Source organism: Kineococcus arenarius subsp. arenarius, assembly GCF_050871845.1.
GTDB lineage: Bacteria > Actinomycetota > Actinomycetes > Actinomycetales > Kineococcaceae > Kineococcus.
On the sequence record NZ_JBJLSE010000012.1, the window covers coordinates 1 to 57,671 of the forward strand.

48 protein-coding genes and 2 pseudogenes (1 of these 50 running past the window's edge) are annotated in these 57,671 nt (G+C 75.3%); 21 read left to right on the forward strand and 29 right to left on the reverse strand.

Features of this window, described 5'->3' with window-relative positions:
• Nucleotides 1–155 precede the first annotated feature (155 nt).
• The 8 genes and pseudogenes from ACRYM0_RS05035 to ACRYM0_RS05070 all read right to left on the reverse strand — a co-directional run.
• On the reverse strand, nt 156–512 hold the full coding sequence (locus ACRYM0_RS05035) for a hypothetical protein (protein WP_432502681.1): 357 nt from the start codon (nt 510–512) through the stop codon (nt 156–158).
• A gap of 10 nt (nt 513–522) precedes the next feature.
• A complete protein-coding gene (locus ACRYM0_RS05040) occupies nt 523–1,557 on the reverse strand; it encodes an ABC transporter substrate-binding protein (protein WP_432502683.1) in 1,035 nt (344 codons plus the stop codon).
• A gap of 11 nt (nt 1,558–1,568) precedes the next feature.
• On the reverse strand, nt 1,569–1,925 hold the full coding sequence (locus tag ACRYM0_RS05045; protein WP_432502685.1) for a hypothetical protein: 357 nt from the start codon (nt 1,923–1,925) through the stop codon (nt 1,569–1,571).
• 41 nt (nt 1,926–1,966) lie between these two features.
• The gene (locus tag ACRYM0_RS05050) at nt 1,967–2,827 is read right to left on the reverse strand and encodes a siderophore-interacting protein (RefSeq protein WP_432502687.1); all 861 of its coding nucleotides are present in this window, start codon (nt 2,825–2,827) and stop codon (nt 1,967–1,969) included.
• The gene (locus ACRYM0_RS05055) at nt 2,824–2,955 is read right to left on the reverse strand and encodes a hypothetical protein (protein ID WP_432502688.1); all 132 of its coding nucleotides are present in this window, start codon (nt 2,953–2,955) and stop codon (nt 2,824–2,826) included. Before ACRYM0_RS05055 ends, ACRYM0_RS05050 begins: the two co-directional genes overlap by 4 nt.
• 40 nt (nt 2,956–2,995) lie before the next feature.
• Entirely contained in the window at nt 2,996–3,262 is a 267-nt protein-coding gene (locus ACRYM0_RS05060; protein ID WP_432502690.1) for a hypothetical protein, read from the reverse strand.
• Between the two features lie 156 nt (nt 3,263–3,418).
• Nucleotides 3,419–3,700, reverse strand: a pseudogene (locus ACRYM0_RS05065) (SDR family oxidoreductase); the annotation flags it as partial.
• 31 nt (nt 3,701–3,731) lie between these two features.
• Nucleotides 3,732–3,890 (reverse strand): annotated as a pseudogene (locus tag ACRYM0_RS05070) (SDR family NAD(P)-dependent oxidoreductase); the annotation flags it as partial.
• Between the two features lie 67 nt (nt 3,891–3,957).
• On the opposite strand from ACRYM0_RS05070, the gene ACRYM0_RS05075 reads away from it, so the two are divergent.
• Nucleotides 3,958–4,677 (forward strand): 4'-phosphopantetheinyl transferase family protein, encoded by a 720-nt coding sequence (locus ACRYM0_RS05075; RefSeq protein ID WP_432502692.1) that lies wholly within the window; start codon nt 3,958–3,960, stop codon nt 4,675–4,677.
• A gap of 84 nt (nt 4,678–4,761) precedes the next feature.
• The gene (locus tag ACRYM0_RS05080; RefSeq protein ID WP_432502693.1) at nt 4,762–5,886 is read left to right on the forward strand and encodes a hypothetical protein; all 1,125 of its coding nucleotides are present in this window, start codon (nt 4,762–4,764) and stop codon (nt 5,884–5,886) included.
• Here the strand turns inward: ACRYM0_RS05080 and ACRYM0_RS05085 are convergent.
• The 3 genes from ACRYM0_RS05085 to ACRYM0_RS05095 all read right to left on the reverse strand — a co-directional run bounded on the left by ACRYM0_RS05085 (nt 5,811) and on the right by ACRYM0_RS05095 (nt 9,420).
• Entirely contained in the window at nt 5,811–6,764 is a 954-nt protein-coding gene (locus ACRYM0_RS05085; RefSeq protein WP_432502695.1) for a hypothetical protein, read from the reverse strand. The two genes, ACRYM0_RS05080 and ACRYM0_RS05085, sit on opposite strands and share 76 nt — an antisense overlap.
• Nucleotides 6,761–8,014, reverse strand: coding sequence for an RNase A-like domain-containing protein (locus ACRYM0_RS05090; RefSeq protein WP_432502697.1), 1,254 nt, complete (start codon nt 8,012–8,014; stop codon nt 6,761–6,763). The genes ACRYM0_RS05085 and ACRYM0_RS05090 overlap by 4 nt, the downstream gene beginning before the upstream one ends.
• Nucleotides 8,015–8,133: 119 nt before the next feature.
• Complete coding sequence (locus ACRYM0_RS05095) at nt 8,134–9,420, reverse strand: MFS transporter (protein ID WP_432502698.1); 1,287 nt, start codon at nt 9,418–9,420, stop codon at nt 8,134–8,136.
• A 118-nt stretch (nt 9,421–9,538) separates the two neighbouring features.
• Between ACRYM0_RS05095 and ACRYM0_RS05100 the strand changes: the two genes are divergently transcribed.
• A complete protein-coding gene (locus ACRYM0_RS05100; protein ID WP_432502700.1) occupies nt 9,539–10,435 on the forward strand; it encodes a LysR family transcriptional regulator in 897 nt (298 codons plus the stop codon).
• 59 nt (nt 10,436–10,494) lie between these two features.
• A complete protein-coding gene (locus ACRYM0_RS05105; protein ID WP_432502701.1) occupies nt 10,495–11,601 on the forward strand; it encodes a hypothetical protein in 1,107 nt (368 codons plus the stop codon).
• Here the strand turns inward: ACRYM0_RS05105 and ACRYM0_RS05110 are convergent.
• Nucleotides 11,553–12,980, reverse strand: a complete 1,428-nt coding sequence (locus tag ACRYM0_RS05110; RefSeq protein ID WP_432502702.1) for a hypothetical protein — start codon at nt 12,978–12,980, stop codon at nt 11,553–11,555. The genes ACRYM0_RS05105 and ACRYM0_RS05110 overlap by 49 nt on opposite strands.
• Nucleotides 12,981–13,335: 355 nt before the next feature.
• Between ACRYM0_RS05110 and ACRYM0_RS05115 the strand changes: the two genes are divergently transcribed.
• Nucleotides 13,336–15,027: an amidase gene (locus ACRYM0_RS05115; protein ID WP_432502703.1), complete on the forward strand. Its 1,692-nt coding sequence runs from the start codon at nt 13,336–13,338 to the stop codon at nt 15,025–15,027.
• 172 nt (nt 15,028–15,199) lie between these two features.
• The gene (locus tag ACRYM0_RS05120) at nt 15,200–16,651 is read left to right on the forward strand and encodes a hypothetical protein (protein WP_432502705.1); all 1,452 of its coding nucleotides are present in this window, start codon (nt 15,200–15,202) and stop codon (nt 16,649–16,651) included.
• Nucleotides 16,652–16,720: 69 nt separating this feature from the next.
• Here ACRYM0_RS05120 and yicI read toward each other — a convergent pair whose 3' ends face one another.
• The gene (gene yicI / locus ACRYM0_RS05125; protein WP_432502707.1) at nt 16,721–18,973 is read right to left on the reverse strand and encodes an alpha-xylosidase; all 2,253 of its coding nucleotides are present in this window, start codon (nt 18,971–18,973) and stop codon (nt 16,721–16,723) included.
• Nucleotides 18,970–20,373: a GH1 family beta-glucosidase gene (locus ACRYM0_RS05130; protein WP_432502709.1), complete on the reverse strand. Its 1,404-nt coding sequence runs from the start codon at nt 20,371–20,373 to the stop codon at nt 18,970–18,972. Before ACRYM0_RS05130 ends, yicI begins: the two co-directional genes overlap by 4 nt.
• A 160-nt stretch (nt 20,374–20,533) precedes the next feature.
• Here ACRYM0_RS05130 and ACRYM0_RS05135 point away from each other — a divergent pair, with 160 nt between their 5' ends.
• The 5 genes from ACRYM0_RS05135 to ACRYM0_RS05155 all read left to right on the forward strand — a co-directional run bounded on the left by ACRYM0_RS05135 (nt 20,534) and on the right by ACRYM0_RS05155 (nt 26,677).
• Nucleotides 20,534–21,427: a LysR family transcriptional regulator gene (locus tag ACRYM0_RS05135; RefSeq protein ID WP_432502710.1), complete on the forward strand. Its 894-nt coding sequence runs from the start codon at nt 20,534–20,536 to the stop codon at nt 21,425–21,427.
• A gap of 133 nt (nt 21,428–21,560) precedes the next feature.
• On the forward strand, nt 21,561–22,481 hold the full coding sequence (kdgD, locus tag ACRYM0_RS05140) for a 5-dehydro-4-deoxyglucarate dehydratase (protein ID WP_432502712.1): 921 nt from the start codon (nt 21,561–21,563) through the stop codon (nt 22,479–22,481).
• A complete protein-coding gene (locus tag ACRYM0_RS05145) occupies nt 22,478–23,827 on the forward strand; it encodes an enolase C-terminal domain-like protein (protein ID WP_432502714.1) in 1,350 nt (449 codons plus the stop codon). Before kdgD ends, ACRYM0_RS05145 begins: the two co-directional genes overlap by 4 nt.
• A gap of 28 nt (nt 23,828–23,855) precedes the next feature.
• Nucleotides 23,856–25,382 (forward strand): aldehyde dehydrogenase (NADP(+)), encoded by a 1,527-nt coding sequence (locus tag ACRYM0_RS05150; RefSeq protein WP_432502716.1) that lies wholly within the window; start codon nt 23,856–23,858, stop codon nt 25,380–25,382.
• Between the two features lie 137 nt (nt 25,383–25,519).
• Entirely contained in the window at nt 25,520–26,677 is a 1,158-nt protein-coding gene (locus ACRYM0_RS05155) for an NAD(P)/FAD-dependent oxidoreductase (RefSeq protein ID WP_432502804.1), read from the forward strand.
• A 55-nt stretch (nt 26,678–26,732) separates the two neighbouring features.
• Here ACRYM0_RS05155 and ACRYM0_RS05160 read toward each other — a convergent pair whose 3' ends face one another.
• The 4 genes from ACRYM0_RS05160 to ACRYM0_RS05175 all read right to left on the reverse strand — a co-directional run bounded on the left by ACRYM0_RS05160 (nt 26,733) and on the right by ACRYM0_RS05175 (nt 29,017).
• Entirely contained in the window at nt 26,733–27,140 is a 408-nt protein-coding gene (locus tag ACRYM0_RS05160; RefSeq protein ID WP_432502718.1) for a hypothetical protein, read from the reverse strand.
• Nucleotides 27,137–27,760 (reverse strand): nucleotidyltransferase domain-containing protein, encoded by a 624-nt coding sequence (locus tag ACRYM0_RS05165; protein ID WP_432502720.1) that lies wholly within the window; start codon nt 27,758–27,760, stop codon nt 27,137–27,139. Before ACRYM0_RS05165 ends, ACRYM0_RS05160 begins: the two co-directional genes overlap by 4 nt.
• 82 nt (nt 27,761–27,842) lie before the next feature.
• Nucleotides 27,843–28,676: a hypothetical protein gene (locus ACRYM0_RS05170; RefSeq protein WP_432502722.1), complete on the reverse strand. Its 834-nt coding sequence runs from the start codon at nt 28,674–28,676 to the stop codon at nt 27,843–27,845.
• Between the two features lie 74 nt (nt 28,677–28,750).
• A complete protein-coding gene (locus ACRYM0_RS05175; RefSeq protein WP_432492364.1) occupies nt 28,751–29,017 on the reverse strand; it encodes a hypothetical protein in 267 nt (88 codons plus the stop codon).
• Nucleotides 29,018–29,233: 216 nt separating this feature from the next.
• Between ACRYM0_RS05175 and ACRYM0_RS05180 the strand changes: the two genes are divergently transcribed.
• Together ACRYM0_RS05180 and ACRYM0_RS05185 are read left to right on the forward strand one after the other, a co-directional pair.
• Nucleotides 29,234–30,073, forward strand: coding sequence for an alpha/beta fold hydrolase (locus tag ACRYM0_RS05180; RefSeq protein WP_432502724.1), 840 nt, complete (start codon nt 29,234–29,236; stop codon nt 30,071–30,073).
• Nucleotides 30,070–31,824, forward strand: coding sequence for a sensor domain-containing protein (locus tag ACRYM0_RS05185; protein ID WP_432502726.1), 1,755 nt, complete (start codon nt 30,070–30,072; stop codon nt 31,822–31,824). The genes ACRYM0_RS05180 and ACRYM0_RS05185 overlap by 4 nt, the downstream gene beginning before the upstream one ends.
• Before the next feature lie 19 nt (nt 31,825–31,843).
• On the opposite strand, the gene pdxR is transcribed toward ACRYM0_RS05185, so the two are convergent.
• A complete protein-coding gene (gene pdxR / locus ACRYM0_RS05190) occupies nt 31,844–33,262 on the reverse strand; it encodes a MocR-like pyridoxine biosynthesis transcription factor PdxR (RefSeq protein WP_432502728.1) in 1,419 nt (472 codons plus the stop codon).
• Nucleotides 33,263–33,431: 169 nt separating this feature from the next.
• Between pdxR and ACRYM0_RS05195 the strand changes: the two genes are divergently transcribed.
• The gene (locus tag ACRYM0_RS05195) at nt 33,432–34,280 is read left to right on the forward strand and encodes an EamA family transporter (protein WP_432502731.1); all 849 of its coding nucleotides are present in this window, start codon (nt 33,432–33,434) and stop codon (nt 34,278–34,280) included.
• A gap of 41 nt (nt 34,281–34,321) precedes the next feature.
• On the opposite strand, the gene ACRYM0_RS05200 is transcribed toward ACRYM0_RS05195, so the two are convergent.
• Entirely contained in the window at nt 34,322–35,539 is a 1,218-nt protein-coding gene (locus tag ACRYM0_RS05200) for a Fic family protein (RefSeq protein ID WP_432502733.1), read from the reverse strand.
• Nucleotides 35,540–35,701: 162 nt separating this feature from the next.
• On the opposite strand from ACRYM0_RS05200, the gene ACRYM0_RS05205 reads away from it, so the two are divergent.
• The 5 genes from ACRYM0_RS05205 (at nt 35,702) to ACRYM0_RS05225 (ending at nt 45,460) form a co-directional block, all read left to right on the forward strand.
• On the forward strand, nt 35,702–37,270 hold the full coding sequence (locus ACRYM0_RS05205) for a TIGR02677 family protein (RefSeq protein ID WP_432502736.1): 1,569 nt from the start codon (nt 35,702–35,704) through the stop codon (nt 37,268–37,270).
• A complete protein-coding gene (locus ACRYM0_RS05210) occupies nt 37,267–38,466 on the forward strand; it encodes a TIGR02678 family protein (protein ID WP_432502739.1) in 1,200 nt (399 codons plus the stop codon). The genes ACRYM0_RS05205 and ACRYM0_RS05210 overlap by 4 nt, the downstream gene beginning before the upstream one ends.
• Nucleotides 38,463–42,566: a TIGR02680 family protein gene (locus tag ACRYM0_RS05215; RefSeq protein WP_432502742.1), complete on the forward strand. Its 4,104-nt coding sequence runs from the start codon at nt 38,463–38,465 to the stop codon at nt 42,564–42,566. The genes ACRYM0_RS05210 and ACRYM0_RS05215 overlap by 4 nt, the downstream gene beginning before the upstream one ends.
• 10 nt (nt 42,567–42,576) lie before the next feature.
• Nucleotides 42,577–43,830, forward strand: a complete 1,254-nt coding sequence (locus ACRYM0_RS05220; RefSeq protein WP_432502745.1) for a TIGR02679 family protein — start codon at nt 42,577–42,579, stop codon at nt 43,828–43,830.
• A gap of 100 nt (nt 43,831–43,930) precedes the next feature.
• Entirely contained in the window at nt 43,931–45,460 is a 1,530-nt protein-coding gene (locus ACRYM0_RS05225) for a plasmid pRiA4b ORF-3 family protein (protein WP_432502748.1), read from the forward strand.
• Nucleotides 45,461–45,507: 47 nt separating this feature from the next.
• On the opposite strand, the gene ACRYM0_RS05230 is transcribed toward ACRYM0_RS05225, so the two are convergent.
• Together ACRYM0_RS05230 and ACRYM0_RS05235 are read right to left on the reverse strand one after the other, a co-directional pair.
• Nucleotides 45,508–46,923, reverse strand: coding sequence for an ATP-binding protein (locus tag ACRYM0_RS05230; RefSeq protein WP_432502750.1), 1,416 nt, complete (start codon nt 46,921–46,923; stop codon nt 45,508–45,510).
• Nucleotides 46,924–46,979: 56 nt separating this feature from the next.
• Nucleotides 46,980–48,026 carry an ATP-binding protein gene (locus tag ACRYM0_RS05235; RefSeq protein WP_432502753.1) on the reverse strand — a complete coding sequence of 349 codons (1,047 nt, stop codon included), beginning with the start codon at nt 48,024–48,026 and terminating at the stop codon, nt 46,980–46,982.
• A gap of 179 nt (nt 48,027–48,205) precedes the next feature.
• Between ACRYM0_RS05235 and ACRYM0_RS05240 the strand changes: the two genes are divergently transcribed.
• Nucleotides 48,206–50,113 (forward strand): ABC transporter ATP-binding protein, encoded by a 1,908-nt coding sequence (locus ACRYM0_RS05240; protein ID WP_432502756.1) that lies wholly within the window; start codon nt 48,206–48,208, stop codon nt 50,111–50,113.
• Nucleotides 50,110–51,900, forward strand: a complete 1,791-nt coding sequence (locus ACRYM0_RS05245) for an ABC transporter ATP-binding protein (RefSeq protein WP_432502759.1) — start codon at nt 50,110–50,112, stop codon at nt 51,898–51,900. Before ACRYM0_RS05240 ends, ACRYM0_RS05245 begins: the two co-directional genes overlap by 4 nt.
• Before the next feature lie 67 nt (nt 51,901–51,967).
• Here the strand turns inward: ACRYM0_RS05245 and ACRYM0_RS05250 are convergent, their stop codons facing one another.
• From ACRYM0_RS05250 to ACRYM0_RS05280, 7 genes are all read right to left on the reverse strand, one after another.
• Nucleotides 51,968–52,264, reverse strand: a complete 297-nt coding sequence (locus ACRYM0_RS05250; RefSeq protein WP_432502762.1) for a hypothetical protein — start codon at nt 52,262–52,264, stop codon at nt 51,968–51,970.
• Between the two features lie 175 nt (nt 52,265–52,439).
• On the reverse strand, nt 52,440–53,204 hold the full coding sequence (locus ACRYM0_RS05255; protein WP_432502765.1) for an SDR family NAD(P)-dependent oxidoreductase: 765 nt from the start codon (nt 53,202–53,204) through the stop codon (nt 52,440–52,442).
• 84 nt (nt 53,205–53,288) lie between these two features.
• Nucleotides 53,289–54,734, reverse strand: a complete 1,446-nt coding sequence (locus ACRYM0_RS05260; protein WP_432502768.1) for an ABC transporter substrate-binding protein — start codon at nt 54,732–54,734, stop codon at nt 53,289–53,291.
• 50 nt (nt 54,735–54,784) lie between these two features.
• Nucleotides 54,785–55,684 (reverse strand): carbohydrate ABC transporter permease, encoded by a 900-nt coding sequence (locus tag ACRYM0_RS05265; protein WP_432502771.1) that lies wholly within the window; start codon nt 55,682–55,684, stop codon nt 54,785–54,787.
• The gene (locus ACRYM0_RS05270) at nt 55,681–56,667 is read right to left on the reverse strand and encodes a carbohydrate ABC transporter permease (protein WP_432502773.1); all 987 of its coding nucleotides are present in this window, start codon (nt 56,665–56,667) and stop codon (nt 55,681–55,683) included. The genes ACRYM0_RS05265 and ACRYM0_RS05270 overlap by 4 nt, the downstream gene beginning before the upstream one ends.
• Before the next feature lie 13 nt (nt 56,668–56,680).
• Entirely contained in the window at nt 56,681–57,535 is an 855-nt protein-coding gene (locus ACRYM0_RS05275; protein WP_432502776.1) for an aldo/keto reductase, read from the reverse strand.
• Nucleotides 57,532–57,671, reverse strand: partial view of a GH39 family glycosyl hydrolase gene (locus ACRYM0_RS05280; protein WP_432502778.1) — the 3' portion only. It continues 1,588 nt past the right edge of the window; only the last 140 of its 1,728 coding nucleotides appear in the window; the start codon falls outside the window, past its right edge; the stop codon is at nt 57,532–57,534. The genes ACRYM0_RS05275 and ACRYM0_RS05280 overlap by 4 nt, the downstream gene beginning before the upstream one ends.

Sequence of the window (57,671 nt, forward strand, 5' to 3'; positions counted from 1 at the left end):
CGACCTCCGCCCAGCCCCACGGTGATCAAGGAAGTTGCAACTTCCTTGATCACCGTGGGAGGGGGCGGGTCAGGAGCGGGCCGTGAGCAGTTCCTCCCAGCGGCGCAGCACCGGCTGCTCGGCCGGCCCGGTGGTGGTGGGGTCGTGCGGTGCGGTCACCGGGGTCGTCCCCCTGTGGTCGTCAGTCCTGCGGGTCCGCGGGTCCGCGCGGACCCGGTGGTGCGCCACCGCCACGGCGGGCGGGTGGCGGCGGCGAGCAGCAGGACGAGGGCGAGGCCGGCCAGGCCGTGCACGAGCATCGCGGTGTCCGGCGGGAACCACCGGCCGAGCAGTCCCGCGGCGGCGGAACCGACCGCGCCGCCCGTCACCACCTGCACCTGCCACAGGCGGGAGACCCGCCCCCGCAGCTCGTCGGGGGTGTGGCGCTGCACGAGCGAAGGGCAGCACGTCGGCCAGGGCCAGGTCCCCCGCAGCGGGGCCAGGTCGACGACCAGCCCACCGAACCTCCTCACCCGGGGTTCCTCACGAGCCGAACTCGGCGGCGATGGCGTCGAGGGCGTCCATCGCCCCGTCGTAGTCGGGCCGGTAGCTCGTCGCGGGGAGCTCGTGCACCTGCCCGTTCCGGAACGCGGGCAGCGCCGCGTACACCGGGTCCTGCGCGAGCTCCTCGACGCTGGGACCACCGAGCGCGACCACGAAGGCGGTGGGGGCGTCGGCGACCTGTGCGAGCAGTTCCGGGCTCACCTCGAACGAGTCCCCGCTGCCGTACAGGGTGGGGTTCCCGGCCTTGGTGACCACGTCGTCGGGGGTGAAACCGACCTCCTCGGCCAGTGCGGGCAGTGCCGCGTCGGCCGGCACGAGGTACGGCTTGCCGACGGGCAGCGACAGGATGAAGACCGCGTCGCCGTCCGGGACGGTGATCGACGAGCGCACCTCCTCGACCTTCGCGTCGTAGGCGTCGACGAGGGCGTCGACGCCGTCGGTGCGCCCGGTGGCCTCGGCCACCAGGTCCAGCTGCTCCTGCCAGCTGGTCGTGGTGGTGGGCACCAGGACGGTGGGCGCGAGGGCGCTGAGCTCCTCGTAGGCCTCCTGCGCCTGGACGGCCGTGATGCCCTGCCCGCCACCGATGATGAGGTCCGGTCCGGCGGCGGCGACGGCCTCGATGTTCAGCTCCTCACCGGCGGGCAGCGCGGTGGTGCCCTGCGCGGTGGCCTCGTCCGACCAGGCCGGCGGGAAACCGCCTTCGAGGTCGGTGACCCCGAGGACGCGGGTGTCGGTGGCGACCACGGGGGCGTCGAGGGCGAACAGGTACCCGGCCAGGCTGCCGCTGAGCACGACGATGCGCTGCGGGTCGCCGGGGACCTCGACGGCGCCCTGCTCGGTGGTGATCGTCCGCGTCGCGGGTGCGGTCGAGGTGGACGCGGCGGGGCTCTGCTGCGCGGCCTGGCCGTCGCCGCCGGAGCAGGCGGCGAGCGCCAGCAGCGCGAAGCCGGACGCTCCCGCGAGGACCGCGCGCCGGGCGGGGCGCTGCGGGGAGGGCGGGGTGGACGATCGCATGGTTCTCCTCATCAGGGGTGGGTGGGTTCGGTGCGCACCGCAGGGTCGGCATCGAGCAGCGGCCCGATGACGGACCACCCCTCGTTCGACACCGCACCGGTGTGGTCCTGCGGGACGTGGTGGACGACGAGGCGGCCGGGCGCGTGGACGCGCCCCCGCGCCCGCGTCGGGTGCTCGCCAGGGTTCTGCGTGGGGTTCTCCGCGCGGTTCGCGGTGAACAGGGTCCGGGTTCCCGCGAACCGCGCCGGGCGGGACGCCTCCAGCAGTCGCAGGCATTCCTCGCAGGAGGCGCGGACCGCGGCCGCCAGGACCGCAGCGACCTCCCGCTCGCCGAGCGCGGCGAGGCGCGCGGCCAGGGGAGTGCTCAACTCGTGCTCCTCGCGGGTTCGGTGCTCGTCGGTGGTGCTGTTCAGTGCTCGTCGTCGAAGTCGGCGACGCCGCGCTTCCAGTAGCCGGTGATGCGGCAGTCGCCCGCCGGCACGCCCAGCTCGTGGCGGGCCCAGCGGCGCAGGGGTTTCAGGGCCCCGACCTCACCGGCGATCCACACGAACGTGCGTCGCCCGTCCGGCAGCGGGACGGTGCGCACCGCCCGTTCCAGCGCGTCGCCGTGCCCGGCCGGCACGTCGCCGCGGTGCACCCAGCGCACGTCGAAACCCGCCGGGGCGTTCAGCTCGACCTCCTCGGAGACGTCGGCGACCTCGACGAACGCCCAGCCGGTCGCGGTGGGCGGCAGTGCCTCCAGGTAGCGGGCGATCTGCGGCAGCGCGGTGAGGTCGCCGGCGAACAGGTACCGCTCGTGCGCGTCGGGCACGACGATGCCACCGGGCGGCCCGGCGACGTGCACGCGGTCCCCCGGGCAGGTGCGCGCGGCCCACCCCGACGCGACCCCGCCGGGGTGCAGGACGAGGTCGACGTCGACCTGACCGGTCTGCGGGTCGTGCCGGCGCACGGTGTACTCGCGCGACACCGGCAGCGGGCGCGGCCACCTCAGGGACGGCCCGTCGCGCTCGGGCAGGCGCAGTACACCGTGCTCGTCGGGGAACACCAGCCGCACGTGCTCCTCGGGAACGTGGCTGACGAAACCCTCCGCACCGGGGCCGCCGAGCGTCACCCGCAGCAGGGCGGAGCCGAGCCGCTGCACGCGCAGCACTTCCAGCTCGCGCAGGCCGACGGGGTACCCGACCTTCGCGGCGGCGGTTCCGGCGCGCACCTCGGCGATGCGCGCCAGGTGGTCCGGCGCGGTGCGTGGCGACGCGCTCGACGCCGTCACGACCGCTGCACCGCCTCGCGCTCCATCGCCTCGCGCAGGCTGCGCGGGCGCAGGTCCGTCCAGTGCTCCTCGTCGTTGACGAGGCCGAGGAACTCGCCGTCGGGGTCGTCGAAGGGGTTGGTGCTCACGGTGTCCTCCAGTGGTGCGGGTGGGCGCGCCGGACGGCGGTCAGACGGGCAGGCCGTCGGCGCGGGCGGACGCCAGGGCCTCCGCGGCGCGGAGGGCGGCGCTCGACAGCAGCGAGGAACCCGGCCCGTGGCTGTGGTCGGTGCCGCCCATCCGGAGGAACGCCACGTCGTCCGGGCCGGGAGGTGCAGGCAGCGACACCTCTACGGCCTCGGCGTCGGCCACGGCGGGGTTCACGAGGTCGCCGAACTCCTCGGGTTCCCCGGCGACGGAGACCTGATGCAGCGCCGGGCGACCGAGCGCGCGCACGGGCGGTGCGCAGTCGGCCGGTGACCTCGGCGGCGAACTCGCAGGTGGCGCCGCCGGCGTCGTCGAGGGGTTCGCGCTCACCGTGGTGGGTTCCGGAGCGCGTTCCAGGGAGGCGCGGTTCTGGTCAGGGAGGGCTCCCGGGGTGGGGACGGGGCGTCAGCCGCGCGGCGACGCGCCGCCGTCCACGAGCAGGACGGTCGTGGTGATGTGCCGTGCCGCGCCGGACAGCAGGGAACCGACGGGTTCGGCGACGTCACCGGGGCCGGCCAGGCGACCAAGGGGGGTGCAGAGCCGAAACGTCGAGGGGTCTCCCCGCACGACGGCACGGGCACCCGTGACCGGGTCGGGCAGCAGGTCGCGCTGCACGGCGGTGTCGGTGGAACCCGGGGGGACGACGTCGCAGCGCACGCCGTGCGGTTCGAGTTCCCGTCCGAGGCACGTGACGTACCGGGTGGCCGTCGCCGGAGAAACCCTCCGCCGTGCGGCGCAGGCCTTCCACGTCGTCGTCGAGGAGGGCGAGCGCGGCGCCGGTGCGTGCGAGGACCCCGGCGACCGCAGCGCCGATGCCCCCGGCGGCTCCGGTGACCAGGGCGACCGCGGGCGCGGTCGTCGGGACGTCGTCGCTCACGGAGGCGAGGTTAGCCTCACCTCAGGTGAGTTCGTCAACACCCCCCGGTTCCGGCACACTCCCTGCCGTGCCGACCACCCTCCTCCTGCACGCCGCACCGGAGCACGGGGAACGGCGCAGAGGTGAACTGCGGGAGGAGGAGCACCGGCGCGCCGCGGGTTTCCACTCCCCCGTCGACCGGGCGCGCTCGGCCACCGCCGCGCTGCTGCTGCGTCGTGCCGTGGTCGAGATCACAGGGTTTCCCGCGTCGGCCGCACGGACCGCGCGGTGGTGCCGCACGTGCGGCGCGGCGGGCGACCACGGCCGCCCCGTGGCCGTCGGCGCCGACGGCGCCGTGCTGGCCGGCGTGCACCTGTCGGCCTCGCACGCCGGGGACGGCGTGCTCGTGGCCGCGTCCACCGTCGCCCCCGTCGGGGTCGACGTGGAACAGGTCGGGGGCGTGCGCTTCGCGGGTTTCGACGAGGTCGCCCTGACGCCGGGCGAGCGCACCGCCCTGGCGCAGGTGCCCGACGCGGGGCGCGACGCGTGGCGGGCCCGCGCGTGGACGCGCAAGGAGTCGCTGCTGAAGGCCACCGGGCACGGCCTGGCCGTGTCCCCGGCCCGGGTGGGGTTCGAGGGGACCGGCCTGCACGAGTGGCCGGCCGAGCTCGAGGCCGACCTGGCGGGCGGTGCGACGCTGCTGGACGTGGAGGCCCTCGACGCGGCGGCCGTGCCGGCCGGTCACGTCGCCTCGCTGGCGGTGCTGTCCGCCGCGGCCCCGGCCGTGCGGGTGCTGGCCGTGACCTGACGCCGCCCAGCGGCGACCCGCCCCGTGCCGGCGCCGGGGGCTCGTGCCGGGGTTCGTGTCGGGGGCGCGCGCCACGATGCCGGCATGCTCCCGCGCACCGCCGCCGGCAGCCGGCCCGGCACGGGACCGGTGGCCGTGGTCCACGTCCTGTGGGTGCGCCCGGCCCGCCTGCTGTGGTGGGTGGAGCGCGGCGGGCACCCGGGGCCGCGCCCGGCCGACGCCTGCGACGGCGCCCACCCGGCGGCCCTGCGCGCCGGGCAGCGCGCCCTGCTGCTGCGCTCGGGCCTGGCCGGGGAGGCGCTGCACGGCGTGCTGGCCGGGCCGACGCGGTGGGTGCCGGCCCTGCTGCCCGTGCGCGACGGCGTGCCCGTCCCCAGCCCCGACGCGTTCGCGCGGGTACCCGCACCGCGGCGCACCCCCGCCCCGGTGGAGCTGTCGGTGGTGCGCCTGCCGTGCACCGCTCCCCCGCTGGCGCAGAGCGTGGAGGCGGTGCGCGGGGCCGGCCCGCGCGGTTGGCCGGGTGGTGGGCTGCTCGTGCCGGGCCGGGAGGTGCTGCACCTGGCGGCGCTGGTGCGCGACCTGGCGGCGTTCGCCGCGGCGGCCCCCGCCGCGCACGGCGGCCCGGGGGTGCGGTGGCGGCGCGGGCGGGCGGCGACGCTGCCGGCGGTGCTGCGCGCGGCGCTGCCCGGCGAGGGGCGCGCGCCCAGCGCCGAGCAGGTCGTGGACGAGGTGGTGCTGGCGGTGCTGCCCCACCTGCGCCGCGACGCGCTGCTGCCCGCCCCCGCCGCGGCGACGGCTCGCGTGGTGCTGCTGGTGGGCGGCGGGCCCGCCGACGGCTGGTGGGTGGACGTGACGCTGTCGGTGGGCGGCGCCGCACCGCTGCGCATCGGCGAGGTCACCGGCGACCCGCTGGCGCTGGAGGCCCTGCGGGCGGGTCTGGCGCGCGCGGTGCGGGTGTGCCCGGCGCTGCGCGCGGCGCACCGCGACGCCGACGACGCCGGGCGCCTGCACCTGCCCGCCCCGGTGGCCGCCGAGCTGGTGGAGCGGGGGCTGGACCTGCTGCACCGCGCGGGGGTGGCGGTGCTGGTGCCGCGGGAGGTGGCGGCCGCGCTGGCCGGGGTGCGCCGGCCGCGTCAGCCCCAGTCGAAGCGCTGGATCCGCCACGCCAGCCACCCCAGCCACCGGCGCAGGTGGGGCGGCTCCGCGTAGCAGCCGAGCGCCTCGACCGCGGCGGGCAGGTCGAGGTCGCTGCGGGCCAGCAGCCGCGGCACCTCCGCGGCCACCCGGTCCAGGAAGGCCACCGGTTCGGCGCGCAGCGCCTGCCGCTCGTTCCAGTCCGGTTCGTCGATCAGGTCGGCGGCGTTGAACCAGCCGCCCAGGAACGACGTCAGCGCCGGCAGTTCCCGCCGCCAGCTCGCGGCGCTCGGGTGCTCCCACGGTTCGGCGGCGTGCACGGCGGCCACCTCCCACGCCGGCCCGGCCTCCGCGGCCGCCAGACGCCGCAGCACCACCGCGGCGCGCGTGGTCTCCACCCCGGAGGCGACGACGTCGCGCCCGGGCAGCGGCGCCCGCCGCACGGCCTGCCCGACGAGGGCACCGACGTCGCCCACCAGGTGCAGGCGGGTGCCGGCGTCCGGGTCGGCCAGCCAGTCGCGCACCTCCTCGCGGTGCCGGGCGGTGAGCACGCGCACCGCGTGCCGCAGCGAGTCCGCGCTCACGGCTGCCGAGTCGCGCACCTTCCACGGGTAGGGCCACTCCGGGACCGCGTCGGGGGACAGGATCGTCGTGGGGTCCTCGACGGCCTCGCGCAGCCGCTCGCCGTACCAGGCCATCCACGCGAGCCAGGAGTTCCCGTCCGGTGGATCCCAGAGACCCACACCCAGGTTGTTGGCGGTGGTGCGCATCCCCTCCTCGGTGTCCACGCCGGCGGTGGCGCGTTCCCAGAGAGCGAGGGAGTCGGCCGCTCCCGCGGCACCGGCGACGGTGAGTTCCCGCTCGATCGCCTCCCGCGGTGAGGTGGTGGCGATGAGATCCATGTCGTGGCCGAGGGCCCAGGAGAGGATCGCGTCGGTCGAGCGGCCGGTCATGCGGGTTTCCCCCTGTCGAGGTACGAGGTGAGGACGTGGGGCGCTCCGTCGCGATCCCCGCGGAGCACGACGACCGCTTGGTCCGCGGGGACCTCCCGGAACCCGGTGCCGTCCCGGACGAGGACCGTGCCCGCCGCGGCGTCGACCGGCACCCGCAGCTCGATGCGTCTGCCCCCAGCGAGCGCCCGGCGCACCTGCTCCTCGTTCTGGCGCAGGGCTTCGGTGATGGTGCGCTCGGCGGTCTGCAGGTCGGCCCACCGGGATGCGGCGTCGGGCGCGCCGCCGCGCACACGCCTCCCCGGGACGGGAGTCCCCAGCGTCAGCCGCTGCCGGAGGTACTCGTCGTCCACGTCCACGTGCCTCTCCAGGGTGTGCCCGCGCCCGTCCCCCTCGCTGCGCTCGAGGTCGACCCCGGCGAGCATCTCGTCCAGCGTCTGCGGCAGCAGCCTGCCGTCGGCGTCGCGCGGCCGGCCGTCGGGGCCGTGCCCGCCGGGCAGCAGCTCGTCGGCGGCCCGCCCGGCGCCGCGCCCGGCCAGGCCGGCGGCCACACCCCCGGCCACCGCCCCCCAGCGCCCGTCGCGGGCGTCGTCCAGGTGCAGGGCGTCCGCCGCGGTGCCGGCGGGGTCGAGCAGGGCGTCCAGCGCCGCGCCGGGTGCGGCGCGCACCGCACCGACCCACCCGTCGGGGTCCCACGCCCACCCCGCGACGGCGTACGCACCGGCGGCGCCCTCGGCGACGACGGCGCGGGCCGCGTCGCCGACGTGCTCGCCGAGGGTTCGCGGCCGGTCCTCCACGTCGGCGACCAGGGCGAGGAGGCGCTGCGCCAGGCGGGCGGAGGACTCGTCGTGGTCGGCGACGAGCCGGGTGCGGGTCTCGTGCCAGTTCTGCAGCTCCGACCAGGCGCCGTGGAACCCTGCGAGGTCCAGGGAGGTGTCGCGGGTGCGGCGCTCGGCGTCCTGCAGTGCGGCCTCGACGGTGCGCAGGCGGCCGGTGAGCATGCCGAGCTCGGCGGCGTGCTCCTCGATGACGGCGGCGCCGGCGGCGGCCGTGCGCGTCAGCAGGGACAGGCCCTGCAGGAGGGGTTCGACGCGGCCGGTGAACCCGTCGTGCGCCGGGCCCCACCAGCCGCCGGTGTCTCGGCGGGCCGCGTCCACCTCGGCCCCGACACCCTCCAGGGCACCGGCCACCGCCCGCGCCGTCCGCGCCGCGGCGTCCGCCGCCGGCGGTGACAGCGTCGCCACCTCGTCCACCCGCACCTCCCCGGTCGCCGGGACCGTAGGGAGCGGGTGGTGCGGTCAGCGGTATCCGTCCACAGGGGGCGGGGCGCCGCGGCGGGGAGCGGGCCTGTGGATCCCCCGGTGCGGTGCGCTCAGGCGGCCAGGACCGCCTCGCGGCGGCGGGCCCGCAGCGGTTGCACGGCCAGCACGACCGCCATCGCGGCGGCCACGCTCAACGGGACGAGCCCGCACGCGGCCATGCCGGCGCGCACGCCGACGTGCTCGGTGACCCAGCCGATCAGCGGGCCGCCCAGGGGGGTGCCGCCCATGAACACCAGCACGTACAGGCCCATGACGCGTCCGCGGTACTCGCGGTCCACCCACAGCTGCACGGAGGAGTTCGCGATCGCCTGGAACGCCAGGTTGGTGAGGCCCATGACGACGAGGACCGCCACGAAGACGCCGAGGTTCGGCGCGAACGCGGCGGCCGTCTGGGAGATCCCGAACGCGGCGGCCAGGGCGAGGATGGTGCGCAGCCGCGCGTTCGCCCGCCCGCCGGCGACGAGCGCACCGGCGATGGAACCGACGGCCAGGACGATGTTGAACAGCCCGTACAGTCCGGCGTCGCCGTCGAAGGTCTCGTCGGCCATGGCGGTGAGCACGACGGGGAAGTTCAGCCCGAAGGTGCCGAAAACGCCGACGAGCAGGATCGTCCACGCCACGTGCGGCCGTTCGGCGACGTAGCGCAGGGCCGAGCGCAACTGCCCCTTCTGCCGCGGCAGCGGCGGGGTGCGGACGAGTTCCGAGGTCTTCAGGAAGAACCCGAGGGCGACGGTGGGACCGAGGTAGCACAGCGCGTTCGCGGCGAACGCCCACCCGGTGCCGACGGTGCCGATGAGCAGGCTGGCGATCGCCGGCCCCACGAGCCGGCTGGTCTGGAACGTCGCGGCGTTCAGGGCCACGGCGTTGCGCAGGTGCTGCGCGGGCACGACCTCGCCGACGAACGCCTGGCGCGTGGGGTTGTCGAGGGCGACGACGAACCCGCCGGCGAGGGCGAGGAGGTAGACGGCGCCGACGGTGACGTTCCCGGTGAGGGTGAGCACGGCCAGGGTGGTGGCGACGGCGGCGCTGCAGCCCTGCGTGACGAGCAGGATGTTCCGCTTGGGGTAGCGGTCGGCGATCATGCCGCCGTGCATGCCGAACAGCAGGATCGGCAGGAACTGCAGGGCCATGGCGATGCCGACGGCGGCCGGGGACCCGGTGAGCTGCAGCACGAGCCAGTCCAGGGCGATGTTCTGCATCCACACGCCGGTGCTGGCGAGCGCCTGCCCGCCGACGTACACGCGGAAGTTCGGCACGCGCAGCGCGGCGAACGTCGCGGCGGCGCGGGTGGGCGGTGTGGCGTCGGGGTGGGCTTCGGCAGGAGCCGGCGGTGTCACGATCAACCCTTCGAGGTGCGACGGTCTGTGACCATCATCACGGCTGGCCCCCTGAGATCGCACGGCGATAGGCTGACTATCAGTCATCACGTGTCGTGATGAGCGTGAGGAGGCGGTGGTGAGCGTCGTCCAGGGGACCGTGCCGGGGTTCGACCCGGTGCAGCTGCGCTCCTTCCTGGCCGTCGCGCAGACCCACTCGTTCACGCAGGCCGCGGCGCGGCTGGGGCTGCGCCAGTCCACGGTCAGCCAGCACGTGCGCAAGCTGGAGCTCGCCGCCGGGCGCACGCTGGTGCACCGCGACACGCACTCGGTGGCGATCACCCCCGACGGGGAGGCGATGATCGGTTTCGCCCGGTCCATCCTCGCCGCGCACGAGAGCGCCGCGTCGTACTTCACCGCCGAGCGCCCGCGCGGGCGGCTGCGCATCGGCATGTCCGACGACCTGGCGCTGACGCGGCTGCCGCAGATCCTGCGCGACTTCCGCACCGAGAACCCGCGCGTGGACCTGGAGCTGACCGTCGACCAGTCCGGGACGCTGCACCGCCGCCTGGGCAACGACCGCCTGGACGTCTTCATCGGCAAGCGGCCCCGCGGCTCCGGGGAGGGCCAGCTGGTCAAGCGCGAGCGCCTGGTGTGGGTGGGCAACCCGTCCACGCGGGTGGACCTGTCGCAGCCGGTGCCGCTGGTGGTCTACCCGGCCCCCACGCTCAGCGGCAGCGCGATGCAGGAGGCGCTGGAGCGGGCGGGGCTCGGCTACCGCAGCGCGTGCGTGTGCCGCGGGGTCAACGGCCTCATCGCGGCCGTGGTCGCGGGCATCGGCGTGTCGTGCCTGGCGAGCTCGCTGGTGCCGGCGCAGCTGACCCGGCTGGGCCCGCAGCACCGGCTGCCGGAGCTCGGCCAGATCGACCTGGTGCTGCTGACCAACCCCCGCACGGCCGAGCGCCCGGCGTCGCGGGCGCTGGCCGCCGCGGTGCTCTCCAGCGGCCCGCGCGGCCTGAGCCCCTCGGGCCCCTGAGGGGGGCGGCGCGGGCGGGGCGGCGGCGAGCGCCCCGGCACGCTCCTGACTACGGTCGGGTGCGTGCTGGACCGCCCCGCGACACCCCCACCGCCGTGCGCCGCCTGAGCCGCGCCCTGCGCATGGACCTCGTGCGCAGCGACCGGGGCGCGCAGAACCTGACCACGTTCGTCGTGGCGGCGGTCTCGACGATCCTGCTGACGCGCCTGCTCCTGGCGCTGACCGGCTACCCGCAGATCGGCGGTGGCGGCAGCGGCCTGCACGTCGCGCACGTGCTGCCCGGCGGGCTGCTGATGCTGGTGGCGCTGGTGCTGCAGTTCGCCTACGTCGGCCGCGGTCCGCGCCCGGTGGCGGCGCTGCTGGGCGGCGCCGGTTTCGGCCTGTTCATCGACGAGGTCGGCAAGTTCGTCACCACGGACAACGACTACTTCTACGAGCCCGCCGTGGCGATCATGTACGTGGTGTTCGCCGCCCTGGTCGTCGGTGCGCGCCGCTGGCGCCGGCGGCGCCCGCTCGACGACGACGAGAAGGTCGCCAACGCCGCGCACGCCCTCGTCGACGGCATCGCCGGGCACCTGCCCGCCAGCCACCGCGAGGAGGCGCTGCGCGGGCTGGACGAGGTCGGCGACGAGTTCGGCGCACGGGAGCTGCGGGCCCTGCTCGAGCGGGTGGAGCCCAGCCCGGTGCCGGTGCCGCAGCACCTGGAGCACGCCTGGGCGCGCGTGCAGGAGGTGTTCGAGCGCCTCGCCACGTCGTGGTGGGCGCTGCCCCTGATGGGCGTGTGCCTGCTGCTGCAGTCGGCGGGCGCGGCGCTGGTGGCGGCGGGCGCGTGGGTGGTCGGCCGCGGCTTCGGCGCCGCCGGGCTCGGCGTGGTCGTCGGCGCGGCGGCGGCCCTGGTGTTCGCGCTGGCCGGGCTGGCGCAGGCGCACCGGCGGGGACGGCAGGCGGCGGTGGAGTCGTTCCAGCGCTCGGCGCTGACCTCGCTGCTGGTCACGCAGGTCTTCCTGTTCGCCGCCTCGCAGTTCGCGGCGGTGGCGGGCCTGGTGGTGGACCTGGTGCTGCTGGGGCTGGTGAACGCCGACCTGGAGCGGATGCGCACCCGCCCGGCGGGTGCGCCTCAGCGTTCCCAGAGCTCCACGCGCACCGCCCCGAAGTCGCCCTCGTAGGTCAGCGCCCGCCCCGCGCGGGCGGGTTCCACCCAGGAGGCGAACACCTCCTCCCACGGGTCGTCCAGGACGAGCCCCACCAGCCACACCCGCTCGTGCGGCGCGAGCGCCGCGGCCCGCTGGTCGTCGGGCAGGTCGTCGCCGCCGATGGAGACGCTGACGTCGGTGTCGCGCGCCAGGAGCGCGTCGTCCAGGGGGGTGTCGGCGGGCAGGTAGTACCGCACGTGCGGGCGGGTGGTGTTGCCGAGGAAGACCACCGCGTCACCGGGGCGGGCGCGCTCGGTGAGGACTGCGACGGCGGAGGGCACGTCGTCGGTGACGTAGGGCCGCTGGCGGGTCTGCACCAGGTGGGCGGCCTGGCCGAGGGCGAGGGCGCCCGCCGCGAGCACGGCGACGCCGGCCCGGGCGGACCCGGTGCCCAGCCGCCGCGCCAGGGCACCGGCCCCGGCCCCGGCGAGGACGGCGAGGGCCGGCGCCGTGGCACCCGCGTAGCGGGTGGCGAACAGCTGCCCGCCGGCGGCGGAGGCGGCCAGGGCGGCGACGGGCGCCACCGCCCACGCGAGCACGAGCAGCAGCACGGGCGGGTCGCGCCGCAGGTGCGCGGCGCCCGCCGCGCACAGCACGACCAGGGCCAGCACCGCCAGGGCGCCACCGGCGTACGCCGCCCACAGCCCGAGGGTGCGCTGCAGGAGGGGGAAGTCGTCGGCGATGCGGCCGGGGGCCTGGGTGAACCCGACGGCGAGCATCGCCAGCGTGACCGCCGCGGCGGGCAGCGCCCCCAGCAGCACCCGGCGCCGGCCGGCGCGGCCGGGCAGCGCGAGCGCCACGGCGAGCAGCGCGGCGGCGGCGGGTGCGCCGGTGATGACGTGCAGCGCGGCGGCGAGCACCGACCCGGCGACCCACAGGGCGAGCCACCGGCGGCGGGGGTCCTCCCGGTCGCGCAGCAGCCCGTGCGCGGTGGCGGTCACGGCGGCCAGCACCACGGGGTAGGGGCGCGCCTCCTGGCTGTGGTCGACGACCACGGGCATCAGGGCGAACGCGCTGCCGGCGACGACCCCGGCGACGGCGCGGGCCCCGGCCGGCACGCCGGCGCGCGGGCCGGGGCGCAGGAGCCGGGCGGCGATCGACCCGGCGAGGGCGGCGGTGAGCACGGTGGCGGCCGCCCCGGGCAGCCGCAGCCACGCCTCGTCCCGCGAGAGCAGCACCCACGGGTGCATCAGCGCGTACCAGGGGCCCAGGCCGGCGTCGGTGACGCGCAGGCCGCGCAGCATCACCGCCCAGCCGCGCTCGGCGGTGGCGAGGGTGTAGATCTCGTCGCGCCACAGGGGTTTGGCGTCGTAGCGCCAGGCGGTGACGGCGAGCGCCACGAGGGCGGGCACCAGCCACGACCAGGGGCCGCCCCCGGATCCGCGGCCGCACGACCTCCTTCGCGCCCCCGGCACGTCCTGCACCCGCGCGCTGACCGGCACCCGTCCCCCGTTCCCCCTCGGTGGCCGCCCCGGTGCACCACCGCGCCACGCCCACCGGCTCCGGCGGGTGGTACCACCGTGGCGGACGACGCCGTGCCCGGCCACCGCTCGGCTCCCGGCACCGCCCCGCCCTGGCTCAGCCAGGGCCTGCGCACCGGCACCACAGCGGAAACACAGCGGTAACTCCGGCGAATCACTCGAACCCTAGGTTCCAGCGGCCGGACCCGGAATCCGGCGCCTCCCCCCTCGCACCGCTGGAGACCCCGTGCCCCGTTCCACCCGTTCCCCCCGTTCCACCCGCCGCGCCACCGCCGCCGCGGCGGCCGCCCTCGTCGGCCTGGTCGCCCTGCCCGGTTCGGCCTCGGCCGACGACGAGCAGCACGTCTCCGCACAGGCTTCGCAGACCGCCGAGCGCGCCGCCGCCACCGCCACCGTGGGCGGCGTCGACCTGGACGCGGCCACCATCCCGCAACTGCAGGAGCGCATGGCTGCCGGTGAGCTCACCGCCGTGCAGCTGACCCGCGCGTACCTGCAGCGCATCCGTGCGATCGACCCCGACCTCGGGGCGGTGCTCGCCGTGAACCCCGACGCGCTCGCCGAGGCCCGCGCCAGCGACAGGGCGCGCCGCGAAGGTGGCGCGCGTGGACCGCTGGAAGGCGTTCCGGTGCTGCTGAAGGACAACATCGACGCTGAGGGGATGGCCACCACCGCCGGCTCGCGCGCGATGCTGGGCACCCGGCCGGACGACGCGACGCTGACGGCGAAGCTGCGCGCCGCCGGCGCGATCGTGCTGGGCAAGGCCAACCTCTCGGAGTGGGCGAACTTCCGCGGCGACGGCTCCACCAGCGGCTGGAGCGGCGTGGGCGGGCAGACCGGCAACCCGTACGTGCTGGACCGCAACCCCTGCGGCTCCTCCGCGGGTTCGGCCGCCGCGGTGGCCGCCTCGCTGGCGCAGGTGGCCATCGGCACCGAGACCGACGGCTCCATCGTCTGCCCCTCGGGGGCGAACGGGATCGTCGGCGTCAAGCCGACCCTGGGCCTGGTCAGCCGCGACGGCGTGGTGCCGATCTCCGCCGAGCAGGACACCGCCGGGCCGATGGCCCGCCACGCCGTCGACGCCGCCATCGTGCTGGACGTCATCGCCGGGGAGGACCCCGCCGATGCCGCCACCTCGGCCGGCCCCGACACCGACGTCGACTACACCGCCCTGGACGCCGACGCCCTCGACGGCGCCCGCATCGGGGTGTGGACGCTGAGCGAGGAGGAGCGCGAAGCCGTCGGTCCCGACACCGCCGAGGTGTTCGACCGGGCCGTGAAGGAGATCGAGGCGGCCGGCGCCACCGCGGTGCCCGTGCAGCTGGACTACCTGGACCTCGTCGGGCAGAACGAGTGGCCGGCCCTCGTCGCGGAGTTCAAGCGCGACCTGAACGCCTACCTGGCCGCCACCCCCGGTGCACCGGCGGACCTGGCGGAGATCATCGCGTTCAACGAGCAGGACCCCGTCGAACTGGCGTACTTCGGTCAGGAGACGCTGGTCGCCGCCCAGGAGGGCCCGCTGCCCGCCGAGGACGCGTCGGTGCGCGCGGCGCGCATCGTGGCCCGCTCGTTGGCGCAGGCGTCGATCGACGAGGCCCTGGCTCAGGGCCCGGGCGCCGAGGACGACCTCGACGCGGTCGTCGGCCTGACCGGCACCCCCGCGTGGAAGTCCCGCTACCTGTCCGTGGACGGCGAGGGCGACCGCTTCACCTACGCGACTTCCACCCCGGCGGCGGTCGCCGGGTACCCGAGCGTGGCGGTGCCCGCCGGGTTCGCCGGCCCGCGCGGTGCGCTGCCGGTGGGCGTGTCGTTCATCGGCGCGCAGTGGGACGACGCGGGCGTGCTGAGCCTGGCGCACTCCTTCGAGCAGGCCGTGCAGGGCCGGCGCGCGCCGGGGTACCTGCCCACGCTGGGCGAGTGAGCCGCGGGCGTCCCCGCGACCGCACCGGTCACGGGGACGCCCGTGGTCGGCTGCCCGTCCGCGACGATCGTGGACAACGCCTCAGCTGCGCGGGTTCACCGTCGATGGGTCCAGGAGCCCCGAAGCCGGGCTCCGGCGACCGACACCTGCGGAGGGAACGACCTTGGCGTTCGTGCGTGAGTCCCTGCTGGAGCGGAGCCTGGGTCGGGGGGCCGTCGGGCTGCTGCGCCTGGTGGCCTTCGGGCAGGTCAGCGGCTCGTCGCTGGCCTCGGTGGGGACGGCCACCTCGGTGGCGCGCGTCCTGGTGCGCGGGGGCCGGGCCGCCGGCCGCCGTGCCGCGGGACCCGGCGGCGCGCTGCGGCTGCTGCGGCGCGCCGGGCGCCCGCGGGCCCTGGCTCCCGCCGCGCTGACGGGCACGGTCGTGCAGCGCCCGCGGCAGGTGGCCGCCCCGGCGTCGCCGGTGTCGCTGACGGTGGCCGACCGGGCGCGTCAGGGCACCGTGCAGCTGGCCCTGGGGCGGGAGCTGGACGACGCCGTGGAGTCGCTGGTCGTCCAGGTGCGCCGCGGCGAGGGGCCCTGGCGCCCGGCCGGTGCACCGCAGCCCGTGGCCGGTGCGGGCGACCGGTTCACCGTCGCCCGGCCCTCGGAGCCGGGCCGGTACGCGTACCGGGTGGCCTGCGCGTGGCACGGCGTCGTCTCCGAGACCTGCTCCGACGAGGTGAACGCCGTGCTCGTCCCGCCGGCGCCGCCCGCCGGCCTGGCCGTGACCGCCGGCGGCGACGCCGGGGTGGTCGTGCTGGACCTGGGCCGCGAGCTGGACCTCGCGAGCGAGTCGGCTGCGGTGGAGGTGCGCCGGGACGGCGGTGCGTGGGTGCCGGTGCCGGCCACCGCGGTCGCCGGTGCGGCCGGCACGTCACTGGTCGAGGTCGCCCGCCCGGCCGAGCCTGGTGCGTACGCCTACCGGGCGGCCGTGGTCGCGGGAGGTGCGGCGTCGCCGGTACGCACCGACCGCACCCGCGTGGTGGTGGCCCCCGCCCGCCTCGACGGCCTGCGCGTGCAGGACCTGCCGGAGCAGCAGCTGGTGCGGCTGGTGCCGGGCCGCGCCGTGGACCTCGACCGCGAGGAGCTGGTCGTGGAGGTTCGCCGCGGCAGGGCGGCGTGGGTGCCGGTGCCGGTGCCGACGGAAGGGGCGGGTGGGGTGCCGGCGGTGGTGGTGCCGCGGCCGGTCGTCGCGGGGTCGTACACCTACCGCGTGAGCGTGCGCGTGGCGGGCGCCTGCTCGGACAAGCCCACCGCGACCGACGGCAAGGTGGTGGTGGCCCCGCGCTCGCCCGGGTGGCTGAAGGTGCGCAACCCCCGCTCCGGCACGGTGGAGTTCCTGGTGCACCCCGCTCCGGCGGAGGGGGAGGCACCGGTCTTCGAGGTGCGGCGCGGCGCCGGCTCGTGGCGGGCGGTCAGCCCCGCGCCGGTGCGCGACGCCGGGGACGCCGCCCGGTTCAGCGCGGCGAGCCCGGCGAACCCGGGGCGCTACGCGTACCGGGTGGCGGTGCGCGCGTCCGGCGCGACGTCGGCGCCCGTGGAGGCGGACACGGAGTTCACGGTCCACCGCCCCGCCGCCCGCTGACCGACCCGCACCCCAGCCGCGGTCCCGCACGGGTGGGGGTTCACCCGTGCGGGACCACCGCGGAGCAGGTCAGCCGCGGGCGACCTCGGTGCGCTCGGTGCCGCGCACCACGACCGCGCGCCACGGCGCGGCCGTGTCCGCCTGCACCGTCGGCGTGCCGTCGCGCCAGGTGGTGGTGAACGTCGCCGCGACCGCACCGGTGGTGTCGGGCACCGTCGTGGTCGCCGTCGCGTCGCCCGCCGGCGGGAACAGCAGGAGTTCCACCCCGTCGGCGTAGTCGTAGTCCGGCTGGCCGTCCACCGCACCCAGGGGCAGCACCGCCCCGGGCCGCACCAGCAGCGGAAGGCTGTCCGGGGCGTGCGTCTCGGTGCGCCAGGCCGGCCCCTGCACGACCTCACCGGTGAGCAGGTGCGTCCAGGAACCCTCCGGCACGTAGTACGTCACCTCCCCGCTCGCGGACATCACGGGGGCCACGAGCAGGTCCGGGCCGAGGAAGTACTGCCGGTCCAGGAACGCCGCGGTGGGGTCGCCCGGCAGTTCCAGCAGCGCCGGGCGCATGACGGGCGTGCCGGTGGTGTGCGCCTCGACGGCTGCGGCGTACAGGTACGGCATGAGCCGCATCTTCAGCTTCGTCCAGTCGCGCGCCGCGCGCACCGCCGTCTCGCCGAACACCCACGGCACCCGGTAGGAGGAGCTGCCGTGCAGGCGGCTGTGCGAGGACAGCAACCCGAACGTGAGCCAGCGGGTGAACAGGTCGTCGTCGGGCTTGCCCTCGAACCCGCCGATGTCGTGGCTCCAGAACCCGAACCCGGACAGGCCCAGCGACAGCCCGCCGCGCAGGCTCTCGGCCATCGAGGAGTACGTGGAGTCGCAGTCCCCGCCCCAGTGCACCGGGAACTGCTGCCCGCCGGCGGTGGCCGAGCGGGCGAACAGCACGGCCTCGCCGCGGCCGCGGACCTCCTCCAGCAGCTCGAAGACCGTGCGGTTGTACAGCTGCGCGTAGTGGTTGTGCAACCGCTCGGGGTCCGAGCCGTCGAAGGGCACGACGTCCAGGGGGATGCGCTCGCCGAAGTCGGTCTTCAGGCAGTCCACGCCCGAGGCCAGCAGGGGACGCAGGCAGTCGGCGAACCAGGCGCGGGCGTCGGGGTTGGTGAAGTCCACCACGCCCATCCCGGGCTGCCACAGGTCCCACTGCCACACCGAGCCGTCGGCCCGGCGCAGCAGGTACCCGGCCTCGGCGGCCGGCCGGAACAGCGGGGACGCCTGCCCGATGTACGGGTTGATCCAGGCGCTGACGTGCAGGCCGCGCTCGTGCAGCCGCTTGAGCATCGCCTCGGGGTCGCCGAAGACCTCCGGGTCCCACTGGAAGTCGCACCACTGGTACTCGCGCATCCAGAAGCAGTCGAAGTGGAACACGCTCAGTGGGATGTCCCGCTCGGCCATCCCGTCGATGAACGAGGTGATCGTCGCCTCGTCGTAGTCGGTGGTGAACGACGTCGACAGCCACAGCCCGAACGACCACGCCGGCGGCAGCGCGGGGCGGCCGGTGAGGGCGGTGTACTTGGCCAGCACCTCCTTCGGGGTGGGCCCGTAGATCACCAGGTACTCCAGCTCCTGCCCGGCGACGCTGGCCTGCACGGTGCCGACGCTCTCGGAACCCACCTCGAACGAGACCCGGCCGGGGTGGTTGACGAACACCCCGTACCCGGCGTCGGACAGGTAGAACGGCACGTTCTTGTAGGCCTGTTCGGTGGCGGTTCCGCCGTCGGCCTGCCAGACGTCGACGACCTGGCCGTTCTTGACGAACGGCGTGAACCGCTCCCCCGTCCCGTACACGTGCTCGCCGACGCCCAGGTCGAGTTGCACGACGGTGTGGTGCTCCCCGGCGTCGGTGGTGACGATGCCGGTGCCCTTGGCGCCGGCGGTCGTCAGCGGCCGGCCGTCACCGCTGAACCGCAGCGCGAAGGGCGTCTCCGGATCGGTGTCGAGCTCCAGCGCCAGGCGCCCGGAGGTGAACCGCACGAGCGACCCGTCGCGCTCGGCGCGGCCGGGGCTGACGCCGGCGGTGTGCAGCTCGAAGTCGGGGCCGCGGCGCACCCCGCCGGCGAAGTGGGTGGTGCGCACGGCGATGACGTCCTCGGCGGGCGCGGACCAGTCCAGCGTGAGCACCGGGCCCTTGAGGGTGTCGCCGCGGTGCCGGATGCGCTGCACGGGCGCGACCACCCGCACGGTGGACTCCCCGGTCTCCACGCGCCGGGCGTGCGCGGCCCACTGCGGGTGGACGCCGGGGCGGGAGAGCCAGTAACCGTCGGAGAACTTCACGCCTGCGCCTCCTGGCCGCGGGCGGCGCGCTGCGCCGCGGTGAGCCGCTGGAACCAGCGGTAGCTGTCCTTGGGGGTGCGCACCTGCGTGTCGTAGTCGACGTGCACGATGCCGAAGCGCTGGTCGTACCCGAACGCCCACTCGAAGTTGTCCATGAGGGACCACACGTAGTACCCGCGCACGTCGGCGCCCTTCGCGATCTGCTCGGCGACGGCGGCGAGGTGGCCGGCGAGGTACTCCACCCGGTCGGTGTCGTGCACGACGCCGTCCTCGCCGACGGCGTCGGTCTCCGCGGAGCCGTTCTCGGTGATCCAGATCGGCGGGCAGTCCGGGTAGCGCTCGGTGACGTCGGCGATGAGGCGGCCCAGCGAGGGCGGGTCGACGGGCCAGCCCATGGTGGTGTGCCGCAGGTGCGGCAGTTCCACCTGGCGGGTGCCGACGTCCATCGCGGTGCGCTTCGCCGGGTCGGGTTCGTCGTGCGGGGCGTCGGCGATGACGGCGGGTGTGTAGTAGTTGATGCCGAGGAAGTCGATCGGGGCACCGATGACCTCCAGGTCGCCGTCGCGGCGGTAGGAGCCGTCGGCGAGCTCGCGCCAGGTGGCGCGCTCGGAGTCGGGGTAGCGCCCGGCGAACAAGGGTTCGGTCCACACGAGGTTGTGCTGGGTCAGCGCACGCAGCGCCGCGGCGCGGTCGGCCTCGGAATCGCCGGCGGGGGTGACCTGGTCCAGGTTCAGGGTGATGCCGACCTCGCGGGCGCCGGCCTCGCGCAGCTGCGCCACGGCCAGGCCGTGGCCGAGCAGCAGGTGGTGGGCGGCGGCCAGCGCGGGCGTGCCCTCCTGCGCGCCGGGGGCGTGGTGGCCGTTCGCGTACCCGAGGAACGCGGCGCACCAGGGCTCGTTGAGGGTGATCCAGCGGGTGACGCGGTCGCCGAGCGCGTCGGCGACGAGGCGGGAGTACTCCGCGAAGCGGTGGGCGGTGTCGCGCACGCGCCAGCCGCCGGCGTCCTCCAGCTCCTGCGGCAGGTCCCAGTGGTAGAGGGTCACGGCCGGGTCGATGCCGTGGGAGAGCAGCTCGTCGACGAGGCGGTCGTAGAAGCCGATCCCGGCCGGGTTGACGGGCCCGCGGCCGCCGGGCTGCACGCGCGGCCACGCGGTGGAGAACCGGTAGGAGTCCACGCCGAGGTCGGCCAGCAGGGCGACGTCCTCGCGGTAGCGGTGGTAGTGGTCGCACGCCACGTCGCCGGTCGCACCGCCGAGGGTCCTGCCGGGGGTGTGGCTGAACGTGTCCCAGATGGAGGCGGTGCGCCCGTCCTCGGCGACGGCCCCCTCGATCTGGTAGCTGGCCGTCGCCGCGCCCAGCACGAAGCCGGGCGGGAACGTCGGGAGTTCGGGGGCGGTCACGGGTCCTCCTGGGGCGCGGTGGTCCGGTGGCGGGGCCACGGGGCACCGTCACCACCCAATCGAAGCGCTTCGATGGGCTCGTCCTGACGCTAGGTCCCCTCCGGCCGCCGGTCAAGGAGCACCGACGGGTCGGCGGCGGCCCGGGCGATACCGTCCCGGCATGGCGATGACGCTGGAGCAGCTGCGCGGGTTCGTCGCGGTCGCCGAGGAGCTGCACTTCGGCCGCGCCGCCGAGCGGCTGCGGATGACCCAGCCGCCGCTGAGCCGCCAGGTGCAGAAGCTGGAGCGCGCTGTGGGCGCGCAGCTGCTGGCCCGCGACAACCGCCGCGTGGAGCTGACCGCGGCCGGGGCGGCGTTCCTGCCCGAGGCCCGCCGCCTGCTGGCCCTGGCCGACTCGGCCCCGGTGACGGCGCGGCGGGTGTCCTCCGGCGCGCGCGGCGTGGTGCACCTGGGCTTCACCGCCGCCGCCGCCTACGGACCGCTGGGCGCGCTGCTGAACACCGTCGGCCGGGAGCTGCCCGAGGTGCACCTCGACCTGCACGAGACGGTGACCAGCGCGCAGCTCGACGCCCTGCGCCACGGGGAGCTGGACCTGGGCCTGGCCCGGCCGCCCTTCGACGCCGAGGAGTTCGACGCCCGCTGCCTGCACCGCGAGCAGATGCTCGTGGCGGTGCCCACCGGGCACCGGCTGACCGCGCTGGGCCGGCCGGTGGGGGCGCGGGACCTCGCGGACGAACCGGTGCTCATGTACTCCCCCACCGAGGCGCGCTACTTCTACGACCTGGTCGTCTCCTCGGTCCCGGTGGTGCACGGCAACGTCGTGCACACCGTGGGGCAGGTGCTGACGATGCTGTGGCTCGTGGCGGCCGGGCGCGGGCTGGCCTTCGTGCCGGCGTCCGCCGCACGGCTGGGCGTGCCCGGGGTGGAGCACGTCCCGCTGGCGACGGCCGAGCCGGAGCCGGTGGAGCTGCACCTGCTGTGGCGGCGGGGCGCGCGCAACCCCGCGCTGTGGCGGGTGCTGGAGGTGCTGGAGCAGGGGATCGCCCCTCGGTGATGCCGTGCGGGCATCCAGCGATGCGAAGAGGGTCCTGGACGGGCATCGAGGGCCTTCGTACGGTGGTCGTGCCCGTCGGCGGAGACACCCGTGCCGGCCTCCGCGCACCCACCGACCCGAGGACGTGTCCCCCATGCCGCAGCTCGACCCCGCAGACCTCGCCACCCGCCTGGGTTCGGGGCTGCTGTCCTTCCCCGTCACGCACTTCGACGACGAGCTGCGCTTCGACGAGGCCCGCTACCGCGAGCACCTCGCCTGGCAGGCGTCCTTCGGCGTGGCCGGGCTCTTCGCCGGCGGCGGCACCGGCGAGGGGTTCTCGCTGACCTCCGCGGAGCTGGAGCGGGTCGTGCGGGTCGCGGTCGAGGAGATCGGCGGGGAGGTCCCCGTGGTGGCCTCCGCCACCGGCGGCACCGCGCAGGCCGTCGAGCAGGTGCGGGCCGCCGAGGCCGCCGGCGCCGACGGGATCCTGCTGCTGCCGCCGTACCTCACCGAGGCCAGCCAGGCCGGGCTCGTCGAGCACGTCAGCGCCGTGTGCGCGGCCACGAACCTCGGCGTCATCGTCTACAGCCGTGCGAACGCCGTGCTGGAGGACGTCACCGTCGAGCAGGCCGTCGACCGCAACCCGAACCTGATCGGCCTGAAGGACGGCGTCGGCAACATCGAGCGGATGACGCGCACCTACGCCCGCCTGGGCGACCGCCTGCTGTACGTGGGCGGCCTGCCCACCGCCGAGACGTTCGCGCTGCCGCTGCTGCAGCTGGGCGTGACCACCTACTCCTCGGCGATGTACAACTTCGTGCCCGAGTTCGCGCTGGAGTTCTTCGCCGCCGTGCGCGCCCAGGACCGGGTCGAGGTGTACCGGATGCTCAACGACTTCGTGATCCCCTACCTGGACATCCGCGACCGGCAGAAGGGCTACGCCGTCTCCATCGTCAAGGCGGGCCTGACCGCCGTGGGCCGCGACGGCGGCCGGGTGCGCCCACCGCTGACCGACCTGCGCCCCTCGGAACTGGCCGAGCTGACCGCCCTGGTGGAGAAGGTGCAGCAGCGGTGACGACCGGGACCGCGCTCCCCACCCGCACCCCCACCGTCACCGCCGTCGAGGTGGTCCCGGTGGCCGGGCACGACAGCGCGCTGCTGAACCTGTCCGGCGCCCACGCCCCGTACTTCACCCGCAACATCGCCATCCTCACCGACAGCTCCGGCGCCACCGGCCTGGGGGAGGTGCCCGGCGGGGAGGCCATCCGCCGCACCATCACCGAGGCCGGGGAACTGCTCGTAGGGCAGCCGATCGCGCAGTACGCCCGACTGCTGGCGCGGGTGCAGCGCGAGTTCGCCTACCGCGACAGCACCGGCCGCGGCCTGCAGACGTTCGACCTGCGCACCACCGTGCACGCCGTCACCGCGCTGGAGTCCGCGCTGCTGGACCTGCTCGGGCAGCACCTCGGCGTCCCCGTCGCGGAGCTCCTCGGCGAGGGGCAGCAGCGCGATGCCGTGCCGATGCTCGGCTACCTGTTCTACGTCGCCGACGCGGAGGCCACCGGCCTGCCGTACGTCACCGAACCCGACCCCGCCGACGACTGGGAAATGCTGCGCCGCCGGCCGGCCCTGACCCCCGAGGCCGTCGTCGCCCTCGCCGAGGCCGCGCAGCAGCGCTACGGCTTCAGCGACTTCAAGCTCAAGGGCGGGGTGTTCCCCGGCGAGCAGGAGGCCGAGGCCGTGCGCGCCCTGGCGGCCCGCTTCCCCGAGGCGCGCATCACGCTGGACCCCAACGGCGCCTGGCTGCTGGACGAGGCCGTCGCCCTGGGCCGTGAACTCACCGACGTCCTCGCCTACGCCGAGGACCCCTGCGGCGCCGAGGGCGGTTTCTCCGGTCGCGAGACGATGGCGGAGTTCCGCCGCCGCACCGGGCTGATGACCGCCACGAACATGATCGCCACCGACTGGCGGCAGATGGCGCACGCCGTGCGCTCCAACGCCGTGGACATCCCGCTGGCCGACCCGCACTTCTGGACGATGCGCGGCTCGGTGCGGGTGGCGCAGCTGTGCGACGACTTCGGCCTGACGTGGGGCTCGCACTCCAACAACCACTTCGACGTCTCCCTGGCGATGTTCACCCACGTCGGCGCCGCCGCACCCGGGTCGATCACCGCCCTGGACACCCACTGGATCTGGCAGGACGGGCAGGGCCTGACCACCGAGCCGCTGCGCATCGAGGACGGGGCCATCGAGGTGCCCCGCCGGCCCGGCCTGGGCGTCGAGCTGGACCGCGACGCGCTGAAGGCCGCCCACGAGCTGTACGTCGAGCACGGCCTGGGGGCCCGCGACGACGCCGTGGCGATGAGAACGATCGTGCCCGGCTGGACGTTCGACCCGAAGCGGCCCGCGCTGCAGCGCTGACCACCCCGAACACTTCAGGAGGAACCCCGTGACCGACGTCGTCAGCACCGACCCCCGCACCGGCCAGGCCGTGGAGGTGGTCGCCGCCGAGACGAGCCCGCAGGAGGTCGCGGCCCTGTGCGAGGCGGCCCTGGCCGCCGCGCCCGCCCTGGAGGACCTCGGCCGCGAGCGCCGCGCCGCCCTGCTGGAGGCCCTGGCCGACGCGCTGGAGGCGCGCCGGGAGGACGTCGTGGCGATCGCCGACCGGGAGACCGCGCTGGGGGCGGGGCGGCTGAACGGTGAGCTGACCCGCACCGCGTACCAGCTGCGCCTGTTCGGCGAGGTGCTGCGCGAGGGCTCCTACCTGGAGGCCACGATCGACCACGCCGGGGACACCCCGATGGGCCCGCGCCCGGACCTGCGGCGGATGCTCCTGCCGATCGGGCCGGTCGCGGTGTTCGGCGCCAGCAACTTCCCGCTGGCCTTCTCCGTGCCCGGCGGCGACACCGCCTCGGCGCTGGCCGCGGGCTGCCCCGTGATCGTCAAGGCCCACGGCTCGCACCCGGCCACCTCGCAGCTCGTCTTCGACGTCCTGGTCGCGGCGGCGCGGGAGTTCGGCGCCCCCGAGGGAACCCTGGCGATCGTGCACGGCCAGCAGGCGGGAGCGGACCTCGTCGCGCACCCGGCGGTGCGGGCCGTCGGGTTCACCGGGTCCGTGCGCGGCGGCAAGGCGCTGCTGGAGATCATCGAGAACCGCGCCGACCCCATCCCCTTCTTCGGGGAGCTGAGCAGCCTGAACCCCGTCGTGGTGACGCCGGCCGCGGCCGCCGAGCGCGGTCAGCAGATCGGCGAGCAGACCGTCGCCTCGTTCACCCTGGGCGCGGGGCAGTTCTGCACCAAGCCCGGTCTGGTGTTCGTCCCCGCGGGCCAGGACGGCGACGCCGTGGTCGGCGCCATGACCACCGCCGTGGCCCAGGCCCCCGCCCAGGTCCTCCTCAACGAGGGCATCGCGAACACCTACGGGAGCACCAGCGCCGAGCTGGCGCAGCTGCCGGGCGTGGAGGAGATCGCCCGCGGCGCCCAGCCGGAGGGCGCGGTGGGTTTCACCGGGGTGCCGCTGCTGCTGTCGGCGGACGCGGCGGACCTCCCGCACGGGGTGACGGAGGAGTGCTTTGGCCCGGTGAGCACCGTGGTGCGCTACGACGGCGAGGAGCAGCTGCTCGCGGCGCTGGAGGGCGTGCCGTCCTCGCTGACGGCGACGGTGCAGCGCGGGCAGGGGGAGACGGAGCTGCCGGCCACGGTGGCGCGGGCGCTGCGCGACCACGCCGGGCGCATCCTGTTCGACGCCTACCCCACCGGGGTGGCCGTGTCGTGGGCTCAGCACCACGGCGGCCCCTGGCCCTCGACGAACTCCCAGCACACCTCGGTGGGCACCAGCGCGATCCGCCGGTTCCTGCGCCCGGTGACGTGGCAGGGCGCACCCGACGAGGTCCTGCCGGCCGAGCTGACCGAGGGGTTCACCGGCATCCCCCGCCGCGTCGACGGGGTCCTGCACACCCCCACCACCGGCGCCTGACCCCCCGGCTCCCTCCCCACCTCCCTCACCCCACCCCGCCCCTCCCGCGGTGATCTTGCACGGTTGAGCCTTCACCCTCGCAAGATCACCGCGGGAGGTGGGGCTTGCGGGGGGTGGTCGAGGAGGATGGGACCGTGATGCACGAGACCGGTACCGCGTTCCCCGCTCGTCCCGCCCGCTCCGGGGCCCCGCGCGTGGTCGTCGTCGGCGGCGGCGTCCTGGGCGTCTCGACGGCCGCCCACCTGGCCCGTTCCGGCGTCCGCGTCGACCTGGTGACCGAGGCGGCGATCGCCTCCGGCGCCAGCGGCCGCTCGCTGTCCTGGCTGAACTCCGCCGGCGCCCGCAGCGACGCGTACCACCGGCTGCGCACCGTCGCCATCGACCGCTACCGCACGTTCGCCGCCCGCACGGGCCTGAGCGACCGGGTCCGCTTCGACGGCGGCCTGACGTGGGCCGCGCCGGGCGAGAGCCACCGCGAGCGCCACGCGCACGAGCTTTCGATCGGCTACGACTCGGTGTGGCTCTCCCGGGACGAGGTCGCGGCCTGGGCACCGGGCGTGGACGTCACCGGGGTCGCTGAGGAGGGCGCGGTGTTCAACCCGGGCGAGGGGTGGGTGGACCTGCCGCTGCTCGTGGAGGCGCTGCTGGAGCAGCTGCGCACCGCGGGTGGCGAGGTGCACACCGGCGTCGGCCGCGCGAAGCCCGTCGTCGCGGGCGGCCGTGCCACGGGTGTCGAGACAGCCTCCGGCGCCACTTTCGACGCGGATGCCGTGGTGTGGGCGACGGGTCCGTGGGTGCCGCGGGACCTCGCCGAACTGGGGGTGCACCTGCCGGAGTCCTCCCCCGTCTCGCTCCTGCTGGAGACCCAGCGGATCGACCACCCGCTGCGCGCGGTCCTGAACACCCCGCGGGTGGCGATCCGCCCCACCCCGCACGGCACGTTCGTGCTGGACTCCGGCTGGTCGGAGCAGGAGGTCGTGGTGCGCGGCGACGGCGAGTTCGAGGTGCGCGGCTCCACGGTCGCCGGGTTGCTGGACGAGGCGTCGAAGGTCCTGGCCGGCAACCCCCGTCTGGAGGCGGTGCGCCGGGGTGTGGGGCCCAAGCCGGTCCCCGGCGACGGCGAGCCCGTCGCCGGTGAGCTGCGCGAGGTGCCCGGGTTGCACGTGCTGTTCACCCACAGCGGCGCGACCCTCGGGCTGGTGCTCGGGGAGTTCACCGCCCGCGAGGTGCTGGGCGAGCGCGTGGCGCTGCTGGAGCCGTTCCGGCTGGAGCGCTTCACCACCGCCACGCGCTGACCCGCTCCTCCCTGCGGTGGTCGGGGGAGTCCGACTCCCTCGGCCACCGCAGGGATCAGCGCACCCGGGTGCTCGCTGCGTCGACGAGCGCCTGCGCGCGCCGCAGCGCGGCAGTGCAGTTCGACTGTGAGACGTTGCTCAGCCCGTAGTGGCCGGCGTCCTTCAAGTCCAACACCTCGCGCAGCGCTCTCGCGAGAGCCGCGTCTCCCGTGACCTCCTGGAGCAGGCCGATGGCCTGCCGATGGTCCTGCCCACGCGATCGGACGCCCGCGAGCGCGCAGCAGATGGCGTCCGCGGCGGCGATGGCGGCGAGCACCGCGTTCCCCGTGGCCACGGTCGCCGCCTCCGCCAGGTCCTCGGACTGCACGAGGACCGCCGCCTCCAGGTAGAGCTCGGCCTGCCGACGTCGCGTGCGGGCGTCCGCTGCGGTGCACGCACCGGTACGGGTGCTCCGGGCGCTCACGACCGCGTCCCCGCGTGGAGGAGCGCCTGCAGGGCAGGACCGAGGAGAACACGCCCGTCCGCGCGGAGCCCGGTGATGAGCGGCTGTTCCTGGTCGACCGCCTCGGCGAGCTGGCGGTCGGTCAACTGCACGAACTGGACCGCGTTGCCCGTGAACGCTTCCAGGTCCCCTGCTGTGCGGTGCACCTGCTCACCCCACGGCCCGTCGGGGTCGACGTCGTCATCGCGCACGAGCAGCAGATCGACGTCGCTGCCGGGGCCGGCTTCGCCGCGCGCCCACGAGCCGAAGACCACGGCTGCACGGGGCGCCGGTGACCACTGGGCGAGGCGCCGGGAGAGCCACTCCTCCACGGCGTCGCCGGCGACGGTGATCTGGAGCACCGCACCGGCGAGCACGTGGTGGCGGTTCAAGCGGTACAGGACGGCCGGTCCGCTGTCCTCGGCCAGCAGCAGACCGTGCTCCACGAGGCGGTGCAGGCACGACCGGGTGCGCGCGTAGGAGCGACCGGCGAGTCGGGCGATCGCCGCGCCGTTGAGCGGCCGGTGGGAACGGCTCAGGACGAGCAGGACGTCGGCGTCCACCGTCGGTGCGATGGTGCGCAGCGGGTTGGCGAGGTCCACGATTCTCCTATCGCTATTCCGATAGCTCTATCACTATAGCGATAGCCAAGAGGTGCCCTGACGACGGCGTCCGCCTCGCCCCTCACCCCCCGCCGACTCCCCCCGGCCCCCCGGACCGCGCCGCGCAGGGCCGCACCGGGACCTCTTCCGGACCACCGCGCCGGGTGAACGACGTGCAGACGACGACGAGGGCGTCGGGCGCGTCGAGCCAGAGGTGTTCGCCGTTGCGGTCGAACGCGGAGCCCCGCACCACCGACGGCCGGCAACCGCTCGCGAGGAGCGCGGTGTCGTTCTGGGCGAACGTGCTGCGCTCGACGAGGAAACCCGGGCGGTGGCACATCACCCCGATGTTGTTGCGCTGCACGACGCTGTCCCGCAAGGTGAACGGCCCTCCGGGTTCTCCGGACTGCACGGCCACGCCCGTGAAGTTCTCCTCGACCCTGGAGCGGTGGACGGCCAGCTGGCCCTGCGCGGTGACGCCCGTGTTGTTGCCGCGCAGCAGGGAGGTGGTGAGGAACAGGGAACTCCCGTCGGGGACGACGGCACCCACCCCGTCCGACTCCAGCAGCACGTCCGCCAGCGCTGCGCTGCGCGGGGACCTGCCCCACCCCACCCGGACGCCGACGTCCCAGCCGGCGATGCGACCGCCGCGGACCGTGACGTCGCGGGCGGCGACGGAGATCCCGTGGGAGGCGGCGGAACGGCCCGCCACGAGACCGGGGCCGGTGATCTCGTGACCGTCGAGGTCGACCTCGACGCCGTCGGCGGCCACGACCAGCCCGCTGGGCCCGGGGCACCGCAGGTCGGCGGCGAGGCGGACGTCGGCGGTGATCGTCTCGCCGCACCCGACCCGCCGGGCCCGGGGCTCCGGCGTCGCCAGGGCGTGGGCCGCGACGGCCGCCAGGACGACGACCACCGCGACCACCGGCGCCCGCGAGCGACGACGCCCCCGCGGCCGGTGGGGGCCGCGCGGGCCCCGGAGGGTCGCGGTCAGGCGGTGACCCGCAGCGGCGTCACCGTCTCGTCGTCGTCCTCGGCGGTGTGCCGCGGTGCGGGGTGCTCCACGAGCGCGATGACGCGCGCGGCCATGAACCGCGCCGTGCGCACGGCGGTCCCGCCGCGGGTCACCTCCGTCACCTCGACGAGGCCGCGCCCGTGCGCGACCTCCACGCGGCGGCCCGCGCGGGTCGCCTCGACGTCGTACGTGCGGGTGTCGCCGCCGGCTTCGACGACGATCTCCACGCGATCACCCTTCACCGTGGCCTCCTGGCGGGGTTCGAGGGGGTGGGGCCCACTGCTCGGGGCCTCACCCGTTCCAACGCTCGCGGCGCCCCGCTGCTTCCCGCGCGCGGGGCCCTGCGGGACGCACCGGGACCGCGCCGGAGGCCGGGCTCAAGCCCCGGTAGGTGCCTGCCGACACCACGTGGACTGGTCCGACCCCCGCACCAGACGTCCCCCGTGGAAGGAACCGGTGTGAGCACCGTCCCCGCTCCCGCAGGCCCGGGCAGCGCGAGCGCGCGCAACAACGTGACCGTGCACGGCCGCCCGGACGGCCCGGTGGTGCTGTTCCTGCACGGTTTCGGGTCGGACCAGGGCACGTGGCAGCGGCTGCTGCCCGCCTTCCTCGCCGGGCACCGCGTCGTGCTGCTGGACCAGGCGGGCGCCGGCCGCTTCGACCCGGCCGCCTACGAGCGCGAGAAGTACCGCAGCCTCGACGGGTACGCGGAGGACCTCGTGGAGGTCTGCGAGGAGCTGGACCTGCGCGACGTCGTGGTGGTCGCCCACAGCGTCAGCTCGATGATCGCCGCGCGCGCCGCGGTCCGCGCACCGGAGCGCTTCGATCGGCTCGTGATGATCGCCCCGTCGGCGCGCTACGTCGACGACCCCGCCACCGGCTACGACGGGGGGTTCTCGCCCGAGGACGTCGAGGAGCTGCTGGCGTCGCTGGACCACAACTACCTGTCGTGGACCGCGGCCGTCGCCCCCATGATCATGGGGAACCCGGACCGCCCGGAACTCGGCGAGGAGTTCACCGGCTCGTTCCGCCAGCTCGACCCGTCCACCGCTCGCGACTTCGCGCGGGCCACGTTCCACACCGACTCCCGCGAGCTGCTGACCCGCGTGGGCGCGCCGACCGTCGTGCTGCAGTGCCGCGACGACGCCCTCGCCCCCGACTCCGCGGTCCGGGAGGTCGTGGCCCGGCTGCAGCGCCCCACGTTGGTGACGCTGCGGGCGTCCGGGCACTGCCCCCACGTCAGCGAGCCCGCCGAGACGGCGGCGGCGATCCTCGCGCACCTGCCCTCGTGGACGTGACGGCCGCCGCCCCCGCCGCCGCACCACCGGAGAGCGCCGGCGATTTCACGGAACTGTTCGACGACGCCCCCTGCGGGTACCTGACGACGAGCGACGACGGGCGGATCACCCGCGTCAACACCACGTTCCTGGCCTGGTCCGGGTACCGGCGCGAGGACCTGCTGGGCTCGGCGTTCGGGCGCCTGCTGCCGGTGGGCGACCGGATCCTGTGGTCGGCGCACTGCGCTCCGCGGCTCGGCACGACCGGCAGCGTCAGCGAGGTGGTCGTCGAGATCACCGCCGCCGACCGCGTGCGCCGCCCGGCGCTGATCACCGCCACCCGCGTGCCCGCGCGCGCCGGCGCGGACGCCGAGGTGCGGATCATCGTGTTCAGCGCTCCCGAACGCCGCGCCCACGAGAAGGCGCTCGTCGCCGCGCTGCACCGCGCCGAGGAGTCCGAGAACCGCCGAGCCGCCGTGGAGGCCGACGCGCGCCAGCGTGCGCTGGAGGACCCCCTGACCGGGTTGTCGAACCGGGCGGGGCTGTCCGCGCGCCTGGAGGCCGCGCTCACCGAGCCCGGGGCGCGCCCGGCCGTGCTGGTCGTGGACCTGGACCACTTCAACGTCGTCAACGAGAGCCTGGGGACCGCCGCCGGCGACGAGCTCCTGCTGACGGTGGCCGGCCGGTTGCGCGCGGCGGTGCGCGAGGGCGCCACGGTCGCCCGGTTGTCCGCCGACGAATTCGCGGTCGTCGACGACTGCGGGGACGCGCAGCGGTGCCACGGCCTGGCCGAGCGGATCCTTCAGGCCCTGACGGTCCCGGTGCTCATCGACGGCCTGGAGATCGTCGCCTCCGCGAGCATCGGCACCGCCGTGGCGACGCCGAGCAGCGACTCCGCGGACCGGCTGCTGCACGACGCCGGCGTGGCGATGCACCGCGCCAAGGCCCGCGGCCGCAACCGCGTCGAGGTGCACGACCCGCACCGCACCGACGAGGCGGTCGACCGCCTGCGCCTGCTGGGGGAACTGCGCCGCGGCATCGCCGGCGGTGAACTGCGCCTGCACTACCAGCCGCGCGTCGGCCTGCGCGACGGCGCCGCGACGGGCGTCGAGGCGCTGGTGCGCTGGCAGCACCCCGGGCGCGGGCTGCTGCCGCCGGCGGCGTTCATCGACCTGGCCGAGCAGTCCGGCCTGGTGCGCGAGCTCGGCGCGTGGGTGCTCGACGCCGCTGTCGCCCAGGCCGCTGCCTGGGCCCGCGACCCGCGGCACGCGACGGTCGAGGTGGCGGTGAACCTGTCCACCCGCCAGCTGACCGACCCGGGCCTGGTGGACGCGGTGACGGCGGTGCTGACCCGCCACGGCCTGGCGGCGGACCTGCTGGTCCTGGAGGTCACCGAGACGGCGCTGGTGACCGACCCGGACGCGGCGGTGGCGACGCTGGCGGCGCTGAAGGCGCTCGGCGTCGGCATCGCCGTGGACGACTTCGGCACCGGGTACGCGAGCCTGACGTACCTGCAGCGCTTCCCCGTCGACGAGCTGAAGATCGACCGCTCGTTCGTGACGGGCCTCGGCGTGAACGACGGCGACACCGCGATCGTGCGCACGTGCGTGCAGCTCGCCCACGCGGTGGGGGTGCGCGCGGTCGCCGAGGGCGTGGAGACGCGCGAGCAGCTCGACGCCCTCGTGGAGATGGGCTGCGACTTCGTGCAAGGGTACTTCTTCTCCCGGCCGCTGGAACCCGACGCGCTGCAGGAGTGGGCCCGGGCGCGCTGACCCGTTCCGCGCCGGTCCCTCAAGGACCGGTGGGCACCAGGGGCGCGATCCGGCGCACCGCCTCCACCAGAGCATCGGGCGTGCTCGCCGCGTACCCCAGCAGCAACCCGGGCGGTCCCGGCCGCACCCGGTGCCACGACAGCGGGTGCACGAGGACCCCCACCCCGGCGGCGCGCGCGGCGATCTCCACGTCGCTGCCGGGTTCCCGGTGCGGCAGCGTCACGAGCAGGTGCAACCCGGCCGCGACCCCCTCGACCCGCGCGGCGGGCAGGTGGCGGTGCAGCGCCGCCAGCAGCGCGTCCCGGCGGGTGCGCTGGCGGGTGCGGACCCGCCGCACGTGGCGTTCCAGGTCGCCGGCGGCGATGAGCTCGGCGAGGACGAGTTGCGGCAGGGCGGGGTTCCCGAGGTCGGCGGCGTGCTTGGCCGCCACCAGGTCCGCCCGCAAGCGGCGCGGTGCGACGAGCCAGCCGATGCGCGCACCGGGCACCAGGGTCTTCGAGGTGCTGCCGGTGCAGGCGACGTGCTCGGGGGCGGAGGCGTCCAGCGCCGGCACGGGCGCCCGGTCGTAGCGGTGCTCGGCGTCGTAGTCGTCCTCGACGACGAGGTTCCCGGCGCGCGCCCACTCCAGCAGTTCGCGGCGGCGCTGCGGCGCGAGCACCACCCCGGTGGGGAACTGGTGCGCGGGCGTGAGCAGCACCGCCTCCACCCCGCTGCGCGCGAGCGCGTCGATGCGCGCGCCGTGCCCGTCCACCGGGACGGGTTCGAGTTCCAGACCCCAGTGCGCCAGGGTTTCGCGGGCGCCGCGCGCCCCGGGGTCCTCCACACCGATCCGGTTCGTCCCCCGGACGCGCAGGACCTGCGCGAGCAGCGCGAGGGACTGCGCGACGCCGGCGACCACGAGGACGTCGTCGGCGCCGACGCGCATCCCGCGGGTGCGGGCGAGCCAGCCGGCGAGTTCACGGCGCAACCGGGGGTGGCCGCGCGGGTCGCCGTAGCCGAGGTCGGCGCCGGTGGCCTCGCGCAGCACGGCCCGCTCGGCGCGCAGCCACGCCGCGCGCGGGAACGCCGCCACGTCGGGCACGCCCGGAGCGAGGTCGAACTCCACACCCGTCGGGGGCGGTGGCAGTGGTCCGGGTTCGGCGGGGCGCGCGGGAGCCCTCGGCGGGGTGGGGTCCGCTCCCGGCAGCACCCGCGTCGCCGACCCGGTGCGGGCGGCGACGAGCCCCTCGTCGGCCAGGCGCCGGTACACCTCCACGACCACGCCGCGCGAGACGCCCAGGTCGCCCGCGAGCACCCGACTGGACGGCAGCGCGTCACCCGGCGCGAGACGCCCCTCGGCCACCGCCTCCCGCACCCGCCGCACCAGTTCCTCGGTGATCCGCCCGCGCGGCACGGAGCGGACGTCCAGCGACAGGAAGTCGGCACCCGTCCCGTCCACCCGCGCTCCTGTCGTCGGCCTCCTCGAGCACCGGTCCACTCGACCCGGTCGCTATCGGACCTGTCGAGCGGTCCATCGCGCGGTCAGCATGCCACTCGTGCCCGCCCCCACCCCCCTCCCGCGCCTCGCCCGCAGAACTCCCCCCGCACCCGGTCCGCGGTGGCCCGCGGTGCTCACCGGCACGGCCGCGATGGCCCTGGTCGGCAGCAGCGCCGCCGTGTCCGGCGCCCTGGTGGACGCACCGCTGTGGACGGTCCAGGCCCTGCGGTACGCGGCCGCGTCCCTGCTGCTGCTCGCCGCCGCCCGCGCGAGCGGGCAGCGCCTGCACCGCCCGCACAGGACGGAGTGGGCCTGGCTGGTGGGGGTCTGCGCGGTCGGGCTGGTGGTGTTCAACGTGGCGCTGGTGCGCGGCGCCGCGCACGCCGAACCCGTGGTGCTCGGCGTCGCCGTGGCCGGGGTCCCGCTGCTGCTGGCGCTGATCGGGCCGCTGCTGGAACGGCGGCGGCCGGGAACCCGCGCCGTGGCGGCGGCCGCGGTCGTCACCGGTGGGGCGGTGCTCGTGCAGGGGTTCGGCCGCAGCGACGCCACCGGGCTGGCGTGGGCGCTGCTCGTCCTGGCGTGCGAGGCGGGTTTCACCCTCCTCGCCGTGCCGGTGCTCGCCCGGCACGGCGCGTGGGGCGTGTCGGTGCACGCGACGTGGCTGGCGGCGCTCGGCTTCGGCGCGCTCGCCGTGCTCGTCGACGGCCCGTCCGCCGTGCTCGCCCTCACGGCCGCGGACCTGCTCGCCGTCGCGCACCTCGCCGTCGGGGTGACCGCCGTGGCGTTCGTGCTCTGGTACTCCGCCGTGCGGCGCCTCGGCGCGGCCCGGGCCGGGTTGCTCACCGGGGTGGCGCCGGTGGCGGCCGCGGGCGGCGGGGTGTTGCTGGGTGGGCCGGTGCCCGGAGCCCTCGTGTGGAGCGGGGTGGTCGTGGTCGCCGGCGGACTCGTGCTGGGGCTCGCTGTGCCGCAGCAGCGGTGACGGTGTCTCCGCACCAGGTGCTGGAACGAGGGCGCACCTCCTCACCCCTGGGGGGCCCGGGTGGTCGCGTCGAGCTGACGGGGCACGTCCTCACCTCGGTTCAGCCGGTCCAGCCGCACCCGCACCTCTCGCTCCAGGTCCGGGTAGGGATCGTCCAGCGGCCCGGTCTGCCCGCGCACCTCGGCGACCAGTTGCTGGACAGCCGGGCCGGCCAGGTAGTAGCGCCCCTTCGTCTTCCCACGGGCGACGAGCAGCTCTGCATCGACCAGTTGCTGCAGATCACGAGTGGCGGTTCGGTTCTCCACGTCTGCGAGCTTGGCGTAGCCGGGTCGCCGCACCCGGAAGCCGCTCGCGGCGTCGAAGAGCGCGTTCGTCGTCCGCTCCGGCAGACCGGCGGCACTCACGAGTTCCTGCGCTGCGTCCCACGTGCGCGCGGCGAGGGCTGCGCGCCGCTTCACCGTCTGCGCCTGCATGTGGTGGGCGCGCAGGTTGAACTTCACCCAGAGGTGGGCACTGCGCTCGGGGTTCCACGCTCCCGCGCCGGTCAGTGCGAGGATCGCGTAGTAGCTCTCGGTGTTGCGGCCGAGCCACTCCTCGATGCTCGCGAAGGGAGGCTCGACGATGGACTCCCGAGCCAGTACGAGTGTCTGCAGGGCACGGGCCATGCGCCCGTTCCCGTCGCGGAAGGGGTGGATCATCACCAGGTTGAGGTGCGCCATCGCTGCGCGGACCAGCACGTCGTCCCGACCCGGGTCGTTGAGGACCACCATCAGCTCGTCGACGAGGCGGGGCACCTCCTCGGTCGGTGGCCCCTCGTACACGTTGCGCCCGGCCGTGTCGTCGTGGACGAAGATCGGCCCCTGGCGGTAGTGCCCAGGGCTCTTGCCGAGGTCGTGGGACAGCAGCATGAAGTGGACACCGCGCAGCGAGCCGGACTCGTAGCGGAACTGGGGGTCCCGAGCGGCCTGCAGGACGTAGCTCATCGCGGAGCGGTACCCGGTGATCTCCGCCCACACGCGGGCATCGGCGTTCAGGGGCTCCTCCTCGTCGACCGCAGCGACCGCGTCGTCCACCGTGACGACGTAGCCCTCGATGCTGTTGGAGCCGCGGATGGCGCGCGCCAGCATGGTGCGGCGCAGCATGCCGTGCCAGCGCCGGGGCGCCGCGAGGCTGTGCTGCAGCTCGGACCGCAGTGCGTGGACCTGGTCGAGGACCTCGAGGTCGTCGAGGTCCAGAGCGGGAGTGCGGTGCAACGCCATGTCTCTATGTCTCTTTCCTCAAGACACCCGAACCAGCTCGACGTAAGTGGCGTAATAATAGCGCCATAATGCTCGGCGGAGAGCAACCAGCCGACGTCACCCGCAGCCTCCAACGCCCGTTCCCGTAAGGTCCTCGGCAGGTCTGCAACCGGAAGGCGCTGGATGAGCAGTGAAGCGCGCCCCTTCGCGCACCTGGCCACCGAGAACGCCCCCACCTACCGCGCCGTGCTCGGCGTCTTCACCGAGGCCCGCGAGCGCTACGCCCTCCACCTGCGCCCGGAGGACGTGCACACCGAGCTGGACCGCACCGGGAGCAGCCCCGGGCCGGAGGCGGTGGAGAACGCCCTGACCCAGCTGGTCGGCTGGGGGAACCTGCGCGCCGACCCGGACACCGGGCGGGTCACCAGCGTGGAGGACTTCCACCGCGCCCGCTACCTCTACCAGCTCACCCCCGCCGGGCAGGCCGCCGAGCGGGCGCTGGTGGTGTACGAGGAGGCGCTGGGCCGGCGCGGGGCGCTGCAGGCGGTCGCGCTGGTGGACATCGCCGAGCACCTGCGCGCCCTCGTCGCCCTGCTGCGCGAGGACGCCGCCGACGTGGCGCGCGCCGCGCACCTGCTGGCGGCGCTGACGCAGCGGCTGGAGTCGCTGGCGGAGAACGCCTCGGCGTTCCTGGCGTCGATGCAGCGGTCCATCGACCTGCAGGACGCCGACACGGAGGCGTTCGTCGCGTACAAGGACCGGCTGATCGAGTACCTGGAACGCTTCGTCTCGGACCTGGTCACCACGGGCTCGGAGATCAGCGGCCTCATCATCACGGCGGAGGGCGCCGGGGTGCGGGACCTGCTGGACGCGGTGGCGGCGCGCGAGGCCGCGGACCTGGCGCCGGGCGAAGGAGTCGACGCCGAGGCGCAGCGCACCCGGGAGGTGGCCCGGGTGCACGAGGTGTGGCACCGGCGCTGGCGGGGGTTGCACGGCTGGTTCGTGGGTTCGCGCGAGACACCCAGCCAGAAGGACCTGCTGCGCGGGCGGGCCCGTTCGGCGGTGCCGCAGCTGCTGCGCGCGGTCACGGCCCTCAACGAGCGCCGCTCGGGCCGTTCAGACCGTTCGGCGGACTTCCGCCACCTGGCGCTGTGGTTCGCGCAGGCCCCCGACGACGAGGCACGGCACCGGTTGTGGCGCAGCGCCTTCGCGCTGACGCCCGCCCGGCACCTGAGCATCGACGGTGAGACGCTCACCGCGCGGGAGGCGGACCCGCCGCGCACCGTCCTGCCGTGGGCGCAGGCCGAACCGCTGCGCATCAGCCCGCAGTTCCGCCGCACCGGCCACCACGAGCGCCGTGGCCGCCCCGCCCGCGTGGAGGACCGCTCGGTGCAGCGCCGGCACCTGCAGCAGCTCGTCGCCGCCGAGCACGAGCAGCTGCTGGCGGCGCGCTCGGAACTGCTGACGTCCGGCGAGCGCCGCCTGTCGGAACTTCCCGAGCTGTCCGGCGCGGCGTTCCCGGTGTTCCTGGACCTGCTGGGCCGGGCGGTCGCCGCCCGCCGTCCCGGCGAGGAGGGCACGGTGAGCGAGGTGACGTCGGCGGACGGGTCGCTGCGGGTGCGGCTGACGGTGCTGCCGGGCGCGCAGGTCGTCGCGGTGGGCACCGAGCACGGCACGCTGCACCTGCCCGACGGTCTCGTCGAGATCGCCGAGGCGGCACCGGAACCGGCCACCGGGACGGTGCCCGCGTGAGCGGGGCGCTGCTGGAGCGCCTGGAGGCGGAACGGCTCCACGAGCAGCGCCGCGCGGCCCGCGCCCTGCTGCGCCGACCCCTGCTGGGTCCGGCGGCGGACGAGTTCCCCCTGGTGCGCCGGCACGCCGACGCCCTGCGGGAGTGGTTCGACGTGAACACCGGCTGGCGGCTGATCGTGGGCCCGGAACTGGCGCGCCTGGAGAAGGTGCCCGCCGATCCCGGCGACGGCACCCGCCCGTTGCTGGACGCGCAGAAGCGGCCGTTCTCGCGGCGCCGGTACGTGCTGCTGTGCCTGGCGCTGGCGGTGCTGTCCCGCTCGGAGGCGCAGGTGACCCTGGGGGTGCTGGCGGACGAGGTGCTGCTGCTGGCCGCGGACCCCGCGCTCGTCGAGGCGGGGGTGGAGTTCTCCCTGCAGACGGCCGAGGAGCGCCGCGACCTGGCGGCCGTCGCGCGGACCCTGCTGGGGCTGGGCGTGGTCGCGCGCGTCAGCGGCGACGAGGAGACGTTCGTGCGCGCCACCGGGGACGTGCTGTACGACGTGGACCGGCGCGTCCTGGCGAGCCTGCTCGCCGCCGAGCGCGGGCCGTCCACCGTCGACGCCACCGACACCGGTGCACGGCTGGAGGCGCTGACCGACGCGCCGCCCCCGCTGACGGAGGAGGCCCGCACCCGCGCGGTGCGGCACCGCCTGACCCGCCGGTTGCTGGACGACCCGGTGCTGCTGCACGCCGACCTCGACGCCGAGGAGACCGCGTACCTGAGCAGTCAGCGCGCGGCGCTGTGCCGGCGCGTCGAGGAGTTCGCAGGGCTGGTGGCGGAGGTGCGCGCGGAGGGCATCGCGATGGTCGACCCGGCGGACGAGCTCACCGACCTACGCATGCCCGAGGACGGCACCGACGGGCACGTCGCCCTGCTGGTGGCGGAACTACTCACCGAGCGCGCTCCCGCGCCGGTACCGCTGGAGGAGCTGCGCCGGCACGTGCACCGCCTGGCGCGGGAGAACACCGCGAACTGGCGCAAGGGTTCGGCGGATCCCGGCGCCGAGGTGGGCCTCGTCCAGACCGCGGTGGACCGGCTCGCCGCCCTGCGCCTGGTGCGGGTGGTGCCGGGCGCGGTGGGGGCCCTGCCGCCGCTGCACCGCTACGCCCTGTGCAGCAGCGCGTCCTCGAACCCCGCACCATCGGAGGAACCGTGAATCCCGCACCGCCCCGCCCGTCGCGTTCGCGGTGGCAGCCGCTGCGCGCGGGCCTGGTGGACCTGTACCACTACGACGACGAGGAGTTCCGGTTCCACGACGGCCGGCTGCTGCTGCGGGGCAACAACGGTGCGGGCAAGTCGAAGGTGCTGGCGCTGACGCTGCCGTTCCTGCTGGACGCGGACCTGTCCGCGCACCGGGTGGAACCGGACGGCGACCGCGGCAAGCGCATGGAGTGGAACCTGCTGCTCGGCGGGGCGCACCCGCACACCGAGCGCACCGGGTACACCTGGCTGGAGCTGGGCCGCCGCGCCGCGGACGGGACCGAGGAGTTCCGCACCCTGGGGTGCGGGATGAAGGCCGTCACTGGCCGGGGCATCGCCCGGCACTGGTTCTTCTCCACCACCGCGCGCTGCGGCGAGGACCTGCACCTGGTGGACCGCACCGGCACAGCCCTGCCGCGCGACCGCCTCGTGGACGTGCTCGGCGCGTCGGGCACCGTGTTCGACTCGCGCGGGGCGTACCGCCGGCACGTCGACGAGACGTTCTTCCGGCTGGGTGAGGACCGCTACGGCGCCCTGGTGGACCTGCTGATCCAGTTGCGCCAGCCGCAGCTGACCAAGCGCCCCGACGAGCGGGCGCTGTCCGCGGCGCTCACGGAGGCGCTGCCCCCGGTGGACCCGGGGGTGCTCGCCGACGTCGCCGAGGCGTTCCGCACCCTCGAGGACGACCGGCACGACCTGCAGGCGGTGCTGGAGGCGCGCGACGCGGCCGCTGCGTTCGAGGGCCACTACCGCCGCTACGCCCGCGCCGCGGCGAAGCGCCGCACGCGGGAGCTCCTGACCGCGCACTCGCGCTACGAGCGGCACGGCCGCGACCTGCGGCGCGCCGCGAGCGAGCGGGAGGAGGCCGACGCGCGCCTGACGGCGGCCGAGCGCGACCTGCACGAGCTGCAGCGCCGGCGCACGGAACTGGACGAGGAGCACCGCGTCCTCGCCGGGGACACCCGCCTCAGCGAACTCGCCGAGGCGGAGAACTCCGCGCGGCTGGCGGCGACCGCGGCCACCGACGCGCGCGGGCGCGCGGAAGACACCGCGAGGAGTTCCGCCTCGGCCGCAGCGCAGCTCACGGAACGCGAGGGCACCGGTGAGAGGGCTCGCGCGGAACTCGCGGCCGCCGACGAGGCGCTGCGCGCCGCCGCCACGGGCGCCGGCGTGCCCCGTCCCCCGGGAGCACCCGACCCCGCGGACGGGGACGCCGACGCGGAGGGCCACCACGCCGCGCTGCTGGAGGTGGCCCGGCGGCGGCGCACCGAGGCCGAGCACGTGCGCGCGCTGCTGCGGGAACTGGAGGGCGCTCGCGCACGGGTCGCGACCAGGCAGGCCGAGCGCGACCGGGCCGCCGCGCGCGCCGACGGCGCCGCCGCCCGCGTCACCGAGGCGCAGGCCGCGGTGGAAGCCGCCACCGCCGCCCACCTGGACGCGGCCCGCACCGCCCTGGAAGCCGCCACGGAACTCGCCCTCGACGACCCCGCCGGGGTGCTGGACGAGACCCGGTGGTGGGCGGCCACGCTCGACGGGCGTTCCCCGCTGGCGACCGCCGCGGACTCCGCCCACGAGCGCACCACGCGGGAACTGGCGGCGGCGCGGGCCGCGGCGGACCTGCGCGCGCGCGACCTCACCGGCCGCGTCCGCGACCTGAACACGGAACGAGAGCGGCTGCTGGCCGGGGAGGACACCGCACCGCACGTCCCCCGCACCCGTCCCGCGGACCGGCGCGGCCGGCCGGGAGCGCCGCTGTGGCAGGTCGTCGACTTCGCCCCCGAGGTGCCCGAGAGCGAGCGGGCCGGGCTGGAGGCGGCCCTGGAGGCCGCCGGCCTGCTCGACGCCTGGATCTCCCCGGACGCCTCGCTGCGCACCGCCCCGGACGGCGACGTGCTGCTCACCGCGGGCGCCGCGGTGGCCGGGGACAGCCTGCTGGGCGTGCTCGTGCCGGCCGTGGACCGCGCCGACGCGCAGGCCGCGGCCCTGAGCGACGAAGCCGTGGCCGCCGTCCTCACCGGGATCTCCCGGGGTTCCGCGGACGGTGCGGGGACCGGTGTCGGGGTGGACGGCTCCTTCCACCTGGGCGTGCTCACCGGCCGGTGGGGCAAACCGCGGGCAGAGTTCGTCGGCCGCGGCGCCCGGGAGAGCGCCCGGCGCGAGCGCCTGGCTGCCCTCGAAGCGGAGCTCGCCGCGCTCACCGTGGAGGTCGCGGACGCGCAGGCAGAGGTGGCACGGATCGACCGGCGTGGCGACGTGCTGGCCGCGGAACGCCGCGCGCTGCCCGACGAGGCCCCCCTGCACGCCGCGCACGCCGAACGCACCTCCGCGGAGCGGGAGGCGCGGCGGGCGGCCGAGGACGTCACCCGGGCCGGTGAGGTGCTGGAGGAGTCCGTGGCCGCCGCACGCGAGGTGGAGCTGCGCACCGCCGGGGAGGCCCGCGACGTGCACCTGGTGCCGGAGAGCGCCGCGGTGGAAGCCGTGCTGGCCGCCGTCGCGGAGTTCCGCGAGCGCGCCGGGGACCTGCGGGCCCGGTTGCGGGAGGCGGTGCGCGCCCACGCGGAACTGGTGCGCGCCCGCACCGAGGCGCAGCGGGCTGCGGACGAGGCGGAACGGGCCGCCGCCGTGCAGCGGGACCGGGAGCAGGACGCTGCGGCGGCGCAGGCCCGGCTGGAGGCGCTGCGCAGCACCACGGGAGCGGAGGTCGCGGAGCTGCAGCGCCGCCTCGGGGAGGTCCGCGCGGCGCTGGACGGCCTGGCCGGGCGGCTGAGGGCGGCGGACGCGGAGAGGTCGGCCGCCACCCGCGCCCTCGGTGTCGCGGAGGGCGACCACGCCCGGCTGACCGGGCAGTCGGCGCAGGCCGAGGCGGACCGGGACGCCGCCGTGGCGGCCCTGCAGCGGTTCACGGCCACCGGTGTCGTCGCCGCCACCGCAGCGGGGGTCGACGCACCGGACCGGGACGCGCCGTGGGCGGCGAGCCCGGCGGTGCAGTTCGCCCGCCGACTGGACGCCGCGATCCCCGAGGAGCTCGACGAGGGTGAGTTCCAGCGCGCTCAGACGGCCCTCAGCACGGAGGTGAAGAAGCTCAACGACACCCTGGCGCGCCGCGGGAACTCCGCCCTGCTGTCCGTGGCGGAGGGCGCCGTCGTGGTGGAGGTGCGTTTCGCCGGCCGCGCCACCAGCGTGCACGAGCTGCGCACCGACCTGGACGCCGACGCGGGGGAACGACAACGGCTGCTGGACGCCCGTGAGCGGGAAGTGCTGGAGAACCACCTCGTCGCGGAGGTCGCCGCGCAATTGCAGGCGCTCATCCGCGCCGCCGAGGAGCACGTGCTGCAGATGAACACCGAGCTGGAGCAGCGGCCGACCAGCACGGGGATGCGGTTGCGGATGCAGTGGCTGCCGGTGGAGGACGGTCCCGCGGGCCTGGCGGAGGCACGGCGCCGGCTGCTGCGGCAGAGCGCCGACGCCTGGTCGGCGCAGGACCGCACCGCCGTGGGCGAGTTCCTGCAGCGCCGCATCCAGGCGGTGCGGCAGGACAGCACCGCGGGCACGTGGCTGGAGCACCTGACGAACGCGCTGGACTACCGGCGCTGGCACCGGTTCGCCGTCCAGCGGCACCAGAACGGCCAGTGGCGCCCCGCGACCGGCCCGGCCTCCGGCGGGGAGCGGGTGCTGGCCGCCAGCGTGCCGCTGTTCGCGGCGGCCTCGGCGCACTACCGCTCCGCGGGCAACCCGGACGCCCCGCGCATCATCACCCTGGACGAGGCGTTCGCCGGGGTCGACGACACCGCCCGCGCCGACTACCTCGGCCTGCTCGCCGAGTTCGACCTGGACGTGGTGATGACCAGCGAACGCGAGTGGGCCTGCTACCCGCAGGTGCCGGGCATCGGCATCTGCCAGCTCTCCCGGAAGGAAGGGGTCGACGCGGTGCTCGTGACGTCGTTCCGCTGGGACGGCCGCGCCCGCGAGCAGGTGCCACGGACGGCGGCACCGGCCACCGCCCCGGCGCCGCCCCGGCAGCAGCCGGGCGCCGAGCAGGACGACCTGTTCTCGTGATCGGCTCCTCGTGAGCGACACGGACGACGCGCGACTGCGGTCCCTGCTGGGTGGCCCGGAGTCGGTGTGGCTGCGGCGGCGGGTGCGCGAGCGGCTGAGCGCCGGGAAACCCCTGACGGGCACCGCGTCGCTGCGCGAACCCACCGCCGCGGAACGTTCCGCGCTCGAGCGGCTGCTGGGCCGCGCGCCGCGGGGCTCCGGTGCGTTGTCGGCGCGACTGGCGGACGTCGACGCGGTCCTGCGCGGCGGCGCCTGGCCGCAGGGCCTGGCGTCGGCGGTGCAGCACCTCGACGGCCCGGTGGTCGTGCGCGCCGACGCCGCCGCGGCGGCGCGGGAGGCGTGGGAGGACTTGCTGCGCCCGCTGGACGACCTGGTGGAACGTGAACCCCGGTGGGAAGGGTGGTGGTCGGCGGCGCGCACCGCTCCCTCGCTGCGGCGGGCGGTGAACGGCGCGGACGATGCCGCCCGCCTCGTCGCGGACCTGCGCGCGGTGCTCACCGCCCTGCCCTCACCGGGCGAGGCGCTGGGCTCGCTGGCCCAGCGGACGGTGCGGAACCCGCACGGCCTGGACGCGGGGCCGCTGGCCGGACTGGTGCTGTCCGCGGCGGCGTCCCTGACCGGTTCCCCCTCCCCCGCCTCGGCCGCGGACCGGCGCGCGGTGTGGGCGGCGGTGGGTGTCGCGCTGGACGACGTCTCCTCCACCGTGCTCGTCGCCGGCCTGCCGGGCGGCGGCACGGCCACCGGCCACGCGCTGGAGGCGTCGCGGTCCGCCGGGTTGCCGACGGTCCTCACCCTGCGGCACCTGACCGCGGAACCCGCTCGGTTCCCGGTGACCGGGCGGGTGGTGCACGCGTGCGAGAACCCCGTCGTGCTCAGCGCGGCCCTGGACCGGTTCGGGGTGCGGACTCCCCCGCTGGTGTGCCTGGCGGGGCGGCCCAGCGCCGCCGGGGTGCTCCTGGTGCGCTCGCTGCTCTCCTGCGGCGCGGTGCTGCGCTACCACGGCGACCTCGACCGGGGCGGGCTGTCGATCGCCGCGTCGGTCATCGCACTGGGTGCGCAGCCGTGGCGGCTCGGCGTGGACGACTACCGCCGCGCCGTCCGCTCGGCGGGCCGGCCGCTGCGCGGGAACCCCACGGTGACGCCGTGGGACCCGGAACTGTCCGCCGAGGTGGAACGCACCGGGCTCGGCGTGGACGAGGAGGCCGTGCTGCAAGAACTCCTCGACGACCTCGCCCACCACGCCGCCCCTGCGTTCCCCACCTGACCCACCCCGCGGTGATCAAGGAAGTTGCCACTTCATTGATCACCGCGGGGTGGGGTAGGGGTGGGTCGTGGTCACCCGACTCGCACCTACCCTGGGGCGCATGCCTCGACGGCCCCCGGACGACGACCCGTACGCCGACCTGCCACCGGCCGTGCGCGACGCCCTGCGGAACAGCTCGCTCGCGGACGAGGCCGCCGCGGTGATGGGCCTGTTGTCCCCCGGGCTGTTCCCCGCCCCTCAGCCCACCCTGCTGCCACCGCGGCCCGAGGTGGTGACGTACCGGGTCCGGGTCGACCTCGACGACGTCCGCCCGCCGATCTGGCGCCGCCTCGAGGTGCCGTCCGACGTGCGCCTGGACGCCTTCCACGACGTGCTGCAGACCGCGATGGGCTGGACGAACAGCCACCTGCACGCGTTCCGCCGCCGGTTGACCGGCCCCGCCGACCGCTTCGAACCGCAACTGCTCACCGCGTTCGACGTCGCCGAGGGCGAGCGCGGAACGGCGGAGGCGGACGTGCGCCTCGACCAGGTGCTCGGCGAACCCGGCGACCGGTTGCGGTACACGTACGACTTCGGCGACGGCTGGGACCACACGATCAAGCTGGAGGCCGTCACCCCCGCCCGCGACGATCCGCGGCCGCGCTGCGTGGCGGGCCGGCGGGCGTGCCCACCGGAGGACTGCGGCGGCCCGTGGGGCTACCAGTCGCTGCTGGGCCTGCGTGCGGAACAGCAGGCGGGCCGGGCCCTGGACGAGGACGACCGCGAGCGCCTGGCGTACTACGGGCTGGGCGACCCCGAAGGTTTCTCGGTGCAGGAGACCGATGAGGCGCTCGCCGCCGGGCCGACCGGGCCGCTGTTCCCCGACGACGTCACCGGCGGGGTGGACACCACCGGGTTGCCCGCCGCGCTCGTGGCGATCCTGCCGCGGATCTCCCCGGACCTCGCCGAGCGCCTCGTCGCCCTCGCCCGCGAGGCGATGCCGCACCAGCACCTCACCGGGGTCCCGCAGGAGGGGACCGCCGCCCGGCAGACCGCGGGGATCCGCTGGCTGCTGGATCAGGTCGGTGACGACGGCGTCGTCCTCATCCAGGCCGGGTACCTGCCACCGGCCGTGGTCGCCGCGGCGTTCGACGTGCTGACCATCGACCGGATCTGGCGCGGGCGCGGCGCGAAACCCCGCGAGGCTGACGCCGTGCCGCTGGTGACGCTGCGCTCGGCGCTGCAGGGCAGCGGGTTGCTCCGGAAGAACCGTGGCCGGTTGCTGCTGACGGCGGCGGCGAAGAAGGTCCGCCACGACCCGCTCGCCCTGCTGCGGCACCTGGCCGACAGGCTGCCCGCCGGTTCCGCCGAGTACGAGCGGGTCGCCGGCCTGGTCCTGCTGCTGGGGGTCGCGGCGGGACGCCCGGTGCACGCCCAGCGGGACGTCGCGCTCGCCGTGGAGGTCCTGCACGAACTGGGGTGGGCACGCACCGACGGGCCGCTGCGCAGCGGCGACGTCCACGAGGCCGGCCGGTTGACGGCCGAGGTCCTCGTCCAGCTGGGCGCCGCGACGACGGCGCCGGCTGCGGGGACCAGCGCGCAACCACCCGAGGTGGTGGCGCTGGCCCGGTCGAGCCTGACGGGCGGCTGATCCGAGGAGCTCCGTCGCACGTGACCCTCGACGTGCGCGCGAGGGCGCTACCCCGGCAGGTCCCAGTAGGCGTGCGGGTCCCGGGTGGACTGACCGTTCCAGCGGATGACGCCCCGCTCGCGCATAGCAGCGAGCTTCCTGATCGCGGTCGGGCGCGTGCGCCCCATGACCTCGGCGAGGTCGCGCGTCCCCAACCGTCCCGCCTCCCGCAACGCCGTGACGACCAGGCGGGTCTCCTCCGGCAGTCGGTCGTCGCCGGGCTGTGCACCGAGGTCGGCGGACAGCGTCAGCCGGACGCTGCCCTCCGTCTGCCGGTAGAGGGGCGGCTGGAGGCCGGCGAGGCGCATCTCGTCGAACATGCGGCGGATCCCCTCGCCGAACTCCTGCCCGAAGGCCAGGTCCGCGCACACCCGGGCGATGCGGGGGTTGCGCGCGAAGCGGTGCAGGGACAGCGGGTCCCGCAGGTCGGCGAGCCCGGGGAACCGGCCGGGGCTCTCCACCTCGATGCGGTCGTCGAAGACGTCCACGTGCACGTGGTCGCTCTGCAGGCTGTAGGACCGGTGCACGACGGCGTTGACGACGGCCTCCAGCCAGGCGTCCTCGGGAACGGCCGGGACGTCCTCGAAGCGCCCGCCCCTGGCCAGCGCCCGGCGGCGGGGCTGCACCTGCCGGACGTGGTCGAAGACCTCGGCCAGCAGTCGCGGCAGGGCTCCCTCGAACCGCCGGTCCGAGACGACCTGCTGACGCGCCCCCGTCCCGCGCTCACGGCCGGCGAACCGGGTGACCCGGGCGTGGGCGTTGGGCAGTTCGCTGCCGGGGTGCCGCCCGAAGAGCAGGAGGCCGGCGACGGTGAGGCGCCCGTCCCGCGCCAGCCCGCGCGCCGCGAGCAGGCCCTGCCAGTGCGGGTGCCCGACGCGGGTGGCGTACTCCTCCGCGGCTTCGACGTCGACGGCAGCGGTTTCGTTGAGGCCGATCGGGGTGAGCTCGGACTCGAAGCCGGCCTGCCTGCGGTCGAAGAACAGCTCGCGCCGCTGCACGTAGGTGAGCCGGCGCGTCTCGTCGCCGAGCCGGAGGTACACGTCGTCCCTCGTGGTGGCGTGCACGTCGTCGCCCGGGCTGACGTCCACGACGAGGAGGTGGTCGTCGCGGCCGTCGTCGGTGCGGCACGGCACCAGACGCGTGTGGACGCGGGCGGGCGGCTGGACGTGCTGCACGTGGACCTGCTGCAGCTCGCTGCGGTGCCTCGGGTCTGCGTCGGTGCCCTCGACCCGGCCGTCGTGGACACCGACGACGATCGTGCCGCCCTCGGCGTTGGCGAAGGCGACGACCGCCTGGCTCAGCTTCGCCGGACTCACACGGGCGCTCTTGCGCTCGAACCACTGGTCTTCCGGGAGCGCGCTCAGAGCGCGACCGACGTCCTCGAGAGGCGACGCCAGGGCGCGGTCGACGTCCACTCGCTCCATGCATCTACTCTAACATTTTAAGAGTAAATGCATGCTTCACGGCCGGCGAACGCTTGTCAGGCGAAGACGTCCGCTGCTGTGACCACCGCCGGCTCCTCCGTCCGCACCCGCACGCTGCCCCGAGCGGCGATGAGGAACCGCAGCTCCTCCACGTCGACGTCCAGCCCGGCGGCCTTGGCGCGCAGCGTCCGCACCAGCCGGTCCCCGTCCACCTCGCGCCGCCACGTCACCTCGCCGACCAGCACGGGCCGGCGCTGCCGGCCGGCGAGCGCCACGACGTCGATCTCGTCGATGCCGTCGCCGCGCCACCACGGCCCGACGGCGACCACCTCGTCGCCGAACTCCCCCGCGGCGGCGAGCCGGCGGACGTGGTCGCGCACCACGACCTCCCACGCCGGGCCGCTGGCGTCGTCGAGGCCGTCCAGCAGGACGGGCAGGATCGACTCCCCGAGGCCGCGCTCGATGAGGCGCAGCTCGATGAGCTTCTCGAGGGTGCGGCTGGGTTCGGCACCGACCCACGCCTTGATCTCCTGGTGCTTGGTCCTGCCGGTGGCGATGGCCTGGAGGACGGCGGCCGGCTGGTCGCCGCGCTCGACCTCGGTGGCCAGGAGCAGGTCGCCCTCGGTGAGCAGCAGGCCGCCGGGCCGGGTCGCGAGTCTCCGCAGGTTCCCGGCGAGGTCGTCGGCGGTGTCCCACCAGGACAGGTACAGCGGCGTGCCGCCGAGGAGGGCGTACACCTGCGCTCGTTCGGCGGGGGTGAGGCCGGGCAGCAGGGCGGGGACCTCGTGCGGGGCAAAGGGGTGCAGCTGCAGGCGCAGCCCGAAGCGCCCGAACAGCGGCGAACGCTCTTCCTGCAGTTCCGCCGTGCTGCGCACCGCGGACCCGCACAGCAGGACCCGCACACCGCGGCCGGCGGGCCGGTCGAGGAAGGCGCGCAGCACCCCGGACAGCTCCGGCACCGAGCGCAGCAGTTCCGGGTACTCGTCGAGGACGAGGAGGACGGGTTCATCCTGCGCCTCGCGGGCGAGGTGGTCCAGGAGGTCGTCGGCGTCGGCGAAGGGGCGGCCGGCCAGGTCCCGCACTCCCCGCAGCGCCGGTGGCACCGCGCGGGACAGCTGCTGCAGCTCGGCGCGGGCGGGCCTGCCGGCACCGGTGTGGAAGATCGTCCGAGCGGGGGCGGTCGTCTCGGGTGACGTGAGTGACCGCGGACGAAGGACGTGTACGGGTTGATCGGGAAAGCCTCATCCAGCACCGCGCACGCACCCGTGCCAGGCTTCATCCAGTGAGCGGCACCTTCGTCAGCGGCATGCGCACCATGGCCCGCGGCGCCCGGGAAGAGCGACGCCTCTTCACCATCGCGATCATCGGCTCGGCCCTGTACGGCGTGGGCACGGCCGCCAGCGGCTGGCTCGTGGGGCGGGTGACGGAGCGGGTCGTCGTGCCCGCGGTCACCGGCTCCGGCGAGGCGGTCAGCACTGCGGACGTGTGGCTGGCCGGGGCGACGCTGATGGCCGTCACCGTGGTGACGGTCGCGGCGATCCTCGTGCGGCGCATCTGGGCCGGCATGGTCGCCTTCGCCCTGCAGGCCCGCTACCGCCGGGCGCTGGCGCGCCGCTACCTGGAGCTGCCGCTGTCGTGGCACCACGCCCACCCCGCGGGGCGGCTGCTGGCGACGGCCAGCTCGGACGTGGAGGCCACCTGGCAGGCGATGTTCATCCTGCCGTTCGCGCTCGGCGTCGTCGTCCTCATCGCGGTGGCCGGGGTGGCGATGGCGGCGGCGGACCCGGTGCTGGCGGCGGTGGGCCTGCTGGTGCTGCCGGCGCTGGTGGCCGCGAACGTCGTCTACCAGCGGCGCATGTCCCCGCGGGTCACGCGCGTGCAGCAGCTGCGCGGGGAGGTCTCCGCCACCGCGCACGAGAGCTTCGAGGGTTCGCTCGTGGTGAAGACCCTCGGCCTGGCCGATGAGGAGGTAGAGCGCTTCGCGGGCGACGCCGACCGGTTGCGCGCGGCGAACGTGGCCGCCGGCCGCACCCGCGGCACGTTCGACCCGGTGATCGACGCCCTGCCGAACCTGGGCACCCTCGCGGTCCTCGTGGTCGGCACGGTCCGCGCGGCGAACGGGGCGGTGGGCGTCGGCGACCTCGTGCAGATCGCGTACCTGCTGGGTCTGCTGGCGTTCCCGGTGCGCTCCTTCGGGTGGTTGCTGTCGGAACTTCCGCGCACCGTGGCCGGGGACGCGCGCGTGCAGGCGGTGCTGCAGGAGGAGGCGACGACCCCGTGGGGGGACCGTCCCGCCCCCGGCACCGGTCCCCTGGCGGTCGCGGCGAGGGACCTCACCTACCGCCACCCCGTCCCCGCCACCGACCCGCTGGCCGAGCGCCCCGACGTCCCCGGGCAGTTCGTGCGCCGCGACGAGGCGCCCGCGCCCCGGCGCGAGGCCGCCCCGGCGCTCGCGGACGTCACCCTCGACGTGGCGGCCGGGACGACGGTGGCGGTCGTGGGCGGCACCGGGTCGGGCAAGTCGACGCTGGCGGGGATGCTGGTGCGCCTGGTCGACCCCACGTCCGGGCAGGTGCTCCTCGACGGGGTGGACGTGCGCGACCTCGCCGCCGGTGAGGTGGCGGGCGCGGCGGCGCTGGTGCCGCAGTCGACGTTCGTGTTCGACGACACGGTGCGCGGCAACATCGCCCTGGGCCTGGACGCCGACGACGTCCCCGCCGAGCGGCGCGTGGACGACGACGACGTGTGGGAGGCGCTGCGCCTGGCGCGTGCCGAGGACTTCGTGCGGTCCCTGCCGAAGGGCCTGGACGAGCTGGTGGGTGAGCGAGGCTCGACCCTCTCGGGCGGGCAGCGGCAGCGCCTGGCGCTGGCGCGGGCGCTGGTGCGCAAACCGCGGCTGCTGGTCCTGGACGACGCCACCAGCGCCCTGGACCCGGCGGTGGAGCGGGCGGTGCTGGACGGGCTGGCGACCTCGGGTTCCGGCACGACGGTGGTGGTGGTGGCGTACCGGCCGGCGACGATCGCGCTGGCCGACGAGGTGGTGCACCTGGAACGCGGCCGGGTCGTGGACCGGGGGCCGGCGGCGGAGGTCGAGGCCCGCGACGCGGGCTACCGGGACCTGGTGACGGCGTACGCGCGGGCGGCGCGCGACCGGGCGGACGAAGCGGCGAACAAGGCGGGGATGGCGTGAGCACGACCACCATCGGGGCGGCGGCCGGTTCCGCCGAGCGCGGCGGGGTGCTGCGCCGCGCTCGGGAACTGACCCCGCAGATCGCCGAAGGCCTGGGCATCACCCTGGCCATCGCGGCGGCCACGACGGTCGGCAAGCTCGTCGTGCCGATCGCGGTGCAGCAGACCGTCGACACCGGCGTCATGGGCCCCGACGGGCCGGACGTCGGCAGGGTCGCGATGCTGTGCTCGATCGCGGCCGTCGTCGTGCTCCTCACCGTGGTCACGGCGTGGGTGGTGAACGTGCGCCTGTTCCGCGCCACCGAGGCGGGGCTGGCGAACCTGCGCACCCGCGCGTTCCGGCACGTGCACGACCTGGCGGTGCTCACCCAGTCCGGGGAGCGGCGCGGCGCGCTCGTCAGCCGCGTCACCAGCGACGTCGACACCATCTCCACGTTCCTGCAGACCGGCATGCTGGTGCTGGTGCTCTCGCTGGGGCAGGTGGTCCTGGCGACCGCGGTGATGTTCGTCTACTCGTGGCAGCTGGCGCTCGTGGTGCTCGGCTGCTTCGTGCCGCTGATCCTCGTCCGCAACAAGCTGCAGCGGCCGGTGGCGCAGGCGTACGCCGGGGTGCGGGTGCGGATGGGCGAGATGCTCGCCGCGGTCTCCGAGACGGTCGTGGGCGCGGACGTGATCCGCGCGCACGCCGCCGAGGCCCGCTCGCGCCGCACCGTCGACGCGGCCGTGGAGGCGCACCGCAAGCAGGCCGTGAAGGCGCAGGTGGCGACCGCGGCGACGTTCACCACCGGCGTGTTCGTCTCCGGGCTCGTGGTGGCGCTCGTCATCGTGGTCGGCACCCTGCTGGGCGTCGACGGCGACATCACCCTGGGGCGGTTGCTGGCGTTCCTGTTCCTCGCGCAGCTGTGGGTGGGGCCGGTGCAGGCCGCGACCGAGGTCCTCAACGAGCTGCAGAACGCCCTCGCCGGCTGGCGCCGCGTCGTCGACCTCATCGACACCCCCGTCACCGTGCCCGAACCGTCGAAGGAACGCGTGAAGGAGCTGCCGGTGGGGCCGGTGGACGTGCGCGTCGAGGACGTCGCCTACACCTACCCTGGCACCGACAAGGTCGTCCTCACCGGCGTCACCCTGCACCTGCCCGCCGGTTCGCGCACCGCCGTCGTCGGCGAGACCGGCTCCGGCAAGACCACCCTCGCCCGGCTGGTGACCCGCCTCGTGGACCCCGCCTCCGGGCGGGTGCTGCTGAACGGCGTGGACGCGCGCGACCTGCCCAGCCGGGAACTGCACCGTCGCGTCGTCGCCGTCCCGCAGGAGGGGTTCCTCTTCGACGCCACCGTCGGCGAGAACGTGCGCCGTGGGAAGCCCGGCGCCACGGAGGCGGACGTGCGGGCGGCGTTCGAGGACCTCGGCCTGGCGGGCTGGCTCGACGGGCTGCCCGACGGGCTGGACACCCCCGTCGGGCAGCGCGGCGAGCGGCTGTCCGCCGGGGAGCGGCAGCTCGTGGCGCTCGCCCGGGCACACCTGGCCGACCCGGACCTGCTGGTGCTGGACGAGGCGACGTCCTCGGTGGACCCGGCGACCGAGGTGCGGTTGCAGCGGGCGCTGGAGGGGGTGCTCAGCGGGCGGACGTCCGTGGCGATCGCGCACCGGCTCTCCACGGCGGAGGCCGCGGACACGGTGGTGGTCGTGGACTCGGGACGGGTCGTGGAGGTGGGGCCGGCCGTGGAGCTGGCGAACGCCGGGGGGCCGTACTCGCGGCTGCACGCGGCGTGGACCGCCCAGCACGCCTGACCCCCACCCCTCGGTGATCAAGGAAGTTGTCACTTCCTTGATCACCGGAGGGAGGCCGGGTCGCGACTCAACCGGTGCGAACGGCGAGATCGTGGAGACGACGCGCCCACTGGACGGCCTGTTCAGCACGTGCGGCGGAGACCATCGTCGCGGCGTAGTGCGCTTGGTCCTTGATCTCCAGCAGCCGACGCAGATCCTTCGCCATGGCAGGGCCGTCCGGGCGAACGGTGGCGAGGCGAGCCAAGACCCGCTGTACACCGGCGTGGGAGGCCTTCCCCACGAGCCGAGCGATATCCCGGCCGGAGGCCGGAGCAGCGGATCCGGCCAAGGCGACGAGAACCGGACCGTCCAGGGACGGCACCACGCTGCGGATGGGGTGCGCCAAGTACGTGCGGCCACCATGAGAGCCACCTGGCTGGAATACCAGCCAGCCGCGGCTGCCGCCCGGTGCGGTAGATCCCGTCGGTGGCACGCGAGCACTGGCGCGAGCGATCCGCTGAACCGGATCCTCGCTCTGCGAGGCGAAGCGCTGATCCGCGTCAGTGGATGAGCTTGCCCCCGTCGATCTGGAAGCTGGCACCGTTGACGTACCCGGCCTCCTCACCGAGCAGGAACGAGACGGCCGCGGCGATGTCGTCCGGCTGGCCGACACGCCCCACCGGGATGCCCGCGGCCATCCCGGCCTTGCGCTCCTCGGTGAGCTGCCCACCCATGATGTCGGTGTCCACGGGGCCGGGCAGCAGCACGTTCGCGGTGATGCCGAGCGGGCCCAGTTCCCGGGCGGCGCCCTTGGTGAGCCCGAGAACGGCGGCCTTCGACGCGGCGTAGGCGGTCTTGGAGAACGTGCCGCCGCCGTCGAGGGCGGTGATCGAGGAGGTGTTGACGATGCGGCCGACCCCGACGGCGGCCATCCGCCGCGCCGCCTCCTGGATCATCAGCAGGGACCCCGTCGCGTTGACGGCGAAGCTGGTGTTCCACTCCTGCACCGTCAGCTCCAGCAGGGGTGTCGGGCAGGCGGTGCCGGCGAGGTTGACGAGGCCCACGACGGGCGGCAGCGCGCCGTCGACGCGGTCGAACGCCGACCGGACCTCCACGGGGGAGGTGATGTCGGCCGGAACGCCCAGCACGTCGGTCGTGCCGCTGAGCTCGTCGGCGATCTCCGCGACGCCGTCGGGCCGGACGTCGACGAGCGCGAGGCTCCAACCCTCGCGGGCCAGCCGGCGCGCGACGACGCGGCCGATGCCGCGGGGTGCTCCGACACCGGTGACGACGGCGGTGCGCGCGGCGGGGAACGAGACGGTCATCAGCGGTCTCCTCGGCGGTTCTCTCGGTGGTGCCGGCCGGGCGTAGTCCGCCCGGCCGGCGGGTGCTGCGCGTCGCGCGGTGGGTCAGCCGGCGGCGGGCGGGGTCCAGTCCTGCCCCGGCACCCACTCGGGGAACGCGTAGTCGTCCAGCGACACCTGGGCCCCGGCGGCCGTCGCGGTGGCGATGGCCTGCTCCCGGTCCGCGGAGAAAGCGTCGCTGAGCGACTTCAGGGCCCCGCGCAGGTCGGTGATGTCCCCACCGAGGTAGCCCTGGACGATGTCGCCGAGGTGGGGGCTGATGGGCTTCGACGCCGCCTCGACCTGCGCGATCTGCGGGTTGGCGACGACGGCCTCGGGGCCGCGCCGCACGGTCTCCTCGAACCAGCCGGCGAGCTTGCGGTAGGGCTCGACGACGTCGGCGTCCTGGACGACGGACAGGTCCAGCGGAGGCTGGTCCATGCCTCCGGCTAGGCCGGCCTGGTACTCGGTCGTGGTCATGGACTCGACGAGGCGGCTCGCCGCCTCGGGGTCGGCGGAGGACCCGGCGACGAAGAACTGCGCCCCGGGCGCACCCCGGTAGGTGATGACGGGGTTGCCGGCCTGGGGGACGAGGATCGGGCCGACCCCCAGCTTCTCCACGAACGCCGGCGCGACGTTCTTGACGCCACCGGCGCACCAGGGGCCGTCGGGGAAGAAGCCAGCCACACCCGCTCCCCAGCGGCTGCGGGCATCGGCGACGGTGAGCCCTCCGCTGCCGGCGAGGATGAGGCTGGAGTCGTTGAGCTCCTTCCAGAACTCGATGGCGTTGACGTAGGTGTCGTCGTCGTAGGCGTACTCACCGGTGGCGTACTTCATGCCCTGGAACCCGGGGAACCCGGCGACCTGGGCGAGGTCGTCGATCTGCTCGCGCATGCGGGCGGTCCCGCCGAGGGCGAGGATCATCGGCGCGGCCCCGTCACCCTTCGCCTTGATGGCTTCCAGGGCGGCGCGGTACTCGTCGTACGTGGTGGGCGGGTCGTCGGGGTCCAGGCCCGCGGCGGTGGTGATGTCGGTGTTGAACCAGTGCGCGGCGGCGTACTGCTGGGAGGTGAACAGCGGCAGGCCGTACACCTTGCCGTCGAGGCTGGTGATCCCCTCGGTGAGCGAGCCCTCCGGCAGTCTCGCCAGCGCCTCGTCGCTGAGCTGGAGCTCGTGGACCCACCCCTCGGCGACGAGGGCGGACAGCGGCAGGTCCAGCACGTTGGAGTAGACGTCGGGCAGTTGGTTGCTCTGGTTGGCGAGCTGCAGGGCCTCGGCGGAACGGGAGACGTCGTTGTAGGTGTACTCCACCTGCTTGCCGAGGTCCTGGGACTGCTGGGCGGCCCAGTCCGCGTGGAACTTCTGCAGGGCGCTGAAGTGGTCCCACCAGCGCAGCGACCCGCTGGGCCCGGGGCCGGCGCTCTCCCCTCCTCCGCCGCAGGCAGCGAGCGCTGCGGTGCTGAGCAGGGCACCGCTGCCGACCAGCAGCGAGCGGCGGGTGACGTGTGCCATGGCGATCTCCTCATCGAGACGGTGGTTCGTGACCGTGGTGCGGGTGGTGCTCAGGACTTGACGGCTCCGGCGATGCCTTCGACGAAGAAGCGCTGGAGGAAGAGGAAGAGCGCGACGATCGGCAGGATCGAGACGACACCGGCGGCGGCCATGCCGGACCAGTCGGTCGCGTTCTCCCCGACGAACGCCTGCATGCCGACGCTGAGCGTCCGCAGCTCGGGGCGGCTGAACGAGAAGACGAGGGGCAGGAAGAAGGCGTTCCAGGTGAAGAGGAAGGTCAGCAGCCCGACCGTCGCGGTGACGGGCATGGACAGCGGGAGCATGATGCGGAAGAAGACCCGCAGGAACCCGGCCCCGTCGACGACGGCGGCCTCCTCGAGCTCCTTGGGGAGCTGGCGGAAGTACCCGGCGTAGATGAGGATGGCCGACACGTTCGAGGCCCCGGCCAGCGCCAGCACCATGCCGGTCAGCGAGTTCAGCAGCCCCAGCTCCATGGAGAGCTTGACGACGGGGATGATGGTGTACCCGGTGGGGACGAACAGGGTCGCGATGAGGATGCCGATGATGAGCTTGGACCCGCGGAACGAGTACCGGCCGAGCACGTACCCGCACAGCGCGCAGCGGACCACGACGATGGCGACGGTCGCGAGCGTCACGATCACCGTGTTGATCATGTACCGGCCGAAGCCGGCGTCGGTCCAGGCCCTGCTGTAGTTCTCCCAGGCGAAGTCCTCCGGGATGAGCGCGAGGCCCGCGGTGAAGACCTCCATCGAGCTCTTCAGGGAGGCCGACACCATCCACACGAACGGGTAGACCCACAGGACGGCGACACCCGCGAGGAAGAGGACGGCAATCCACCAGGGGGCGCGGTGGGCGGCGCGCCGGGCGAGGGACGTGCGCGGCGGGGCGCTGACGGGCCGGCTGCTGGTGGCGGGGGTGGTGGTGGTCACGACAGCTCCCTCCTGCTCTTGCGGCCGGCGTACAGCGCCCAGGCCTGCAGGACACCGACGACCATGACGAGGACGCCGAAGAGGACGGCGGCCGCCGAGGCGAAGCCGAGCTGCGGGATGGAGGCGCTGAACGCCCAGCGGTAGATGTAGATCTCGATGATCTCGGTGGAGAAGAACGGTCCACCACCGGTCATGGTCTGCATGAGGTCGAACGCGTGGAAGGTGTCCTCCACGGTGAGCACGGTGATGATGAGCAGGAACGGGGTGAGCAGCGGCAGGGTGATGTGCCGGAAGATGTGCCACGCCCCGGCGCCGTCGATGCGCGCCGCCTCGTACAGCTCGGACGGGATGGTCTGCAGGGCGGCCATCCAGTACACCATCGTGATGCCGAAGAACTTCCAGACGTACACGGCCGCCGCGGTGGTGAGCGCCGTGCCGGAGTCGCCGAGGAGGTCGACGCCCTGCTCGACGCCCACCAGGCGCAGCATGCTCGTCACCGGGCCGCTGCTGGGGTCGAACACGAACTGCATGACGACGCCGACGATGGCGGTGGTGGTGACGACGGGCAGGAAGTAGACGGTCCGGAACAGGTTGCGGAACGGCAACTTGGGCGAGTTGAGCGCGATGGCGAGCAGCAGGCTGAGCAGGATGCGTGCCGGCGCTACGAGCACCATGAACACCAGTGTGATCTTCACCGACGACCAGAACGCCGGGTCGGCGACGACGGCGCGGTAGTTGGAGATGCCGACGAACCGCTGCTCGGCCTGGAAGCCGTTCCACTCCACGAGGGAGTACCAGTAGCTCGCGATGATCGGGTACAGCGTGTAGGCGCCGTACAGGACGATCGTCGGCATCAGGAACAGCCAGATCCACAGCGTCTGCTTGCGGGTGCCGACGCGCTGGTCCTTCGGCGGCGTCCGCAGGGCCCGGCCCTGCGGCGGTGCGGCGGCGAGGGCGGGCTCGGAGGTGAGGGATCTCGCCATCGAGGTGGACCTCCTAACGGATCTGGCTGAGGGCGAAGGTGGCGGGGTCGCCACCGATGCGGTGCCCGCGCTCGAGCGCGGTGATGGCGTCGACCTCGTCGTCGTCGAGGTGGAGGCCGGCGGCGGCCAGGTTCTCCTCCAGCCGGTCGCGGCGGCTGGACTTGGGGATGACGACGTGCCCGCGCTGCAGGTGCCAGGCGAGCACGACCTGGGCGGGGGTGGCGTCGTGGGCGCGGGCCGCGGCGAGCACGGCGGGTGCGTCGAGGTCGGCGCCCTGCCCGAGCGGCGAGTAGGCCTCGACGACGATCCCGCGGTCCCGGCTGTCCTCGACGAGGTCGTGCTGCTGGAACGTGGGGTGCAGCTCGACCTGGTTGACGGCGGGCACGAGCCCCGTGGCGGCGGCGAGGTCGTCGAGGTGGGGCTGCAGGAAGTTGGAAACCCCGACGGCGCGGACGGCGCCCTCGGCGTGCAGGCGTTCCAGGGCCCGCCAGCTGTCGACGTAGCGACTCGCGGACGGGTTGGGCCAGTGCACGAGGTAGAGGTCGAGGGCGTCGACCCCGAGGCGTGCGCAGGTGTCGGCGTAGGCCCGCAGCGCCTCGTCGTACCCCTGGTCGCCGTTGCGCAGCTTGGAGGTCACGAAGACCTCGTCGCGCGGCAGGCCCGACGCCCGCAGCGCCGCCCCGACACCGGCCTCGTTGACGTAGGCGGCGGCGGTGTCGACGTGCCGGTAGCCGACCTCCAGCGCCTCCTCGACGACGCGCTGCGCCTCCTCCGGGGGGACCTGGAACACCCCGAGGCCCAGCTGGGGGACGGTGACGCCGTTGTTGAGGGCGACGTTGGCGACGTCGCTGACCCCGGTGCGGTTCACTTGGGCTCCAGGACGAGCATGGACACCGACGGCAGCGGGAGCGTGACGTCCAGCTGGAGGGCGCCGTCCCGGGGGGTCGCCGACCGGGACGGTTCGAGTTCCTCGAGCCCTTGCCGGGCCTTGACGGCGGCGAGCT

What these genes read in the sequence shown, in the direction of transcription:
- ACRYM0_RS05040 (WP_432502683.1), bottom strand. Translation starts at nt 1,557, where the DNA reads ATGCGATCGTCCACCCCGCCCTCCCCGCAGCGCCCCGCCCGGCGCGCG.
- ACRYM0_RS05080 (WP_432502693.1), top strand. Translation starts at nt 4,762, where the DNA reads ATGCTCCCGCGCACCGCCGCCGGCAGCCGGCCCGGCACGGGACCGGTG.
- ACRYM0_RS05085 (WP_432502695.1), bottom strand. Translation starts at nt 6,764, where the DNA reads ATGACCGGCCGCTCGACCGACGCGATCCTCTCCTGGGCCCTCGGCCAC.
- ACRYM0_RS05135 (WP_432502710.1), top strand. Translation starts at nt 20,534, where the DNA reads ATGGCGATGACGCTGGAGCAGCTGCGCGGGTTCGTCGCGGTCGCCGAG.
- kdgD (WP_432502712.1), top strand. Translation starts at nt 21,561, where the DNA reads ATGCCGCAGCTCGACCCCGCAGACCTCGCCACCCGCCTGGGTTCGGGG.
- ACRYM0_RS05155 (WP_432502804.1), top strand. Translation starts at nt 25,520, where the DNA reads ATGCACGAGACCGGTACCGCGTTCCCCGCTCGTCCCGCCCGCTCCGGG.
- ACRYM0_RS05200 (WP_432502733.1), bottom strand. Translation starts at nt 35,539, where the DNA reads ATGGCGTTGCACCGCACTCCCGCTCTGGACCTCGACGACCTCGAGGTC.
- ACRYM0_RS05205 (WP_432502736.1), top strand. Translation starts at nt 35,702, where the DNA reads ATGAGCAGTGAAGCGCGCCCCTTCGCGCACCTGGCCACCGAGAACGCC.
- ACRYM0_RS05225 (WP_432502748.1), top strand. Translation starts at nt 43,931, where the DNA reads ATGCCTCGACGGCCCCCGGACGACGACCCGTACGCCGACCTGCCACCG.
- ACRYM0_RS05230 (WP_432502750.1), bottom strand. Translation starts at nt 46,923, where the DNA reads ATGGAGCGAGTGGACGTCGACCGCGCCCTGGCGTCGCCTCTCGAGGAC.
- ACRYM0_RS05255 (WP_432502765.1), bottom strand. Translation starts at nt 53,204, where the DNA reads ATGACCGTCTCGTTCCCCGCCGCGCGCACCGCCGTCGTCACCGGTGTC.
- ACRYM0_RS05260 (WP_432502768.1), bottom strand. Translation starts at nt 54,734, where the DNA reads ATGGCACACGTCACCCGCCGCTCGCTGCTGGTCGGCAGCGGTGCCCTG.
- ACRYM0_RS05270 (WP_432502773.1), bottom strand. Translation starts at nt 56,667, where the DNA reads ATGGCGAGATCCCTCACCTCCGAGCCCGCCCTCGCCGCCGCACCGCCG.